Source organism: Flavobacterium ammonificans, assembly GCF_020886115.1.
In the GTDB taxonomy this organism is placed as follows: domain Bacteria; phylum Bacteroidota; class Bacteroidia; order Flavobacteriales; family Flavobacteriaceae; genus Flavobacterium; species Flavobacterium ammonificans.
In genome coordinates this window covers 1,672,476-1,730,146 of the sequence record NZ_AP025185.1, presented here as the reverse complement: position 1 = coordinate 1,730,146, position 57,671 = coordinate 1,672,476, and the positions used below count along the sequence as shown (strand labels likewise).

The 57,671-nt window shown below is 30.9% G+C and carries 50 protein-coding genes (2 of these 50 cut by a window edge); 43 read left to right on the top strand and 7 right to left on the bottom strand.

Annotated elements, in window-relative coordinates; all coding sequences use genetic code 11:
• The 28 genes from LPC20_RS07665 to LPC20_RS07530 all read left to right on the top strand — a co-directional run.
• Positions 1-561, top strand: the 3' portion of a protein-coding gene (locus LPC20_RS07665; RefSeq protein WP_229324110.1) for a site-specific integrase. The gene continues 684 nt to the left of window position 1, outside the view; 561 of the gene's 1,245 nt are visible here — the last part of the coding sequence; its start codon lies beyond the left edge, outside the window; its stop codon occupies positions 559-561.
• A gap of 35 nt (positions 562-596) precedes the next feature.
• The gene (locus LPC20_RS07660; protein ID WP_229324108.1) at positions 597-929 is read left to right on the top strand and encodes a DUF6660 family protein; all 333 of its coding nucleotides are present in this window, start codon (positions 597-599) and stop codon (positions 927-929) included.
• Between the two features lie 96 nt (positions 930-1,025).
• Positions 1,026-5,342, top strand: coding sequence for a CusA/CzcA family heavy metal efflux RND transporter (locus LPC20_RS07655; RefSeq protein ID WP_229324106.1), 4,317 nt, complete (start codon positions 1,026-1,028; stop codon positions 5,340-5,342).
• Between the two features lie 11 nt (positions 5,343-5,353).
• Complete coding sequence (locus tag LPC20_RS07650) at positions 5,354-6,622, top strand: efflux RND transporter periplasmic adaptor subunit (protein ID WP_229324104.1); 1,269 nt, start codon at positions 5,354-5,356, stop codon at positions 6,620-6,622.
• 31 nt (positions 6,623-6,653) lie between these two features.
• Entirely contained in the window at positions 6,654-7,010 is a 357-nt protein-coding gene (locus tag LPC20_RS07645) for a hypothetical protein (RefSeq protein ID WP_064715035.1), read from the top strand.
• Between the two features lie 5 nt (positions 7,011-7,015).
• Positions 7,016-7,642, top strand: coding sequence for a class I SAM-dependent methyltransferase (locus LPC20_RS07640; RefSeq protein WP_229324102.1), 627 nt, complete (start codon positions 7,016-7,018; stop codon positions 7,640-7,642).
• Complete coding sequence (locus LPC20_RS07635; RefSeq protein WP_064715277.1) at positions 7,632-9,623, top strand: heavy metal translocating P-type ATPase; 1,992 nt, start codon at positions 7,632-7,634, stop codon at positions 9,621-9,623. The genes LPC20_RS07640 and LPC20_RS07635 overlap by 11 nt, the downstream gene beginning before the upstream one ends.
• A gap of 621 nt (positions 9,624-10,244) precedes the next feature.
• Positions 10,245-11,117 (top strand): DUF3347 domain-containing protein, encoded by an 873-nt coding sequence (locus tag LPC20_RS07630; RefSeq protein WP_229324100.1) that lies wholly within the window; start codon positions 10,245-10,247, stop codon positions 11,115-11,117.
• Positions 11,118-11,122: 5 nt separating this feature from the next.
• A complete protein-coding gene (locus tag LPC20_RS07625) occupies positions 11,123-11,593 on the top strand; it encodes a TlpA family protein disulfide reductase (RefSeq protein WP_064715039.1) in 471 nt (156 codons plus the stop codon).
• Position 11,594: 1 nt separating this feature from the next.
• Positions 11,595-12,083 (top strand): heavy-metal-associated domain-containing protein, encoded by a 489-nt coding sequence (locus LPC20_RS07620; protein ID WP_064715040.1) that lies wholly within the window; start codon positions 11,595-11,597, stop codon positions 12,081-12,083.
• Positions 12,083-12,895, top strand: a complete 813-nt coding sequence (locus LPC20_RS07615; protein ID WP_229324098.1) for a hypothetical protein — start codon at positions 12,083-12,085, stop codon at positions 12,893-12,895. The genes LPC20_RS07620 and LPC20_RS07615 overlap by 1 nt, the downstream gene beginning before the upstream one ends.
• Positions 12,896-12,916: 21 nt before the next feature.
• Positions 12,917-13,654 carry a DUF3347 domain-containing protein gene (locus LPC20_RS07610; RefSeq protein ID WP_064715042.1) on the top strand — a complete coding sequence of 246 codons (738 nt, stop codon included), beginning with the start codon at positions 12,917-12,919 and terminating at the stop codon, positions 13,652-13,654.
• A gap of 1 nt (position 13,655) precedes the next feature.
• Entirely contained in the window at positions 13,656-14,114 is a 459-nt protein-coding gene (locus LPC20_RS07605; protein ID WP_064715043.1) for a heme-binding domain-containing protein, read from the top strand.
• Between the two features lie 5 nt (positions 14,115-14,119).
• Complete coding sequence (locus LPC20_RS07600; RefSeq protein WP_064715044.1) at positions 14,120-14,680, top strand: helix-turn-helix domain-containing protein; 561 nt, start codon at positions 14,120-14,122, stop codon at positions 14,678-14,680.
• A 76-nt stretch (positions 14,681-14,756) separates the two neighbouring features.
• Complete coding sequence (locus tag LPC20_RS07595) at positions 14,757-17,294, top strand: heavy metal translocating P-type ATPase (RefSeq protein ID WP_229324096.1); 2,538 nt, start codon at positions 14,757-14,759, stop codon at positions 17,292-17,294.
• Positions 17,295-17,303: 9 nt separating this feature from the next.
• On the top strand, positions 17,304-18,176 hold the full coding sequence (locus LPC20_RS07590) for a DUF2911 domain-containing protein (RefSeq protein WP_229324094.1): 873 nt from the start codon (positions 17,304-17,306) through the stop codon (positions 18,174-18,176).
• A 32-nt stretch (positions 18,177-18,208) separates the two neighbouring features.
• Positions 18,209-20,479: a multicopper oxidase domain-containing protein gene (locus tag LPC20_RS07585; protein ID WP_229324092.1), complete on the top strand. Its 2,271-nt coding sequence runs from the start codon at positions 18,209-18,211 to the stop codon at positions 20,477-20,479.
• Positions 20,480-20,512: 33 nt separating this feature from the next.
• A complete protein-coding gene (locus LPC20_RS07580; protein WP_229324090.1) occupies positions 20,513-21,361 on the top strand; it encodes an RteC domain-containing protein in 849 nt (282 codons plus the stop codon).
• 113 nt (positions 21,362-21,474) lie between these two features.
• The gene (locus LPC20_RS07575) at positions 21,475-21,762 is read left to right on the top strand and encodes a helix-turn-helix domain-containing protein (protein WP_064715049.1); all 288 of its coding nucleotides are present in this window, start codon (positions 21,475-21,477) and stop codon (positions 21,760-21,762) included.
• A gap of 79 nt (positions 21,763-21,841) precedes the next feature.
• Positions 21,842-22,681, top strand: a complete 840-nt coding sequence (locus tag LPC20_RS07570; RefSeq protein ID WP_229324088.1) for a transcriptional regulator — start codon at positions 21,842-21,844, stop codon at positions 22,679-22,681.
• Entirely contained in the window at positions 22,611-23,276 is a 666-nt protein-coding gene (locus LPC20_RS07565; RefSeq protein ID WP_064715051.1) for a P-loop NTPase family protein, read from the top strand. The genes LPC20_RS07570 and LPC20_RS07565 overlap by 71 nt, the downstream gene beginning before the upstream one ends.
• Positions 23,277-23,339: 63 nt before the next feature.
• Complete coding sequence (locus tag LPC20_RS07560; RefSeq protein WP_229324087.1) at positions 23,340-23,960, top strand: hypothetical protein; 621 nt, start codon at positions 23,340-23,342, stop codon at positions 23,958-23,960.
• A gap of 81 nt (positions 23,961-24,041) precedes the next feature.
• Positions 24,042-28,307 (top strand): NACHT domain-containing protein, encoded by a 4,266-nt coding sequence (locus tag LPC20_RS07555; protein WP_229324084.1) that lies wholly within the window; start codon positions 24,042-24,044, stop codon positions 28,305-28,307.
• A 106-nt stretch (positions 28,308-28,413) separates the two neighbouring features.
• Complete coding sequence (locus tag LPC20_RS07550) at positions 28,414-29,022, top strand: DUF6088 family protein (protein ID WP_229324082.1); 609 nt, start codon at positions 28,414-28,416, stop codon at positions 29,020-29,022.
• 1 nt (position 29,023) lies between these two features.
• Entirely contained in the window at positions 29,024-30,022 is a 999-nt protein-coding gene (locus tag LPC20_RS07545; protein ID WP_229324080.1) for a nucleotidyl transferase AbiEii/AbiGii toxin family protein, read from the top strand.
• A gap of 21 nt (positions 30,023-30,043) precedes the next feature.
• Positions 30,044-30,676, top strand: a complete 633-nt coding sequence (locus tag LPC20_RS07540; protein ID WP_229324078.1) for an ABC-three component system protein — start codon at positions 30,044-30,046, stop codon at positions 30,674-30,676.
• Between the two features lie 31 nt (positions 30,677-30,707).
• Positions 30,708-31,064 carry a hypothetical protein gene (locus LPC20_RS07535; protein ID WP_229324076.1) on the top strand — a complete coding sequence of 119 codons (357 nt, stop codon included), beginning with the start codon at positions 30,708-30,710 and terminating at the stop codon, positions 31,062-31,064.
• Between the two features lie 225 nt (positions 31,065-31,289).
• Positions 31,290-31,547 (top strand): hypothetical protein, encoded by a 258-nt coding sequence (locus LPC20_RS07530; protein WP_229324074.1) that lies wholly within the window; start codon positions 31,290-31,292, stop codon positions 31,545-31,547.
• Between the two features lie 388 nt (positions 31,548-31,935).
• On the opposite strand, the gene LPC20_RS07525 is transcribed toward LPC20_RS07530, so the two are convergent.
• Genes LPC20_RS07525 through LPC20_RS07515 form a run of 3 tightly spaced genes read right to left on the bottom strand, consistent with a single transcriptional unit; the run spans position 31,936 to position 33,899 of the window.
• Positions 31,936-32,427 carry a hypothetical protein gene (locus tag LPC20_RS07525; RefSeq protein WP_229324072.1) on the bottom strand — a complete coding sequence of 164 codons (492 nt, stop codon included), beginning with the start codon at positions 32,425-32,427 and terminating at the stop codon, positions 31,936-31,938.
• A gap of 3 nt (positions 32,428-32,430) precedes the next feature.
• Positions 32,431-33,348 (bottom strand): hypothetical protein, encoded by a 918-nt coding sequence (locus LPC20_RS07520; RefSeq protein WP_229324070.1) that lies wholly within the window; start codon positions 33,346-33,348, stop codon positions 32,431-32,433.
• The gene (locus tag LPC20_RS07515) at positions 33,345-33,899 is read right to left on the bottom strand and encodes an REP-associated tyrosine transposase (RefSeq protein ID WP_229324068.1); all 555 of its coding nucleotides are present in this window, start codon (positions 33,897-33,899) and stop codon (positions 33,345-33,347) included. The genes LPC20_RS07520 and LPC20_RS07515 overlap by 4 nt, the downstream gene beginning before the upstream one ends.
• A gap of 993 nt (positions 33,900-34,892) precedes the next feature.
• Here LPC20_RS07515 and LPC20_RS07510 point away from each other — a divergent pair.
• The 5 genes from LPC20_RS07510 (at position 34,893) to LPC20_RS07490 (ending at position 41,386) form a co-directional block, all read left to right on the top strand.
• Positions 34,893-35,606 carry a hypothetical protein gene (locus tag LPC20_RS07510; RefSeq protein WP_229324066.1) on the top strand — a complete coding sequence of 238 codons (714 nt, stop codon included), beginning with the start codon at positions 34,893-34,895 and terminating at the stop codon, positions 35,604-35,606.
• 246 nt (positions 35,607-35,852) lie between these two features.
• Complete coding sequence (locus tag LPC20_RS07505; protein ID WP_229324064.1) at positions 35,853-36,212, top strand: BlaI/MecI/CopY family transcriptional regulator; 360 nt, start codon at positions 35,853-35,855, stop codon at positions 36,210-36,212.
• A 1-nt stretch (position 36,213) separates the two neighbouring features.
• On the top strand, positions 36,214-38,031 hold the full coding sequence (locus LPC20_RS07500) for a M56 family metallopeptidase (protein ID WP_229324062.1): 1,818 nt from the start codon (positions 36,214-36,216) through the stop codon (positions 38,029-38,031).
• A 17-nt stretch (positions 38,032-38,048) separates the two neighbouring features.
• Complete coding sequence (locus LPC20_RS07495) at positions 38,049-38,774, top strand: GLPGLI family protein (protein WP_229324060.1); 726 nt, start codon at positions 38,049-38,051, stop codon at positions 38,772-38,774.
• Between the two features lie 2 nt (positions 38,775-38,776).
• Positions 38,777-41,386, top strand: a complete 2,610-nt coding sequence (locus tag LPC20_RS07490) for a hypothetical protein (protein ID WP_229324057.1) — start codon at positions 38,777-38,779, stop codon at positions 41,384-41,386.
• Between the two features lie 24 nt (positions 41,387-41,410).
• On the opposite strand, the gene LPC20_RS07485 is transcribed toward LPC20_RS07490, so the two are convergent.
• Positions 41,411-41,698 (bottom strand): response regulator transcription factor, encoded by a 288-nt coding sequence (locus LPC20_RS07485; RefSeq protein WP_229324055.1) that lies wholly within the window; start codon positions 41,696-41,698, stop codon positions 41,411-41,413.
• Positions 41,699-42,107: 409 nt separating this feature from the next.
• Here LPC20_RS07485 and LPC20_RS07480 point away from each other — a divergent pair, with 409 nt between their 5' ends.
• From LPC20_RS07480 to LPC20_RS07455, 6 genes are all read left to right on the top strand, one after another.
• Positions 42,108-42,428, top strand: coding sequence for an HNH endonuclease signature motif containing protein (locus LPC20_RS07480; RefSeq protein WP_229324053.1), 321 nt, complete (start codon positions 42,108-42,110; stop codon positions 42,426-42,428).
• 139 nt (positions 42,429-42,567) lie between these two features.
• Positions 42,568-44,265 (top strand): AIPR family protein, encoded by a 1,698-nt coding sequence (locus LPC20_RS07475; RefSeq protein ID WP_229324051.1) that lies wholly within the window; start codon positions 42,568-42,570, stop codon positions 44,263-44,265.
• A 92-nt stretch (positions 44,266-44,357) separates the two neighbouring features.
• A complete protein-coding gene (locus tag LPC20_RS07470; protein ID WP_229324049.1) occupies positions 44,358-44,495 on the top strand; it encodes a hypothetical protein in 138 nt (45 codons plus the stop codon).
• 329 nt (positions 44,496-44,824) lie between these two features.
• Positions 44,825-45,085, top strand: coding sequence for a hypothetical protein (locus tag LPC20_RS07465; protein ID WP_229324047.1), 261 nt, complete (start codon positions 44,825-44,827; stop codon positions 45,083-45,085).
• A gap of 66 nt (positions 45,086-45,151) precedes the next feature.
• The gene (locus LPC20_RS07460; protein ID WP_229324045.1) at positions 45,152-45,883 is read left to right on the top strand and encodes a GLPGLI family protein; all 732 of its coding nucleotides are present in this window, start codon (positions 45,152-45,154) and stop codon (positions 45,881-45,883) included.
• Positions 45,884-45,942: 59 nt separating this feature from the next.
• Entirely contained in the window at positions 45,943-48,609 is a 2,667-nt protein-coding gene (locus LPC20_RS07455) for a carboxypeptidase-like regulatory domain-containing protein (protein WP_229324043.1), read from the top strand.
• 99 nt (positions 48,610-48,708) lie between these two features.
• Here LPC20_RS07455 and LPC20_RS07450 read toward each other — a convergent pair whose 3' ends face one another.
• From LPC20_RS07450 to LPC20_RS07440, 3 genes are all read right to left on the bottom strand, one after another.
• Complete coding sequence (locus LPC20_RS07450) at positions 48,709-48,996, bottom strand: response regulator transcription factor (protein ID WP_229324041.1); 288 nt, start codon at positions 48,994-48,996, stop codon at positions 48,709-48,711.
• A gap of 762 nt (positions 48,997-49,758) precedes the next feature.
• Positions 49,759-51,078, bottom strand: coding sequence for a sensor histidine kinase (locus LPC20_RS07445; protein ID WP_229324039.1), 1,320 nt, complete (start codon positions 51,076-51,078; stop codon positions 49,759-49,761).
• On the bottom strand, positions 51,078-52,421 hold the full coding sequence (locus LPC20_RS07440) for a sigma-54-dependent transcriptional regulator (RefSeq protein ID WP_229324037.1): 1,344 nt from the start codon (positions 52,419-52,421) through the stop codon (positions 51,078-51,080). Before LPC20_RS07440 ends, LPC20_RS07445 begins: the two co-directional genes overlap by 1 nt.
• Before the next feature lie 142 nt (positions 52,422-52,563).
• Here LPC20_RS07440 and LPC20_RS07435 point away from each other — a divergent pair, with 142 nt between their 5' ends.
• The 4 genes from LPC20_RS07435 to LPC20_RS07420 form a co-directional block, all read left to right on the top strand.
• On the top strand, positions 52,564-53,805 hold the full coding sequence (locus LPC20_RS07435) for an efflux RND transporter periplasmic adaptor subunit (RefSeq protein ID WP_229324035.1): 1,242 nt from the start codon (positions 52,564-52,566) through the stop codon (positions 53,803-53,805).
• 24 nt (positions 53,806-53,829) lie between these two features.
• On the top strand, positions 53,830-54,531 hold the full coding sequence (locus LPC20_RS07430) for an ABC transporter ATP-binding protein (protein ID WP_229324033.1): 702 nt from the start codon (positions 53,830-53,832) through the stop codon (positions 54,529-54,531).
• 31 nt (positions 54,532-54,562) lie between these two features.
• Positions 54,563-55,354 carry a head GIN domain-containing protein gene (locus LPC20_RS07425; RefSeq protein WP_229324031.1) on the top strand — a complete coding sequence of 264 codons (792 nt, stop codon included), beginning with the start codon at positions 54,563-54,565 and terminating at the stop codon, positions 55,352-55,354.
• 138 nt (positions 55,355-55,492) lie between these two features.
• Positions 55,493-57,671: the 5' portion of an ABC transporter permease gene (locus LPC20_RS07420; RefSeq protein ID WP_338083175.1), read on the top strand. 185 nt of this gene lie beyond the right edge of the window; the window shows 2,179 of its 2,364 coding nt (coding positions 1-2,179); the start codon lies at positions 55,493-55,495; the stop codon falls past the right edge of the window.

Below are 57,671 nucleotides of genomic sequence, written 5' to 3'. Positions count from 1 at the left end.
ATTCAAAGCATAATTGAAAAAGATTTCAAAACAGAAAGACTATCTCTGGTTCGCGATATCTTCCTTTTCAGTTGCTTTACTGGTTTGGCATACATTGATGTCAAAAACCTAACAAAATCCCATATAAGCTTCGGTATTGATGGCGAGAAATGGATATTCACTCACAGACAAAAAACAGAAAGTGCTTCCAAAATCCCAATCCTTCCAGTTACACAAATGATAATCGATAAATATGAAAATCATCCACAATGTAACAACGAGGATAAACTACTACCTATTCTATCAAACCAAAAAATGAACGCTTATTTAAAAGAAATAGCTGGAGTTTGTGAAATTGAAAAAGAACTTACATTTCACATTGCTAGACATACTTTTGCAACAACAGTAACACTTACTAATGGAGTTCCTATCGAAAGCGTAAGTAAAATGTTAGGTCATAAAAACTTGAGAACTACTCAACATTATGCTAAAGTGCTGGACAGAAAAGTGAGTGAAGATATGAAAATATTAAAAAATAAATTTGTGGGAAATATAAAGGCACCTAAAAAAAATGTAATATAAGAATTTGTTTTAAAAATATTTTTATCTTTGTATTCGTGAAACTTTTAAATTACATATTATCAATCTATCTAATTGCACAATCATGCTTGCCTTGTGCAGATATGGAAGTAAGTAGTGCAGCACACAAAGCTGTTGAGATTTCAGATAATCATGATGAAAAATCTCATAATCACGATAAAGAAAATGATTTATGTTCGCCTTTTTGCAACTGCAACTGTTGTGGCTCACGAATAGTGAGTTATTTTAAGATTACTACTTTTAGTTTTACACCAATTACAAAGAGTATAAAAACGCAATTACCGTCCTATACCTCTATAGTTACTTCTAATTTCTACGGAAGTATTTGGCAACCACCGCAAATAGCATAATGAAGCCCGAGTAATTTCGGGTTAGAAACTTGTGAACTTTTCACAAATAATAGCAAAAGAAATTTTGCTAATCTTCTAATTCATTATACTATTTCAATGTTAGACAAAATCATACAATTCAGTATCAAGAACAAGTTTATAATACTATTATTTACTTTAGTTCTAATAGCGTTTGGTAGCTATTCTATAAAACAGTTACCACTCGATGCGTTACCCGATGTAACCAACAACCAAGTACAAATAATTACTACTGCTCCAACTTTAGCCAGTCAAGAAGTCGAGCAATTAATTACTTATCCTTTAGAACAATCTTTTAAAACAATCCCAAAAGTTATCGAGTTACGAAGTATTTCTCGTTTCGGGCTTTCAGTAGTCACAGTTGTTTTCAAAGACGATGTAGATATTTATTGGGCTAGAGAACAAATTTTTCAACGCCTTAGTCAAGCCAAAGAAAATATTCCTGCTTATGCTGGTTCTCCAGAGTTAGCACCAATATCAACTGGATTAGGCGAGATTTATCAGTATGATGTCTATGCCAAAAAAGGATATGAAGACAAATATGATGCTGTAAAATTACGAACCATTCAAGATTGGATTATTATTCCACAATTACAAGGTATTGAAGGCGTTGCCGAAGTTAGTACTTGGGGTGGAAAACTAAAACAATATGAAATCGCAGTTAATCCAAATACATTGAATAGTTTGGGAGTAACCATTACAGAAATTTTTGAAGCGTTAGAGAAAAACAATCAAAATACAGGTGGAGCTTATATCGAAAAAGACCAATACGCTTACTTTATTCGCGGTGTTGGGATGGCAACTGGCATTAAAGATTTAGAAAATGTAGTAGTCAAAAACAGAAATGGCGCACCAGTTTTAGTGCGTGATGTGGCTGCAGTCCGAGAAGGAGTTGCCTTAAGATATGGTGCGTCCACCAAAGATGGTAAAGGAGAAATTGTGTGCGGAATGGCATTAATGCTCAAAGGCGAAAATTCTAAAGCCGTGACTGAAAGAGTAAAGGAAAAAATGGTTCAAATCAATAAAACCTTACCCGAAGGAGTTGTTACCGAAGCATTTATCGATAGAGGAAAATTAGTTAATAGCGCCATAGGTACAGTTACTAAAAATTTATTGGAAGGTGCATTAATCGTAATTTTTGTGCTTATATTATTTCTAGGTAATCTTCGTGCCGGATTAATTGTAGCATCGGTAATTCCACTATCAATGCTTTTTGCAGTAATCTTAATGAACCATTTTGGAGTAAGCGGAAACCTAATGAGTTTAGGAGCGATCGATTTTGGAATTATTGTCGATGGTGCTGTTATTATTGTCGAAGCCACGATGCACCATTTGCAAAAAATCAAAAGGCAGAAAAACTTAACCCAATCCGAAATGAATAGCGAAGTATATAAATCGGCTTCAAAAATTCGTAACAGTGCAGCATTCGGAGAAATTATTATTTTAATTGTATATCTACCAATCCTAGCTTTAGTAGGAACAGAAGGTAAAATGTTCAAACCAATGGCAATGACAGTTGGCTTCGCAGTTGTCGGAGCATTTATTTTGTCGTTGACTTATGTACCTATGATGAGTGCAATGTTCTTATCAAAAAACACCGAACACAAAGCCAACTTTAGTGATAAAATGATGGCGTGGTTTGAGAAAATCTATACACCATTTTTAGATAAAGCATTACGTTTCAAAAAAGCTGTTTTAGGAATTTCATTAGCTCTATTTGTATTTGCCGTTATCGTTTTCCAAAATATGGGTGGCGAATTTATTCCAACCATCGAAGAAGGCGATTTAGCCATTAATGTAACTATAATGCCAGGCAGTTCTCTAACGCAAATGGTAAAAACAACAACTCAATATGAAAAAATATTAAAAGGAAAATTTCCTGAAATTAAAACCATTGTATCCAAAATAGGAAGCGGCGAAATTCCAACAGATCCAATGCCAATAGAAAGTGGCGATTTAATTATTGTTTTAAAAGACAAATCCGAATGGACATCTGCCGATAATTGGGAAGATTTAGCCAATTTAATGAAAGAAGAAATGGAAGCCATTCCAGGTGCAAACATCGAAATTTCGCAACCCATTCAGATGCGATTTAATGAGTTAGTTTCGGGAAGCAGAAGTGATATTGCAATCAAAATTTTTGGTGATGATTTAGAAGTTTTAGATACTAAAGCCAATGAATTAATAGGTAAAATCAATAAAATAGAAGGTATTGGAGATTTAAAAGCCGATAAAGTAACAGGACTTCCTCAAATCACAGTCAAATACGATTATAATAAAATTGCTTTATATGGTTTAAATATTGCCGACATCAATCAAATTATACGTTCTTCTTTTGCAGGCGAAAGCGCAGGTAAAATCTACGAAGAAAGCAAACGTTTTGATGTTGTCGTTAGAATGAACAAAGACAATCGTAGCGACATAACGGATGTTTCTAATCTGTTTATTCCATTACCAAACGGACAGCAAGTACCACTTTCGCAAGTAGCTTCTATCAATTACGAACAAGGTCCAGTGCAAGTTTCTCGTGAAAATGGTAAACGTAGAATTACAATAGGTTTAAATGTTCGTGGTCGTGATGTAAAAAGTGTTGTCGAAGAAATTCAACAAAAATTAGAAACCAGTTTTAAACTTCCTGCTGGGTATTATGTTACGTATGGAGGACAATTTGAAAATTTGGTGGAAGCCAACAAACGCCTTTCGGTAGCTTTACCAATCGCTTTAGGATTAATTATGGTGTTGTTATTTTTTACTTTCAATAGTATGAAACAAGCCGCATTAATTTTCACAGCCATTCCATTATCAGCAATCGGTGGCGTTTTTGCACTTTGGTTACGAGGAATGCCATTTAGTATATCAGCAGGCATTGGATTTATTGCTTTGTTTGGAATAGCTGTGTTGAACGGAATTGTGCTAATCTCCTATTTCAACCAACTCAAATCCGAAGGGATAACCGACCCATTACAACGGGTTTTAATAGGTACAAAAACCAGACTTAGACCAGTATTAATGACTGCTGCGGTTGCTTCATTAGGATTTTTGCCAATGGCATTATCAACTAGTGGTGGAGCCGAAGTACAAAAACCATTAGCAACGGTAGTTATTGGCGGATTAGTTTCGGCAACATTACTAACCTTAATCGTTTTACCAATACTTTATTTATTATTTGAAAAGGGAATTAAAAGAAGAAAAAAAATGTCAAATCCAATTGTAACAATACTCGTTTTGTTAATTAGTAGCTTTTCGTTTGCTCAAAACAGTCAAACAATAACATTAGAAAAAGCTATTGAAAAAGCAAAAGCAAATAACATCGACTTAAAAATCGCGGATAAGGAAATTGAAAAACAAACTGTTCTAAAGAAAACAGCATTTCAAGTAGATCCTTTGCAAGTGCAATACCAAGGCGGACAATTCAATAGTGTCGATTACGACCACAACGTTTCTATTCAACAATACTTTCCAATTGGTAAAATCACAAAAGCCAATCGCCAACTGCAAGAGGAATTAGCCAAATTGGCTGAAAAACGAAAAGCATTAACGGAGTATGAAATTGAAAAAGCCGTATCATTAGCATACTATCAATATTTATATGGAATTTCTATTCAAAAGTTAAATAATGAGTTGTTCGAGATTTATGCTAAATTCCTTAAAAATGCAGAGCTTCGTTTTCAAATCGGAGAAAGTGGCAACATTGAAGTAATCAGTGCTAAAGCCAAATCGAAAGAAATCGAAACCCAAAAAGCACAGTTAGAATATGACTTGGTAGTTTATCAAAAGCAATTGCAATATTTCATTCAAACAGATGAAAACATAGTTCCTGATGCCAATACACCATTGCAATATGCTAATCCAACAACGAGTAAAGATGACAAAATACAAGGATTAGTAAACGATTATTACACACAGCAAATTTCAGTGTATCAAAAGGAAGCCAATACGTTCAAAGCAATGCGAACTCCTAAATTAGGTTTGGGGTATTTTGGTCAAACCATCGATACAAAATCCTATTTTCAGGGTTTTACTGCCGGATTGCAAATTCCTTTATTTGGTGGTGCAAATACAGCAAAAGCCAAAGCATCAGAAATTAGTATTTCGCAATCGCAATTAGAATTAGATAAAAGCAAATTGACTTTGAAATTACAGAAAGAAGAACTACAAAATGAGTTTGAAAAACAGAAAAAAGCACTTGTATATTACCAAAACGAAGGATTGCAATATGCCGAACAAATTATTACAACGGCTCAAAAAAGCTATGCCAATGGTGATATGAGTTACTGGTCATACATTAGTTTTTTAAACCAAGCCATTGACATCAAAAAGCAAAATGCCGAAGCCGTTAATACTTACAATCAAAGTGCTATTCAATTGCAATTTCCATCTTTCAACAACAATTAATATTCCATTATATGAAAAATATATTTTTAAAACCAAATTGTAATCGAAGTTCATTCTTCAACCTCTTTATTCTGTTTTCTATTCTCTTTACTCTAAATTCCTGTGGCGAAAAGAAAACCGAAGAAACCCACGAAGAAGAAAAATCAGAAACCGAAGTTGCCTTGACAGAAGCGCAATTTAAAACTATTGGTATCGAAACAGGCGGTATCGAAATGAAAAACCTAAATACGGTAATCAAAGCCAATGGTTATACAGCAGTTCCACCACAAAACATGGCTAATATTTCAACCTTAATTGGTGGCGTTGTTAAAGATATTTATGTGTTAGAAGGAACTTACGTTGCAAAAGGTAAAACATTGGCAACTATTCAAAACCTTGAAGTTACCGAAATGCAAGAAGATTACAATTCCGCTATTGCCAACATTGAATACTTGCAATTGGAATATAATCGTCAAAAAACATTGAGCGATGAAAATGTAAATCCTCGCAAAACATTTCAAGAAGTAAAATCAAAATTAGCAGTAGAAAAAGCTAAAGCACAAGCCGCAAAAAACAAGCTGCAAGCGTTAAATGTTAGTTTAAGCGGAAACACTTCGTTAATTCCAATTGTTTCGCCAATAAGCGGTTATGTGGGTAAAATAAGTATAACAAAAGGAGCATTTGCAGAAACAGGCGTAACACTTTTTGAAGTAGTAGATAACAGCCAAATGCACTTGGATTTAAATGTGTTTGAAAAAGATTTGGGAAAAATTTCCGTAGGTCAAGAAGTCGATTTTGTATTAACCAATCAGTCCAATAAATCCATTAAAGGGAAAATATTTGGCATCAATAAATCATTTTCCAACGAAAGCAAAACAGTTGCGGTTCATGCCAAAATCAATCCAAGCGATGCCAAAGATTTAATTTCCGGAATGTATGTAGCTGCCAATATCAATATCACCAATCAAACCGTTCAGGCACTTCCAAAAGATGCAATTGTTAGAAATGGCGATAAATATTACATTTACATTCAAGAAGAGCACCAACAAGAAGCTCCAAAAGTAAAAGAAGAAGAGCATCAACATAAAGAAGGAGAAGAACATTCAGAACACGCTGAAGGCAAAGAAGAAGGACACAATGAAGTGCACTTCAAAGCAATCGAAGTGGTTCCTGGAACTACTGATTTAGGTTACACCGAAATAAAATTAGTCGAAGAAATTCCTGCCGATGCGAAAATTGTTATAAAAGGTGCTTTTTACTTACTAGCAACTTCAAAAGGTGGCGGTGAACACGAACATTAAAAATAAATTATTAATCATTAAATAAAATCAAATGAAAAATTCAATTTTAAAATCAATCTTTTTTTTAACACTATTATTTTTTACAAGCAATACTGCTTCTGCACAAAAAGCCAATCAAAAAGCTGTAATCAAAACTTTTTTACATTGTGATCATTGTAAAGAATGTGAAACTTGTGGTTTAAAATTCAAAACTGAAATGCTCAAAATTAAAGGTTTAAAAATGTATGAGCTTGACGATAAAGCAATGACATTTACAGTGTATTATAATGCAAAGAAAACAACCTTACAGACCATTAAAGAAGGTATTTCTAAATTAGGATACGATGCAGATGAAGTAAAAGCCGATCCAAAAGCGTATGAAAATTTAGATGGATGTTGTAAAGCGTAATCCAAATGGAAAACAAAAAATCACATTGGGAAAATGTTTTTGCAACCAAAAATCCTAATGAAGTAAGTTGGACACAAAAATATCCAAAAACTTCAATGGAGTATTTAAAAAATGTAAACCTATCAAAAACTGCCAATATAATTGATATTGGCGGTGGCGATAGCAATTTTATGGATGCCTTATTAGAAAAAGGATATCAAAATATTTGGGTATTGGACATCTCTGAATTTGCTTTAGAAAGAGCCAAAAAACGTTTAGGAGATAAAGCCGATTTAATACATTGGATTGTTTCTGATATCACAGAATTTAATCCCGAAGTCAAGTTTGATTTTTGGCACGACAGGGCTGTTTTTCATTTTCTAACAGGAGAAGAAAGTATAAGGAAATATGTTACAATCGTTAGTAATGCTATAGCTCAAAATGGAAATTTTCTATTAGGTACTTTTTCAGAAAATGGTCCTTTAAAATGCAGTGGATTGGAAATAAAACAATATTCAGAAAATTCGATGAAACAAACTTTTATAGAAAATTTTGAAGCAATAAAATGTTTTACAGAAAACCATACCACACCATTTGATACCATCCAGAACTTTCAATTTTGTGGATTTAAAAAAAATAGAAATGGAACATAAACATAAATACGATGCTAAAGGCAATCAGCTTTGTTGCACTCTCGAAGAAAAAATAAATAAAAAAACCGAAAATCATTCTGATGATGACGGACAAGACCACGAGCATTCTAGTGTAGAAAAATCTACGTTTCAAATGTTTTTGCCAGCAATCATAAGTTTTATTTTATTATTGATTGCCATAGGTTTTGATAATTATTTTAAACAATCATGGTTTACAGGTTATGTTAGAATAGGATGGTATATTCTAGCATACATTCCAGTGGGATTTCCAGTAGTCAAAGAAGCGTTTGAAAGCATTCGCAAAGGCGAGATATTTTCAGAATTTCTTTTAATGAGTATTGCAACTATTGGAGCGTTTGCTATAGGCGAATTTCCTGAAGGTGTTGCCGTAATGTTATTTTATGCCATTGGCGAAATATTCCAATCATTGGCGGTTCAAAGAGCAAAAGCTAACATCAAAACGTTACTTGACCAAAGACCAGACGAAGTAACTATTCTCGAAAACAATGTTGCCAAAACTATCAAAGCATCAACCGCTAAAATTGGAGATATTATCCAACTAAAAGCAGGAGAAAAATTAGGATTAGATGGAGAATTACTTTCAGATACTGCTGCATTTAATACTGCTGCACTAACGGGAGAAAGTAAGCCAGACACCAAAGCAAAAGGAGAAACTGTTTTAGCAGGAATGATAAACATACATTCGGTTTGTCAAGTAAAAGTAACGGTTGCTTATACAGATAGTAAACTGTCAAAAATTCTCGAAATGGTGCAAGATGCTACAGCCAAAAAAGCACCAACAGAATTATTTATCAGAAAGTTTGCCAAAATATATACACCAATTGTAGTTGTTTTAGCCATTGCAATATGTGTTGTACCGATGTTATTTGTAGAAAATTACCAGTTTAGAGATTGGTTGTATCGAGCTTTAGTTTTCTTAGTTATTTCGTGTCCTTGTGCATTAGTTATAAGTATTCCTTTAGGTTATTTTGGTGGAATTGGAGCAGCTTCTAAAAACGGAATCCTTTTCAAAGGAAGTAATTTTCTTGATGTAATGTCCACTATTCAAAACGTGGTAATGGACAAAACAGGAACAATGACCGAAGGCGTCTTCAAAGTGCAGGAAGTTGTTTTTAATACTGATTTTAACAAAGATGATTTGTTACAATTGGTAAATGCTTTAGAAAGTCAAAGTACACATCCTGTTGCAACTGCCATTCATCAATACGTTGGAAAAATTGATAGTAATATCAAATTAGAAAATGTAGAAGAAATTTCCGGACATGGTTTAAAAGCTGAAGTTAACGGAAAAGAATTGTTAGTTGGTAATTTCAAACTAATGGATAAATTCTCAATTGCTTATGATATTGATCCAAAAAGTATTGTTTACACATTAATTGCAGTAGCTTACGATAAAAATTTCGTTGGTTATCTTACAATAGCTGATAGCATAAAAGAAGACGCACAAATCACAATCGACAAACTAAAAGCATTAGGTATAAAAACCACAATGTTAAGTGGAGATAAAGACAATGTAGTTCAATTTGTAGCACAAAAACTCGGAATTACAAATGCCTTTGGCGATTTATTGCCCGAAGATAAAGTAAACAAAGTCAAAGAAATCATCGCCAAAAATGAAACAGTTTGTTTTGTTGGCGATGGCGTAAACGATGCGCCAGTAGTCGCATTAAGCAACGTAGGTATTGCAATGGGCGGTTTAGGAAGCGATGCCACCATCGAAACTGCCGATGTAGTTATTCAAGACGATATGCCTTCAAAAATTCCAATGGCAATAAACATTGGTAAGCAAACCAAAAAAATTGTTTGGCAAAATATTACGTTGGCTTTTGTAGTAAAAGCAATTGTTTTAATACTCGGTGCAGGAGGTTTAGCCACAATGTGGGAAGCTGTTTTTGCCGATGTAGGTGTGGCACTTTTAGCTATTTTAAATGCAGTCAGAATTCAGAAAATGAGATTTTAACATCAATTTTAACAAAAAGCAATAATTTTTATTTAATTTTGTACTGTTTTAATAGAGATATGAAAAAATACCACTTTATACTATTAGTCTTATTAGGCATATTTCTTATGCCTGGTAGTGCTATAGCTTGTGGTAAAGGTTCAGAAAAAAGTTCTTGCAAAAAAGAAATTTCATCCAATCAGAAAGAAAAAAAGAGTTGTTGCGATAGTGATAGTTCAAAGGGCAAAGACAACAAAGGTTGTAAAGGAAATTGCGGTCATTCAAAATGTGGATGTTCTTCAACGTGTCCAACTTCCTCAGTAAGCTTTGTATCTGAAATTAGTTTTAAAAATTACAAGTATAGTTATTCTTCAATCGAGAAGACTAAATTTTCATACACAACACCATCAATCTCTGATGGGTTTTATTCCATTTGGCTAATACCTAAAATAAGCTAAATCCAATTTTTGACAGCCATAAGTGTGTCAAATTCATAGCGTTTAGCTATTCAATCTAACAGTTAAGTATTGTTTTTTATACCATTATTGGTATTGTAATAACATGCTTTCGCAACTGTTATTTATCCAAATTTATTTTATCAACTAATCAAGGTAGTTTGCTTTGATTACAATTTTATTCAAAATGAAAAATTCATTAATGAAAATAATGATAGCAATTTCTGTATTGTTATCAACTACAGGTAATGCACAAATAAAAAATGCCAAAACAGAAAGTGTAAAAATTTATGGCAATTGTGGTATGTGCGAAACCAAAATCGAAAAAGCAGGAAACATCAAAAAAATAGCCAATGTCGATTGGAACCAAGAAACCCAAATGGCAACACTAACCTACGATGCTAAAAAAACCAATCAAGATGAAATACTCAAGAGAATTGCATTAGTTGGTTACGATAGTGATAAATTTCTTGCTCCAGATGATGTATATAACAATCTTCACGGATGTTGCCAATATGACCGTGTAGCAAAAGTTCCTGTAAAAGAAGAAACAACATCGATTGCTAGCAACGGAGACCATTCCAATCATAGTAATCATTCTGAAACAAGTACTACAGTAATTCAGGGTGAAAATCAATTAAAGGTTGTATTCGATAACTATTTTTTAGTAAAAGATGCATTAATCACTTCTAATGGGAATAGCACGGCATCAGCTTCAAAAGAATTGGTAACGGCCATCAATAATGTCAAAATGGACAAGCTTGATATGGATGTTCACATGGTGTGGATGAAAGTTGTAAATACGATACAGAAAGATGCAGAAAATATCGCTAATACAAAAGATGTAAAAATCCAACGCGATCATTTTACATCATTATCTAAAGAAATTTATACATTAATCAAGATTTCTAAATATGAAAATCCGGTGTACTATCAATTCTGTCCAATGTTCAATGACGGCAAAGGTGCTAATTGGTTAAGTAAAGAAAATGCTGTAAAAAATCCTTATTATGGTTCAATGATGTTGAACTGTGGTAAAACAGTAGAAACAATTAAATAAACAAAATGAAAAAAATTGTAATGCTACTTTTTTTAATTGGTATTTTCTCAACTACTAAAGCTCAAATAAAAATAGGAGAAGCTATACCATCAATTACATTAAAAAGTAATACCAGTAATGAGGTTAATATCACATCCTTTAAAGGCAAATATGTACTTATCGATTTTTGGGCATCTTGGTGTGCGCCGTGTAGATTAGGCAACAAGAAGTTAGTAAAACTTCACAATGAAGCTAATGCAAATAAAATTGAAATAATAGGAATATCAATCGATACAGACATAAGTAAGTGGCTTAAAGCTGTTGAAAAAGATAAAATCAAATTTACACAGTTAATAGATCCTGAAGGTTTTGATGCCAATACAGCAATAAAATTTGGTGTTGATGAATTACCATCAAAATACCTATTTAATCCCCAAGGTATTCTAATAGCAAAAAATCCCTCAGAAGAAGAAATAATTAAATTAATAAAAGAATAAAATGAAAACAATATATATTCTGATTACATCAATGGTTTTGATGTTTTCACTTAATAGTAATGCCCAAATAGTAAAAGCCGAAATTAGAGCCACTGGTTTAACCTGTTCTATGTGTTCAAATGCTATAAATAAACAGCTAAAAACAGTGCCCGAAGTGGTTAACGTTGAAATCGATTTAAACTCCAATACCTTTACAGTAACGCTAAAAGAAGGAAACGAATTAAGCCCTAAAATATTTAAAGAAAAAGTAGAAAAAGCAGGTTTTTTTATCGGTTCATTAGTAGTTACCGCAAAATCAAATACCATAACTCAAAGTTCATACATAATGGTTAATGATAAAAAAAGTAATGCTTCTGAAATACAGTTTCAAGTGGTTGATAAAGGATATGTAACCGAGAAAGAATTTAAAAAATTATCAAAGTCCTATAAGAATATTGATACGTATGCTTCGAATAATGAAGATGATTTTCACATTAAAATGATAAACTAATGAGAAAGGTAATTTTATTTTTTGCAGCCATCAGTTGCCAAACTATTTTTAGTCAAGAATTATTTGTAGTAACAGATCCTGCAAGTAATGTTCCTGCTAATTCATTAGCCGTAAATGTGATGCAATCTGCTTTTAAAGAAAAATTTGAGCCAGGTTACAACTATCATTTAATGCCCGAGGTAACTTATGGTATAAATAAAAATTTAATGGTTCGTGGTTCCGCTTTTATCAGCACAAGAACTAATGCATTGTATGCAGAAGGTGGTGGTTTTATGGCTAAGTACAGGTTTTATTCTACAGATGATTTAAAAAGTCACTTTCGCTTAGCAACTTATGGAAGATTTAGCTTCAATCGTGCTGATATTCATCAAGAGCAAATTGAAATAGTAGGACACAATACTGGTTTTGAAACCGGGATAATCGCAACAAAGTTGGTCAAAAAGGTAGCCATAAGTTCATCGCTTAGTTTTGAAAAAGCATTGGATAACAAACCAAAATATCCTTTTCCGGATACTATTGGTGATAATGCAACGAACTATACTTTGTCTTTTGGAAAATTGATGTACCCTAAAAAATATACGAGTTTCAAGCAAACCAACATCAATTTAATGGTTGAATTTGTAGGTCAAACCATCAACGAAAATGGTAAATCCTACTTAGACGTTGTGCCGGCTGTACAATTCATTTTTAACAGTCAAGCACGATTAGATCTTGCCTACCGTCAAGAGTTAGTAAGTTCAATGATACGTTCTGCTCCAAATGGGTTTTACTTCAATTTATATTACACTTTTTTCAATTTAAAAAAACAATAAAAATCTAAATAATAACATGTCATGAAAGCACTTATTCTATCAGCTATTATAGCTATCACTTTAGTTTCTTGTAATCAAAAAAACAAAGAGACAGAAAACAAGACCACAGAAACTTCAACAAATTCAAATGAAATATATGCGTGTTCCATGCACCCAGAGATTACAGGAAAAAAAGGAGAAGAATGTTCCAAATGTGGTATGGAATTAACAGAACCAGTTGCCCAAGTTGAGCCAATCCATGAAGAAAATGAAAAAACTCAAGAACTCAAAGACACCACAAAACTACCAACTAATGACGTTAAAGAAAAAGTAATTGAAACAAAAACTCCTTTTTCAATTAATGCAATAGTTGCAAACTATTTAAAAATAAAAAATGCACTAACAAAAGACGATGCCAAAGCCGCTGCTATTGCAGGTAAATCATTATTCAACGATTTTAATACAATCAACTCAAATAGTTTAACTACTACTCAAAAAAAAGAGTATTTAGATATTGCAGACGATGCAAAAGAACATGCAAAACACATTAGTGATAATGCTGGGAAAATCGACCATCAAAGAGAACATTTTGTTACGCTAAGTAAGGATATTAATGATTTGATTAAAATGTTTGGAACAAAGCAAAAATTGTATCAAGATTTTTGTCCAATGGCAAATGATGGCAAAGGAGCTATTTGGATTAGTGAAACAAAAGAAATTAAAAATCCATTTTATGGCTCTCAAATGTTGACTTGTGGTAGTTTGAAAAAAACGTTATAAAATGACACGAAAATTAAAAAAGATTGCATTAGTATTCTTTTTAATGTTTGTAGCTATTCAATTCTACCAACCAAAACAAAATGTAAGTAGTTCATTCGATATTGGAAAAAACTTTGCTAATAATTATAAAGTACCTCCAAAAATTCTTAATTCATTGCAAAAAGCTTGTTATGACTGCCATAGTAATACTACTAAGTATTTATGGTACGATTACATTCAACCAGCAAGATTATTTGTAGAAAGCCACATTAAAAATGGAAAAGAAGAACTGAATTTTAATGAATTTGCGACTTATTCAAATAGAAAACAACAAAGTAAACTAGAAGCAATAAGTAGAGAAATAAAATCGGGTACTATGCCATTAAGTTCATACACACAATTACATCAGGATGCTATTCTTGATGAAACCCAAAAGCAAGAAATAATCAGTTGGATTGAACAGACAATCAATAAAGAATAGTAAGCATGAAACTTTATATTAAAAATATGGTTTGTAGTCGTTGCAAAATGGTGGTTAAGTCCGAGTTAGAAAAGCTTGGACTAAAACTTTTATCTATTAATTTGGGTGAAGTCGAAATTATGGAACCCTTTTCTGATGTTCAAAAAAATGAAATTAGTAAAATATTGAAAGTATTTGGCTTTGAACTGATTGATGATAAGAAAAGTAAAACGATTGATAAGATTAAAACAGTAATCATTGATTTGGTTCAAAACAAGAATAATGATTTGAAAATTAATTTATCCAACTACCTTTCACAAGAACTGCATCAAGACTATAATACCCTGAGTAATCTCTTTTCAGAAGTTGAAAACACTACTATTGAGAAGTATTTCATCAATCAGAAAATTGAAAAAGTAAAAGAGTTAATTATGTACGATGAACTCTCATTAAGTGAAATTGCGTATTCTTTAAATTACAGCACGGTTTCACATTTGAGCAATCAATTCAAAAAAGTAACTGGCTTTTCGCCAACCTACTTTAAGAATATCAAAACCATTAAAAGAAAGCAAATAGAAGATTTATAAATTTTGCATATCAAACCCAAAATTATGCAAATGCAAAAATCGGTTATGATAGAAATTTGTATTAAAATTATTAAAGATGATACATACTTACAGCATTACCGGAATGACTTGCGATGGTTGTCTCGCTAAAGTCGAAAAAACGTTGAATACTATTGAGGGTATTGAGGCAAAAGTTTCATTAAATCCAGCAGTAGCAACAATAACTATGGAAAAGCACATTCCAACAGAAAAGCTACAGGAAGCCTTGACAGCAGTGGGAAAATACTCCATAGAAATGAGCAACGGTAAAACCAAGGAGCATAGTACAACGAATGAAGCTTCGGGAAAATCATGTTGCTCTGTCCATTCCAACGATCATAATAAAGAAACTGTTGTCCCAACAAATACCCAAGGAAAGTATTATTGCCCAATGCATTGCGAAGGCGAAAAAGTGTACGACAAGGCAGGTGACTGTCCTGTGTGTGGAATGGATTTAGTTAAAGCACCAGAGTTAACGGTGAGTAAAACGTTGTATACGTGTCCTATGCATCCCGAAGTAATTCAAGAAGGTCCTGGTTCATGTCCAATATGCGGAATGGATTTAGTCCCAATGGAACCAAGCGAAAGCGAAGACCAAAAAACGTATACCGATTTGGTTAAAAAAATGAAAATTGCAGTCGTATTTACCGTTCCCATTTTTGCAATTGCAATGATAGAAATGGCACACAACAATCCTTTACTACAACTAATGGATGCTTCAAAATGGAATTTGGTACAATTAATATTATCGCTTCCTGTAGTGTTTTATGCCTGTTGGGTATTTTTTATTCGCGCTTGGAAATCCATCATTACTTGGAATTTAAATATGTTTACCCTAATCGGAATTGGTACAGGAGTGGCATTTCTTTTCAGTTTGGTCGGGATGTTTTTCCCAGATATTTTTCCTAGCGAATTCAAAACAGAACACGGAACAGTATTACTATACTTCGAAGCTACAACCGTTATTCTAACTCTTGTATTATTAGGACAATTACTTGAAGCAAGAGCACACAGTCAGACTAGTGGAGCTATCAAAGAATTATTAAAACTCGCACCAACCGAAGCCACTTTGGTTATTGATGGTAGCGATAAAGTAATTTCAATCCACGATATTAAAAAAGGTGATTTACTTCGGGTTAAGCCTGGTGACAAAATTCCAGTTGACGGAAAAATAACCGATGGAGAAAGTAGTATTGATGAAGCAATGATTACAGGAGAACCAATACCCGTTGATAAAAAGAAAGACGATAATGTAATTGCAGGAACAATCAATGGGAATAAATCTTTTATTATGGTTGCAGAAAAAGTGGGTTCAGAAACTTTGCTTTCACAAATCGTGCAAATGGTTAATGACGCTTCTCGTTCGAGAGCGCCAATTCAGAAATTAGCAGACAGTATTTCCAAATACTTCGTGCCCATTGTAGTCATCATTTCTGTTATAACCTTTTTCATTTGGGCAAAATTTGGTCCCGAACCGGCATTAGTATATGGTTTTATAAATGCCATCGCAGTATTAATCATCGCGTGTCCTTGTGCATTAGGATTGGCAACGCCTATGTCAGTAATGGTAGGTGTTGGTAAAGGCGCACAATCAGGGGTTTTGATAAAAAATGCAGAAGCTTTAGAAAACATGAATAAGGTTAATGTTTTAATTACAGATAAAACAGGAACAATAACCGAAGGAAAACCATCGGTCGAAAAAATTTATGCGACCAATAACAATGATAACGATTTATTGCAAAGCATAGCTTCATTAAACCAATATAGTGAGCATCCATTAGCACAAGCCGTAGTCAATTATGGCAAAACAAAATCCATTTCATTAATCGAAGTAAAAGATTTTGAAGCCATTGCCGGAAAAGGAGTTACAGGAACAGTAACCAATAAAAAAGTAGCATTAGGTAATAAAAAACTAATGGAACAAGTAAAAGCTAGTATTTCTGACGATATAGAAAACAAAATCATTACCGAACAAAAACTAGGAAAAACCGTTTCATATATTGCAGTAGAAGGTATTGCTGTTGGATTTGTATCCATTACTGATGCCATAAAAACGTCAAGTGCCGCTGCAATAAAAGAACTGATGCAACAAGGAGTTGAAGTAATTATGATGACAGGCGATAATATCAATACAGCCAAAGCTGTTGCAGAAGAATTGAACCTGTCTTACTATAAAGCAGGATGTTTACCCGAAGACAAATTAAACGAAATCAAAAAATTACAAGCAGAAGGCAAAATTGTGGCCATGGCTGGTGATGGTATCAACGATGCACCGGCATTAGCACAAGCCAATATCGGAATAGCTATGGGAACAGGAACAGATGTCGCAATTGAAAGTGCCAAAATAACTTTAGTCAAAGGCGATTTACAAGGCATTGTAAAAGCCAAGAACTTAAGCCATGCTGTTATGAAAAACATCAAGCAAAATTTATTTTTTGCCTTTTTCTATAACGTATTGGGTGTTCCAATCGCAGCTGGTGTTCTATATCCATTTTTCGGTATATTATTATCCCCAATGATTGCGGCTTTAGCCATGTCATTTAGTTCTGTATCAGTAATTGTAAATGCGTTACGATTACGCACATTAAAACTTTAAAATTATAAAATGAAAAAAACAATCTTAACAGGCTTAATTATTTTGCAATCCTTATTATTATCTGCCCAAGACAAAGTCCAGATAAGAGTTACTTCAGCCAGTCCTGCGGCATCTTTTGAGCAAGAAGTCGGCAGCGGAAAAATAAAAATAACATACAGCAGACCATTAGTAAGAGGTCGTAAAATATTTGGGGAGTTAGTACCTTTTGATAAGCTTTGGCGAACTGGCGCAAGTGATTGTACCGTCATAACCACTTCCGAAGATATTTCTTTTGGTAACAATGTATTAAAAGCAGGAAGCTATTCAATATTCTCAATTCCTTCAATAAATGAGTGGACTATAATTGTTAACTCAGATACTACCTTGCATGGAGAAACGGGCTATGATGAAAAAAAAGATATAATGCGTTTCAAAGTCCCTTTAGAAAAAAGCCCCAATTTTTATGAAACTTTTACTATTGAATTAAATGATATCAATAGCAAAGGCGAAGCATTCCTAAAAATACTTTGGGAAAATACAATGGTTAAAATACCGGTAAAGAGCAAGGAGGACGATACAATAGTGGCATTGATAGATCAACATATAATTAAGGGTAAAACTCAGGATGCCAATTTATTATTTCAGGCAGCTAATTATTATTACAGTACTAATAGAGATTATAAACAAGCAATTATATGGCTTTTGGAAGCAGAAAAAATAAATCCTCAAAATTTCTATTATCCTAATCTAAGACAAAAATTAGCTTCTGAAAACAAAGATTACACTATTGCAATTGAAGCTGCAAAGCGAGCCATTTCAATTGCTGATAAGGAGAAAATGAAAAAAACTATTGATAGTTTGAACAATAAAATTTCAGATTGGGAAATCTTGTTAAAAAAATAATAGTGTAAAATTAAAATAATACAATTACTATAATGGATATACAAAACATTCTTTCAAAAAAACTGTTACCAATCGTAATCTTCGTTTTGGCAACACAAACGCTGTTTTCGCAAAACATAGTTCGTTACGATTTATATGTTCGTGATACCATCGTAAACTATTCTGGAAAAGAAAAAAGAGCAATTGCAGTAAATGGTCAAATTCCTATGCCAACATTAACATTTACAGAAGGTGATATTGCTGAAATTTATGTACATAACGAATTAAAAGAAAGCACTTCATTGCATTGGCACGGACTATTTTTACCTAATAAAGAAGATGGTGTCCCAAACCTTACACAAATGCCAATAGAACCGGGAACTACTCACAAATATTCGTTTCCAATAATTCAAAGCGGAACTCATTGGTACCACAGTCATTCAGGATTACAGGAACAAATTGGTATGTATGGTATGTTCATTATGAACAAAAAACAAAATGACAAAACATTCCGAAAAGGTATAGATGATTTACCAACTGTGCCTATTATTTTAAGTGAATGGACCGATTTAAAACCCGAGAACGTTCACAGAATGTTACACAATGCAACCGATTGGTTTGCAATTAAAAAAGGAACAACACAAAGTTATGCTGAAGCCATAAAACAAGGTCATTTCAAAACAAAAATAGCCAATGAATGGAAACGAATGAATGCTATGGATGTGAGCGATGTATATTATGATAAGTTTCTGATTAATGGTAAAAATGAAAGTCAGTTATCACAGTTTAAAAGTGGAGATAAAGTTCGTTTGCGTGTGGCAAATGGTGGAGCTTCATCATACTTTTGGTTAACTTATGCTGGAGGAAAAATAACAGTTGTAGCTAGTGATGGTAACGATGTAGAACCTGTTGAAGTAGATAGATTATTGATAGCAGTATCCGAGACTTATGACATTATAGTTACAATTCCTGCAAGTAATACTTCTTATGAATTTTTAGCAACTCCAGAAGACCGCACAAAATCTACTTCATTATACATTGGAAATGGCATCAAACAATTGATTGCTCCGTTGCCAAAATTAAAATATTTTGAGGGAATGAAAATGATGAACGGAATGATGAAAATGAATGGGGATTTAGATGATATGGGAATGAGTATGTCCTTAAATCAAATGGATATGAATGTAGTAATGTACCCAGAAATAACTGGTGCAGTAAGCGCAAAACATAAGGGTACTATGAGCAATATGGAAACGAGTACCGATCATTCCAATCACAATCAAAATCAGTACAATGCCAATGCGTTATCTACAATTACAACACTCAATTATGCCATGTTGAAAGCGACCGATAAAACAACTTTACCCAAAGATGCCCCAGTAAAAGAACTTCGTTTTGAACTAACAGGTAACATGAACCGATATGTTTGGAGTTTAGACAATAAAGTAGTTTCTGAAACAGATAAAATCCTAATAAAAAAAGGAGAAAACATTAGAATTACACTTTACAATGGTTCCATGATGCGTCATCCAATGCACTTACATGGACATGATTTCAGAATATTAAATGGTCAAGAGGAATATGCACCATTAAAAAATGTAATGGACTTAATGCCTATGGAAACCAACATAATTGAATTCAATGCCAATGTTGAAGGAGATTGGTTTTTTCATTGTCATATTTTGTATCACATGATGGCAGGAATGGGAAGAGTATTCACCTATGAAAACCAAACGCCAAATCCGCTAATTCCAAATCCAAAAGTAGCACAAAGAAAATTATTTGCCGATGATAGAGCTTTTCATTTCATGGCAGAAAATGATTTTGCTACTAATGGAAATGATGGTATGGCAATGATCCAAAATACACGTTGGAGTTTAGGTGCAGAATGGCGACTAGGATACAATGATATGCATGGTTATGAAGCCGAATTTCATTTAGGCAGATACATAGGAAAAATGCAGTGGTTGATGCCTTTTATTGGTTTCGATTGGCGTTACAGGAATATGGATGGAATGATAGAAAAAAACATTTTTGGACAAGAAAATACCAAAGATAAAAGAGCCGTTCTAAGTGCCGGGGTTAATTACACATTACCAATGTTAGTAATTGCTCAAGCAGAAGTATTTCAGGATGGAAACATAAGATTACAGTTAATGAGAGAGGATATTCCAATTTCAAAACGCTTAAGAATGGGGTTTATGGTAAACACCGATACAGAATTTATGCTAGATGCACGTTACATTTTAAAAAGAAATATAAGTTTAAGAACACATTACGATAGTGATATGGGATTTGGGTTAGGTATTAGTTTAAATTATTAAAAAAGTTTCAATCAAAAATTAATACCAAAGAAATTGAGCTCAAAAATCAACCAATTATTAACAGATTTAAACGAACAGTTAAATTTTACTGATTTAGAAATAGACGACCCAATAAAGCGTTGTGAAAGTGCTATAGATATTATTTTGAAATCACTCCAAAAATTAAAAGTATTATTTGAAAAAGAAAAGATAAAATCATCAGAACAAGAAATTAATTTCTTCAAAAACATCAAACCTAAATTCACTTCTAAATTAATTTACTACAATACCATTTTTAAAATCGAAACAAAAAAACCGCATGGTGGAGAGCGTATTTTAAAAAAATATCTAAATAATGAATTAGATAAATTGAAACGTTATTTCGACAATAATTTAGACTTTTATAAATACTATCGAACAGGAAGCAATTATCTTGATCATAAGTATTTTATTAGAGGAAAATCTGATGTAAAATTAGCGTTAGATAGTTTTTATTTTGAAGTAGATCATACCTTTTCTACTTCACATGATTTCAAAGTAGCCAAGATTATGGCACACGATTTAATACAGGTATATCTAGAAGACAAACTCCTTATAATGGAAAATAGAGAACCAAAGGAAAAATCACAAGTCAATCCCAAGGTAAAACAAAATTGGACGGGCTCTAAAGTCGCCTTAATAGAGCTTTTATATGCATTGCATACCGAAGGTGTGTTCAATAACGGAGCATCAGATTTGAAAGATATTGCCGCATACTTCGAAAATGTATTTAATATCGATTTAGGTCAATACCACCGTGCTTTCCTTGAAATTAGAATGCGTAAATCAGACCAAACCAAATTCCTAAACACACTAAAAGAAAGATTGGTAAAACGTATGGAAAATACAGACGATATGCTTTAAAACCAATAAATACATTGCTTTGAATAAAAATCAATCACAACTTGTGATTGACTTGTGATTTAAAACTATTCAAATACTACAATTTTGTACCATAACAATCTAAAACATACGTTATGGCAATCGAAGTTATTACACGCGAAGACTTAAACGAATTCAGAAGTCTTCTTTTGAACGATTTAAAAGAAATCATTCAATCCAAACCGCAACAAACAAAACAGTGGCTCAAATCCAATGAAGTCCGTAAACTGTTAAACATTTCTCCAGGTACTTTGCAAAATCTCCGCATCAACGGAACACTGACCTACACCAAAATAGGTGGCATAATGTATTATGACAATTCAGACATTGATAAGTTATTAAATGGAAATAAGGTAAACGCTTTGCCCACTCTGTTCAAGTAAAGTCATTGCGAGGAACGAAGCAATCTCATACTCTTGTTCAAAGTCTTAATACTTAATACTCCAATCTTAATACTGCCAAATGAACTACATCAAACACCTAACCGGTTTCTTCGAAAAAGTAGCCATTGATAAAACATTAAATCCAACACACGTAAGCTTATACATTGCTTTATTCCAATTTTGGAACTGCAACCGCTTCAAAAATCCAATCAGCATCAATCGCGATGAGGTAATGCGAATTAGCAAAATCAGTTCAAAAGCAACCTATCACAAATGTCTGAAGAACTTGCATAGTTTGGGGTATATCAATTACGAACCATCCTACAATCCTTTCAAAGGAAGCCATGTCATTTTATTCAACTTTTCCGAAGATTTAAAACCGCTTCCAAAATCCGAAAGAAAACCAAAAAATGAACCACTTATTGAACTTGTTTCTGAACAAGCTTTGAACAAGTCTTGTACTAGTAGTGAGACAGGTACTGAACAAGCATTAGTACCTTCTATAAACTATATAAACAATACAAACATTTTAAACGATAAAAACGTTTCAAACTTGGAAAAGCACACAAAAAATTTTGAAGAAAATGAAAATGATTTTGTCATTTCGACGATAGGAGAAATCACATCCCAAGAAAAAAAGTTGCGCGAAAAAAAGAAAGGTTTCGTTGAACCAAACTTAAATGAAATCAAAACCTATTTCCAACAAAATAACTTTCCGGAACAAGAAGCTCAAAAATTCTTCAACTATTTCAAAAGTGTCGGTTGGTTAGTCGGAGGTAAAACACCAATGGTCGATTGGCAAGCAGCAGCACAAAATTGGATGATTAACGCACCAAAATTTATTTCAAATGCAGAACAACCAAACAGAGCAAAACAACTCAACACAACAACCGACAAAGACTATTCAGAGCCATTATAGCTATGATGAGGTCATTACTTGGTTAGAAAATAAAGGAGTTGAACTATATGGCAATCATTTCAAAATCATTGAAACCGATTATCCAATTGTGTACAAACTAATCGCGTATTTCTTAAAAGACGAACCAACATGTTTTCAATATGGAATAAACCTCAACAAAGGAATTCTACTAACCGGACCAATCGGCTGCGGTAAAACATCATTGATGAATTTAATGAAATACCTAACAGCAACAGAACATAAGTTTTTCGTAAAACCATGTCGCGATATCAGCTTTGAATTCATCCAGGACGGCTACCAAATAATCCACAAATACAGCAATGGCAAACTATACCAATCAGAACCAAGAACCTATTGCTTTGACGATTTAGGAACAGAAAACAACTTAAAATATTTTGGTAACGAATGCAATGTCATGGCAGAAATTCTATTGAGCAGATATGATCTATTCATTTCAAAAAAACTATTTACTCACATAACCACCAACCTATCAGCCACAGAAATTGAAAAACATTACGGCAATCGAGTTCGCTCACGATTACGAGAGATGGTAAATTTAATAGCATTTGAAAAATCAGCTCAAGACAAAAGATAAAATCCGTATAAATCCGCGTTGCGAAGCATCTGTTTCATCCGCGTTCCAATAACAAGAAACAATATGAACACAATAACCAACTTCTGGAACTACTTCCAACAAAACAACTTCGTTTTCCTTCTTCTAAACGAAATACCAAAAGACCAACTAAAAATCCATTTCGACAAACTAATCGAGATACTACATCAATACAACAAAAACCTAGACCTCATCATTAAAAACAAAAAAAACGGTGCAGAATTAATCATCACCGCAAACGGAAATCCTTACCTATTCAAAGAAGTAGAACTACTAGTTCATCATGCTCCAGTTGTAGAGCGTTGGAAAATAACAGCGTTCCTTCAACCAGAGATGAATATTGAAAAATACGAAAACGGCACCGACAAACCATTAGAATATTACGGCATAACTTTACGAATAAGCGAAATGTATTTCATCCCATTAGAAAACCCAAACAAACCAACCGATTTAGGAATAAAAGTGCTACTCAAAAACTACATCGTCCACAAAGATAACCCAAGACTCCGAGAAGCAGTTTATGTTCACATCGAGCATTTAATCGGAGAAAAAGCTTTTGCCAATGATATCGCATTTATTGAGATTGGACAATTAAAAAATAATCAAAATGATATATTCGAAATGTACAATTTACATAGTTACATAAAAAATAATAATGTTAATTAAATATTTATAAATGAAATCAAATCATAACAAAAAACATTAAAATTATTTCTAATTTTAGCATATTTAGTTATTTAAATAAATATGATAGATTTAATTACTTGGGATAAATTAAAACCTTACAATTCAACTCAAAACAAGAGCTTTGAAGAATTGTGTTTTCAAATATGTTTAGAAGAATATAAAAATGAAGGTAGCTTTACCCGTATTGATGATAGTGGCGGTGGTGATGGAGTAGAATTTTATTTAGAATTAACTAACGGAGATATTTGGGGTTGGCAATGTAAGTTTTTTGGTAGATTTGACGAAGGAGGAAGAAAAGAACAGATTAAAAAATCGTTACAGACTGCTTACATTAAGCATGGTGATAAATTAAAAAAATGGATTCTTTGCTCCAAAAATTCATTAACCGTTGAAGAGAAAAAATGGTTTGCTGGGATTGGAAATCTAAAATACAATGGCTCTGTAGTTTTACCTGCTAGTAATACAATGATTATTGATCATTGGGGAGATAGTATAATATTAAATCTGTTAAGAAAGTATCAAAGCATATATAAATTCTTTTTTTCTGATAAGATTTTAGATGAAAAGTGGTTTAAAGAAAAGTTTGAACTAATTTATAATTCCAATGTAATAAAATCAAAATATTTAGATTCCTTGCATGTCAAAGGTGAAGTTGATGATTTTATAACAAGACGTTTAGGGGGTAAAGATTTAGTTGATTTGATAGAAAAAAATGAAGACAATATTGGAATTTATCACTTTAAAAAAGAATTCAATGAAGAAATAAATAGGATTAGAAATGAAGAAAATAAATTTGAGTTTGATGAGATTTATCAAGAAATAAAATCATTTTTATTTGAAAATAAATATGATACAATAGTTGATGATGGTGCAAAATTGCTTGATGATATAAAGTCTCATTTCTTGGCAGATAATTACAAATTATCAGTTTCTTTAGAAACAAAAATTGATGAGTATAAGAATCGTTACAGAGACTTTTATGAAGCTTACATATCATATAAGAATTCCGAAAAACTTAAATCAATTCACTGGGATGATGAAGAATTAGAAAAAAGTGAGTCTTTGAAAGAAAAGATTAAGAAGTGTAGAGAAACATTGCTTGGACCTTATTTTACACTCAGGAATTATGATTATTTCTTAGGCACTTTTGAAGAATTAATTACGTTAAAATCAAATGAAATTCATATTAGCGGAAATGCATCTAAAGGAAAAACACACATTTCAGTTGATATTGTAAAAAAACAATTAGATAAAAATAAACCAGCCGTTTTTGTTTTTGGCAAAAGTTTTAAATCTGATTTACCTTTAAAAGATCAATTGAGAAGTATTCTAGATTTGCCAACAGATTTGACAATTAGTGATTTTTTAGGCATTTTAGATGTTGCAGGAAGAATTCAAAATACAAAAGCAATCTTACTAATTGATGGACTTAATGAAGCTATAAAATGGAAGTATGTTTGGGGAGATAATTTAGAAGAATTAATTAACGAAATAAATGCAAATTATCCCAATATTCTCTTTATCACCACTTTTAGAACATCTTATAAAAAAGAATTGTTTCCTAAAGATTATTTTAATTATGATCCATATAACTATGACAAGTTGGTTAGAGTTAATGGATTTACCTATTATAATCTAAATGAAGCAATGGATAAATACTTTAAGCATTATGATATAACTCTTGTTAACTCCTCTGGAGCTGTAAATGCTTTTTCTGAACCACTATATCTAAAAATATTTTGTGAGACTAAACAAGGTAAATCGGTTTCATTCCAAAATGAAGACCTATTTGATGTTTTTGAAGAATATTTAATAAAGTGCAATGAAAATATTAGCGAAAAACTAGGAAAAGAACTTAGGTTCAATAAAAAATTCACTATTAATATTCTTGAGAAAATTTCTGAATCTCTTTGGGAAAACAGCTCTAGAGAAATTGATTTTGAATATGCAATTTATAATATATTAAATCAAGAAGAGTTTCTGGTTTTTGAAAAAGAAGATTTATTAATATTTAGAGATTGGAATAATGTGGAGGTTATAACCTTTACTTATGACCTACTAAGCGGTTATTTAATTGCAAAAAATCTATTTAAATCAATTGATTCTGAAGAAAAACTAAATACCATAATTAAATCAACAAAATTTAAGAATGAACTTTTAAATAGAAAAACATGTCATCCATTATTCAACGATATCCTTAGAAGTTTTTGTGTATTAGCAATCAAAAAATTTGGATTAAATTTTTATTCATCTATCAAGAACGAAACTTTAAACGATTATTTATTAAAATCTATTTTCGAAGTAAATCAAAAAAAGATTATAGACAACAAATCGGTTGCAGTTAATATTATCAAAGAGAATTTTAAAGATTTTAACAAACATAATCTCATTTACAATCTATTCAAAAATACTGAACTAGATAGCCAAAACCCATTAAATATAGATCTACTATCTAATTTATTGTTCAATATGAATGTTTCTGATAGAGATCTAAGTTGGACAGAATATATAAGAAGTAATAGTGGCATACATAATAGAAACTATGAAAAATTTTTAATTGGTTTTGAAGATGCTTGCAAATCAAAAACAAAACTCAAGACTGACAAAGTTCATTTAGCAGCAAAAAAAATAATGTGGTATTTAACTTCTACAAACAGGAAGTTAAGAGATTTGTCAACTAGAGCATTATATTATTATGGAACTAAATTTCCCAATGAATATTTAGAAATAGTTAAGTATTCATTGTCTGTCAATGACCCATATATTTGGGAGAGAACATTAGCAGCTATGTATGGTGTTGTTATGGCTAAACACAGCACTGATGAAAATTTTAAAAAATTATTCCTTCCAAGAATAGCTCTAACAATATTTGAATCAATATTTAAAAAAGATGCTCCTTTTTCAACAACCCATATCCTAGCTAGGGATTATGCTTCAAAAACAATTGAAATTGGATTATTGCACCATAACGATTTATTGAAACCTGAAGAAGTATTACTAACAACTGCTCCATTTACAATAGGTGGCAATCGAAATCCAAATGAATTTGACTATGAAAAGAAAGAAGGTATATTTTCAGAACCTATCAGTATGGATTTTAGTAATTATACTATCGGGAGAATTGTAAAAGATGGACATTCCTATTCTAACCCACCAGAAAAGAAAAAAGTTAGAAGACAAATATATGCAAGAATTTATGATTTAGGATGGAATGAAGCACAATTCAATGAAATTGATGGTAGAATAAGGTCTGACAGTTACCGCTCTAGAACGGAACAAGCACATGTAGAAAGATATGCGAAAAAGTATTCTTGGATTGCCTATTTTGAAATTTCTGGGCTAAGGATGGATAATGACCTGATAGATGATTGGGATGAATTTCGTTTTTCAGATGCAGACATTGATCCAAGTTTTCCAGAACGAACCAAAAATAAAAAATTTGTTATAAAAGATTATTTGGGAGACCCTAAACAGTCTTTATTAGAATGGTATATAAATGGAGGTCAACCCGATATCAAAGAATATTTAGAAATAAATTTACCTAAAGATGATAAAATATGGGTATGTTTAGATGGACTAATTGTTCAAGAACGTAAAAAGATAAATAGAGAGGTATTTGTATATATTAGAGGACTTTTGGTAAAGAATGATAAATACATTGAATTTAAAAAACAACTTATAAAGAAGAATGATTTAGGTGGACGTTTCTTACCAGACCCAAGGTCAAATTATCATACTTTTTCGGGAGAATTATATAATGTTAACAATTCAACTAATGATAATACTTGTATTATCAGTTTTGAAACAGAGAGAAAAAAAGTTAAAGTAAAAAAAGGTGAACCTGGTTATTATGCCAGACCGGTTTTTACAAAAGATAAAATAAAGTTTTCTTATCCTAAATATATTGAAATTGATTCAGTAAGCTATGAAGAATATGAAGTTCTTTTACCAGTCATGGATTATAGTTGGGAGAGCAACCACAGTGAATTAAATCAGGCTGGTCATGAAACAGTTATTTCTAGAGAATTGGCTAATTCTTTAAATTTAATCAGTAAACCACAAACTTTTAACCTATTTGATATTGATGGAAATTTAGCTTCTCAAAACTTATTCTATAACAAAGATTATAACAACAATCATAGATTTACCTACTTAAGAAAAGATTTATTAGAGAAGTTTCTTTTAGAGAATGACTACAAACTCATTTGGGGAATTTGGGGTGAGCGTAATGTAAGATTTAAAGATATAGATTACAGCAGAAAATTTCATAACGATAACAAAGTATCAGATTTACAGATTTTTAGTGATGTTATTGAATACAAATAATTATGATATAATTTTCTTCTTGTAAATTCATTTTAAACAAAAATAATCATATCAAATGTTTTTTGTCCCATTTTTTTACTAAATTTGGGACAAACATAACATCAAAATGAAACCACAATCTATTCACAATCAAATAGAAGAAAAAATAAAATCTTTAAAAAAAGGAAGCATTCTATTTATAGCCGATTTTATAGAGTTCGGTACTGCCGAAAATGTAAAAAAGGTACTATTGAGATTAGAAAAAAAAGAAATTTTAATTCGATTAGCACACGGTATTTATCTATATCCAAAAAAAGATAAAATACTTGGAACCCTATTCCCTTCAACAGAAGAAATTGCAGTCGCCATAGCAAAAAGAGATAAAGCAAGAATAATTTCTACAGGTGTACAAGCATTGCAACAACTTGGCTTATCAACACAAGTACCTATGAATGTAGTCTATTTGACTGATGGAGCACCAAGAAAAATTAAAGTAGGTAAAAGAACCATCACATTCAAAAAAACCACTCCCAAAAACCTGACCATTAAAGATAAAAAACTCAACATTGTAATCCAAGGATTAAAAGAGTTAGGCAAAGACAATGTAGATGAAAATGCTAAACAAAAAATTAAAAAAGTATTGCACCAAATGTCCATTGAAAGCATAAAAGAAGATAGTGTTGCAGCACCAACATGGATTAGAAATACAATCCTTGAATTAATAAATAAAGACTAATATGAACGAGTGGCTTAAACTATCCGAAAAAAGACGGCTTGAAATACTAAATCAAGTCAATAGTCAAACAGGACTTCCAACCGATGCAATTGAAAAAGATTGGTGGGTAACCATTACGTTAAAAGCAATATTTTCTTCAAAATTTGCACAACATTTAGTTTTTAAAGGCGGCACATCACTAAGCAAAGCCTATAACTTAATAGAACGTTTCTCAGAAGATATAGACTTATCAATTGATAGAACGATGTTAGGATTTGAGGGCGAGTTATCAAAAACACAAATAAAAAAACTTCGTAAAGCTTCAGGTAATTTTATAGTCGGAGAATTTAAAGAGGAATTAATTTCAGAACTAGAAAAGCTGGGAGTAAATAAAGAAAATTATAATTTAATCTTTGATGATGAAATAGATGATACCAGTGATCCGCATCGTATAGAATTAGAATACAACTCAATAGTTGAAGCAGGAGAATACATTCCGCAAAGGGTTATCATTGAATTAGGAGCAAGAGCTTTGCTAGAGCCAAACGAACAAAAAAAAATTCAATCAATCATTGGCCAAATATATCCGGAACAAGCTTTTACAATTCAACCTTTTGAAGTAATTGTAGTGGTACCAACCAAAACCTTTTTAGAAAAAATAATGTTGTTGCATGAAGAATTTCTGAAGCCAACCGAAAACATAAGACATTACAGAATGTCAAGACATCTTTACGATATAGAAAAACTAATGGACCACGATTACGGAAAAGAAGCAATAAAAAATAAAGAGCTATTCGAAACACTAGTCCAACACAGAAGTAAATACACTCCTATAAGAGGAATTTCGTATGAGTTACACACACCACAAACAATAAATTTCATTCCACCAGCAGAAGTAACTGAACTTTGGAAAAAAGACTACCAAGCCATGCAAGAGTTTATGATTTATGGAGATACAATGGAGTTTGAAGAATTGATAGATAAATTAAAAAATCTAAATGAAATATTTAGAGCTAAATAAATTTAAAATAAAGAATAATTTATGATTCAACTAATAAATCCTAATGATATTCATTCAGCGGCTGATACGTGGAATGGATTTATATATCAAGGTAAAGTTGCTTTATATCATGTATTAAAATTAATAAACGAAAGAGATAGTGTTGACGGATTGCATTTACAGCTTGATTCATTAGAAGATTTTGCGATAATACGATATGAAAATAACGAACCCAAACCAATAACGCTACATCAAGTAAAGGCTGTCAAAAGCCATTATTATTCAAGATATAAAGAAGCTTTTGAAAAATTAGAACAAAGGAAAGACAATTTCCCTTGTGATGATGAAGCCTATTTTCATTTAGCAACAGAGAATGAAGAAACTAAAGCTGATATTGAAGATAAGCATGCAAAGCTTAAAATTTATGAGTATGATGGTAATCCTTATTGTAAAATTGATGAGTTGCAAGACAAAATAAAAGTTCAAGCTAGCAATTGTTTGAATAAATTAGGATTAATACATTTATCAAATGATAATTACTTGGAAATTTTATGCAATGAACTAGAATCTTTAATAACCAATAATATTGTTTTAATTCATGCCCAAAATCATTCACCTAACGGAGATTCTATAAATAGACAGATTTTCAGAATGGAAAACCGTCCTAGATATTAGATTTATCGAAATAGAAAAATATGACCCATATATGAAACGAGAATTAATAAGAGTAAGGTATAATTTATTTCGACAGTTGTATGACCTTAATTTTTCGATAACGAATAACGCACAGCTTACCCAAATTTTTCAATCAACATTTCAAGACCTTGCTCGATTTTTTGAAGAACAAAATAATAGACATATTGGTATGGGCGGAACTTATCCTAATAACACATATTCATATTCATTTGATAGTTTTCGTTTTTTACTTTTAGGTTCAGTTGACAATACCTATACTGACATTGTTAGAGACCTGCAATTGTTGTATTTAGCTTCACTTGACCCTAACAGAATGGTAGACGTCAATATGTATCAGACTGCACAACGAAATTATCGACCAATATAGCGATGAAAAGCACGGAAGAAGAAAATACGGCTGGTAACACGGGTTTGGCAAAAGTGGCGGTTCAGTGCTCCGCAGACACATTTGTGGTAAATCAAAATTTGATTCTCCGCATCAACATTTGTGGTGAAATTCGCCACCTTCGCCAAGCCCGGAAACGTTCCCACTAATGCCCCAACCTGGTTAAATATCAACTTTTAGCTTATGTTTAAAGTAATTTAAAACAAAATGAGAAAAGTATCTTTATTATTGATGTTTGCATATTTCGCAACATCATGTGTTAACTATTATAGTGTAACTTTAAATGCCGAAACAGTTCTCTATTCTTCAGGAAATGATGGAAGTTCTGTCGTTTATAGAGTTCCTTCAGGATCTTCAGTTTATATAAAAGGAAAAAAATCCAAAAGATATCGAAAAATAAAGTATGGAAATTATGCTGGTTGGGCGTATTATCCAAATTATACCTCATCAAGCAATTACTCGTAAAGCTCTAGCTCTAGCTCAAGTTCTTCTTTGAGCACAAGAAGTTCATCAAACTATTCAAGTCCAGGAAAAACTGTCAATGTAAAAGGATATTACAGAAAAAATGGAACATATGTAAGACCCCATACAAGAAGTAGTCCTGGTAGTGGAAGAAGACAATACTAAATATAAAAAAAAGAGAAGCCATAACTTCTCTTTTTCCTTTTTTAAAGTAACAATTAAATTGATTTTCAGTTCATTAACTAGCTTTTACAAAGCCATCACTAATTTTGATACATTACCCCTTAGCTTCTCTTTTTCCTTTTTAAAGTAATAATTAAATTGATTTTCAGTTCATTAACTAGCTTTTATAGCTCCATCACTAACTTTGATAGATAACCAGCCAATTACCTTAAAAACTGAGAAACCAAAATAATAAAATAATAATTATAACTGCAAAAGTAAGCCAACTATAATTTCTTTTTTCTTCTTTTGTCCATTTTTCAAACGTTTCAAAATACTTTAAGTATCTGTTTTTATTAAAAATAAATATATAACATATTATTGCAGATAAAACTCCAATAACTATAAAATGAATTTTTTCCAAAATGGTTGTTGTATATATTTTACGAAATATCCCTAAAATACCAAAGAAGAAAATAAATAAAAGTCCAAATAAGAACCCTCCAGCAAATGTAATACTCAAACCAAAATTTTTGTTGTTAAGAACCGTATCAACAATTTGATTCAAGTTAATATTCTCTTTTTCAGCTTTGTTTTTTATTGCAGGAATTTTAAAAATAAGACGAGAAGGGCTTATTTTTTTATAGTATAAATTAAATTTATTAAAAGATTTAAAAAAGTAAAAATGTACTATGTTTAAATAAAATTCTATTGTTTTCATAATTTATCTATGAATATAATTAACTGTACCTTGTCCAATTTCTCCTCCTACATAGCTACCACCAAAACCTCCTATAAAACCTCCTATTATTGCTCCAGGTATTGCTCCAATCCCACCAAAAAAAGCTCCTATTGAGGCTCCTGCTACTACACCTTCTGACGCACCAACGTATCCACCAATTATACTTCCTGTAGTACTTGCGGCTGCGCTTTGAGCATTATAACCAAAATGCCCTCCATCCATTTGATAACCATTATAAGTTTCATAAGCACCAATGGCAACACTTGCACCAACAACAGCTTTACCTGCCCATTTATAATTTATAGCAGCTTTTAAAGCTACAGAGCGATTGCCAGTATACTGATTTCCTCTCCAATTATTCGAATAATATTTTCCATTATCACCTAACCAGTAACCTCGATTATATGTCATAATTTCTAAAGCACCGTACAACCCTCCGACGAAGTCTAATGCAATTTTTGAATTTTCAAATACAGGGTAATAATTAACTAATCCTTGATTTCTAAAATAACTTTCATAAAAATTATGAACATAATAATGATTTTCATCTTCTGTATCAAAGGAAAATAATAATTTACCTCTACCTCCAAATTGACTCCCTATGGATGGTGCGTTATGTTGATTTGCTATTCTATTTTTTTCATATAAATTCAATTGAGATTCGGGACTGTCACTTGGACGTTGAGAAGCTAACCATTGTGCATTATTCATGTTGATATTTTTATCTGCATTCCCAAAAGCACTATAAGACCAAAGTCCTGACGGGTCTCTCCAAAATATAGGATTATTGTGACCAAAATGATTTGGTGATTCAGAGTATGATAATTCTGAAAGTAAATCAATCCCAACAAACCTACCCGATAGCGCGGATTTGCAATCCGTGCCAACACTAATTTTCAAAACAAATCTAACATAATAATTTCTAAATCATTATCAAGGCCAGCATAATTTCTAGCTGAACTAAAATAATAATCCTCAGGTAAAGCGACTATTTTGTCTTTAACAGGATTAGTATGAATGTAATTTACTTTTTGTTTGATGAACCAATTAGTTTCAACCAGCTCTGCATGATAGCCATCTTGCCAAACTTTATAATTTTGCTCTCTTTTTAAATGTTGACAGGCTTTTTGAAAATAATCTAACATCCATTCTCTTCTACTTTCTGGTTCTTCTTTTATAGTTTCAAGGATTTTTTTTGAAGTAAACTTTTTAAAATCTCTGATTACATCGGATAGTATAAAACCATTAATGGCTTTACACAATAGGTGAATATGACTACTCATCAAAACATATGCATAAATTTCTAATCCTTTATTTCGCTGACAATAATTCAATGCATTTACTATAGTATACTTTTGATTTAATCGCGTAAAAACATCTATCCAACCTACAGTAGTTATAGTGATAAAATAAGCCTCATCGGTAGTGGTAGCTTTATATTTTGTAGACATAAAATAGCTTTAAATCAAATTTAATAAAAAAACCACAACTTTTTAGGGTTGTGGTTAATATCGATTTTGGGTAGGCATGAATTGAATGTCCACGCTATAAGTTGAAATAGATGTATTAATAAATTTCCAAATAATTTGGAAGATTAGTTCAAGAGTGAGAAAAATATAAAGGGTTGAATGAAGAATTCAATTCTATTTAGTTTTAATTAAAAATCTTGGAACTAGCCAATTTTGATAAAAATTTAATAAATTCAGTTTGATCTAATTATTATTAAGATGATAGTTGATGTTTTTTTGATGGACTATTGAAACAATATCCATTAGCGACAAATTTTTGATTACAATATATGCAATTTGTACTATCGGATATTCCAACACATTTTTTCGAGGGACTAATAAAACAAGAACGTCCCATTAACATCTCTTTTCCACAATATTTACATTTCATATTATACTTTTTAAATTAATATTTTTTTTATAAATTCTTAATTTGGTTTATGATCTATACATTCAGATTATTATATATTGTTAAAATGGTGCAAAAAATATTAAATCTTAATATATTTTTTGAATGCACAACACTATTATTTTCTTTAAACATTTTAAAAATAAAGCAAAATAACTTAAGGTAAGGTTAACAATTATTGATTAATAACTAATAAATTTTGTTTAAATAAAAAAAAAATTAAACACTAAATTAAGTATTAATGACTATAATTAAACAATTCTACAAATAAATTACCTACTTATTGATAGAGTTAAATTAATTAAAATAATAGTTAGTAGGCATCTAAAGTAAAACTTTGAATTTGTTTCAAATAATATCACGAAAAATTAAACAAAAAAACATTAATAACTAATATTATCTAATCAATTACAAATCAATTACAAATCAATTAAAAATCAATTAAAAATAGGATTTTATCTAACTATCATTACTGCAATTAAAGAAATAAAATATATTTTTATAAGTTTTAAATAAAAGGAATTTACATGATAACAAAAGAATTAATAGAGAACAGAATTAATTATTTTTTTGGATACGGAAATATTCAATCAAATATATGGTTCATAGGTATGGAAGAAGGATTTGATGGAGATTTATTTGATTTAAAAATTAGATTTGACAAAGCGATATCAAAATCAGTTATAGATTTACAAGATGATATGGTGCAGGTAAAGGATCACATGAAATGGTTTTTACCTAACTCAAAAGTTCAAAAAACATGGGGTAAACTAATTCAAATTTTGTTAACTCTACCGTCAAACGACTCAATTACAATTGAACAAATAAAAGAATTCCAAAGGAAAGACTTTGGTAGAATTACCGGTTCTCATGCTTGCTTGGAACTAATGCCGCTTCCTTGCCGTTCCATCAGAAAAGAAGATTGGTTTTATAATCAATTTAGTATCGATTATCTTGAAACTAGAAAAAAATATCTTGAAACAATAATGCCTATAAGAATAAAGTTGTTTAAAAAATTAATAGAAAAAAACAACCCTAAAATAGTAATTTGTTATTCATTTAGTTATTTAAAAAAATGGCAAGGAATAGTGGATTTTGAACTAAAAAAAATAAATAATCTATACTACATAAAAAAAGATTTAACTCACTTTTTTGTAATTCCTCATCCTGTTGCACGTGGCTTAACTAATAATGACTGGTGTGAAATCTTCAAAGATTTAAAAGAAATTAGTTCAATGTAATTACTTTCGGTATTTTCTTTTCTATCCAAATATAAATTATCGTTGATATTTCAACTGTACTCAAAATTGTTAGGAGATTAGTTCAAGTTTATTAAAATGTACAAAGCTTTTAATGAGGAGTTTATAAATATTGAATAAACAAACGCAGCAAAACAACTTAAAAACTAAAAAATTAGTTAAATAACTATAAAAATAGTTGTATAACTAAAATAATAGTTTTACGTTTGGTCTATAAAATTTATAGCCATGCAAAAACTTACCAACAAAGAAGAAGAAATAATGCACATTTTATGGAAGCTGAAAAGAGCTTTTGTAAAAGACATTATGGAAGAAATTGTAGAAGATAAACCACACTACAATACACTCTCAACAATTGTTCGAAATTTAGAAGAGAAAGGGTATGTAGGATATAACGCCTACGGAAAAACCCACCAGTACTTTCCTATTGTTCCAATCGAGGAGTATCGAAAAGCATTTATGAATACCGCTATTACTAATTATTTTAATAGTTCGTACAAAAATTTAGTTTCCTATTTTGCTGAAGAAGAAAAAATATCGGCTGAGGAGCTCCGTGAAATTTTAGCATTAATCGAAAAAAAGGACTAGTATGGAAAACTTCCTACTCTATTTTGCTAAAGTAAATGGACTCATCATAGCGTTCTATTTATTGTATTTAGTATTCCTTCGTAAAGAAACTTTTTACGTTGGTAATCGATGGTATTTATTATCAGGACTAGCAACAGCAATTGTTTTACCTTTAATTACTTTTACTAAAACCGTTTGGGTTGACCCTGAACCGATTTCAAAATACATTGAAGTGGTTCCACTAGTTGACGATACAACAATTAGAACTGTTACAGAAGAACCTATGGATTGGTCGCTAATTTTCAGTTCAGCTTATGCGTTGGTTTCCGTGCTAATTATACTAAAAGTAGGAATCGAAATTGCTTCTTTTTTTAATAAGATTATCAAATTAAACAAACAGAAAGACACCAATTTCACTTTGATTTATTCTAACTCGACAGAAAATCCATTTTCTTTCTTTAAGTACATAGTTATTAATCCTACACTTTTTTCTAAAGAGGAATACGAACATATTGTAACACACGAACGTATTCACGTCAAACAATTCCATTCCATTGATGTTTTAATCTCAAAAGTTTTCTGCGCATTGTTTTGGATTAATCCGATCATTTGGTTGTACCGAAAAGCGATGTTGCAAAATTTAGAATTCATTGCCGACAATCACTCTTTGGAACAAATTGAAAGTAAGTACGAATATCAAAAAACACTTCTAAAGGTAGTCGCTAATCAACAATCATTAAGTATTACCAATCCCTTTTATCAATCATTAATAAAAAAAAGAATTATTATGCTACACACAAATCAATCTCACAAAAGAAATGCTTGGAAGTACGCCACCATTATTCCAGTATTAGTTGGCTTTATGTTATTATTTCAAATTGAAACTATTGCTCAAGTAAAAGATAATTCAAAAATTGTTAGTTACTCTGTCGAGGTTGAATTAGATAATTTAATCACTTCTAAAACAACAGATGATGAAATTAAAGCAATTCAGAAAAGTTTTACTACAGATGAAATTAATCTAAAAATAAATAATGTTAAACGTAATAAAGACGGGGAAATCATTGCAATCCGTTTAGAGTTAATTTCAAAAAAGAATCCTAAAACAAAAACTGTAAAAGAAGTTAGAGGAAACGAGCCTATAAAAAATATAGAAATTTATAATGAAAAAGATGAATATAATAAAAACAGTATAGGTTTTAAAGAGGTGTCTAATATAGCCACTGCTTCATTAATAGCGAGTGAAACAGATAGTACTGATACTCCAAACTTAAAACAAGATAGGGCTTTAATTGTAAATCGCTCAGATTCAAACAATGATATAAAAATTACCGCTATTAAAAGTAATTCACCGTCTTCAATTAATCCTGAAACAATAATTTACCTTAATGATAAGGAGATTTCTAAAATCGAAATGGATAAAATTAATCCTAAAACAATAAAATCGGTTGATGTCAAGAAAGAAAAATCAAATGGAGAAATTAGGATAGTAACTAGTTATAATGATCTAAATAAAGATACTGAAATCCTACTCGATGACAAAGTAATTTCTTATGAAGAGTTAAAGAAATTAGATAAAAATGAAATTGAATCTATTAATATCAAAAATAATAATGGTAAAAAATCCATTGAAATACTGAATAAAAACGCTAAAGCGATTAATGATAATTCCTTAAAAGAAGTAAGATATGTTCCAGGAACAGAAGAAGCAAAAATCGAATTAATCAAAGCAAAAATCGAATTAGAGAAAGCAAAAACTGAAATTGAAAAGGCCAAAATAGAATTGGAAAAAGCCAAACTTGAAATAGCTAAATCAAAATCTAAAAACAAAAAGAAATAAATCAATAAACAGTAACTATGAAGAACCTTTTCAACCTACTCAGCATTATGATGATTTCTAATTTCACCATAGCACAATCGTATAAGATAGAATACGAAGAACGTGCCAACATCAACAACCAACTCAAGAATGTAACAGATCCTGAAACTAGAAAAAGAGTGAGTGCCTATTTGTCAAAGGCAACTACCTTCTATTTATACTACAAAAATGGGGAATCATTATACATTGAAGAGAAAGAAAAAATTGCTCAAAATGAAGACTTAAATATTCAAAATCAAAGTTCAAAAAAAATTGAGATTGGTAAAAATGGTGGTGGAATTTATAAAAACTTCAAAACCAAAGAATATCTTCATGAAGCGGATGTTTTAGGAAAAGAACTACTAGTGGTAGATAAGTTAAATAAAATAGAATGGAAGCTGTTTGGCGAGGAAAAAACAATTGGAAACTACAAATGCAAGAATGCAGTAGCAACAATTAACAATGAAGAAATTACAGCTTGGTTCACAGATGAAGTAGCATTACAAGACGGTCCTAAAGACTTTTATGGCTTACCAGGTCTTATTATGGAATTAATTGCCGAAAAAAAGACATACCATGCAATCAAAATTACCGAAACAAACTCTAATCTTGATATTAAGAAACCAACAGAGGGAACTAAAGTATCCAAATCAGAATATCTAAAAATTGTAGAAGAAAAAATCAATGAATTAAAAAGAGGTGTAGGCAATTCATTGCGTAATTAAACATGAAGATCCTTATCTCCTTCCTTTTCATTGCTAACTTTTGTTTCTGTCAAAAAACAATCGTCGGTAAAGTAGTCAATACTACTGGAGGCGAAGTTCCTTTTGCAACTGTCCAACTGATTCTAAAGGATAAAATTATCGAATACACTGCTACCGATGAAAATGGATATTTTGAAATAAACTACAACCCAACTACTAGTGCAAATGGTCTTTTGAAAGTAACTCACATGAGTTTTGTATCCAAAAATTGGGAACTGAATTCTTTAGATATAAAAGATAAAATAGTACTAAGTCTAGTAGAAAAAACAGAAACCCTTAATGAGGTTACGGTTCAAAACAAACTGAGTTACGCCAAAGTAAAAGGAGACACCCTAAGCTATAATCTCAAGGCACTTACTACGGGTAATGAAGAAAAATTAGTCGATGTCCTAAAAAAACTTCCTGGTATTGATATTAATTCGGACGGTAAGATAATTTCACAGGGTAAAGTAATCAACGACTTATTGGTAAACGGTAAAAAAATGTTTGGTGACAATCATAAAATAGCAACCGAAAATATCAATGCCGAAATGCTAAAAGGAATTGATTTACTGAGTAATTTCGAAAATTTTGCTGCTATTAAAGACGTGGAAGGCAGTAATAAAACAGCTTTAAACATCAAAATCAAAGAAGAATATTTAGGCAAAATTACCGGAAACCTAGAAGTATTTGGAGCCCATGATAAGCGCTATCAAGCCAATAGTAATTTATTCAAATTCAATCAAAAGCTTAATCTATCAGCTATACTAAATGTTAATAATACAGGATACCAACCGATTTCAATGAAGGAATATTTTTCAATGAATAGAAGTGTCAGACAAGAACTTAGAAATAATGATGGACAATCCAATTCTTTGGATACCAATGAAATACCAAAATTTTTATTATCCGATAATAATGTAAATAGTAAATCGAATGAGTTCTTAGCCCTAGATTTTGCATTCCAGTCCTCTAACAAACTGTCAATGAATGGCTTTTCGATTGTCTCAAGGCTGAAAACCAATGAAATTTCAAGAACCTTCAAGACTTTCTTTGATAGTAATTCTACAAATAATGTTGTAGAATTTTTTTCAAGCAACAACGATTTATTGTATAACCAAACTAAACTGAATATTGATTACAAAAGTAACGACAACTCCCTTGTCAATTACACCCTGCTTTTTGACCCAAATACCATCAATACCAATACTAATTTAGAAAACAATATAAGTAATAATCAAAATAGTATAAACGAATACTTTGATAAAGTAAATTTTAAATTTGGACACCAACTCAGTTGGATAAATAAAATTGCTAAAAATAAATTACTGTCATTTAATCTATTTCAAGAATTCAATAAAAATCAAAATGACATAAGACTCGATGCTAATTACAATCTGTTCAACACCGGAAACAGGATCTCCCAAGACATAACAGAAAAAAATAATGATTATGGCTTCTACACAAAACTAACAGTAAAGCATTATAATCATATTTTGAAATGGAACATAGGGTATATTGTAGAAAATTCAACTTTCAATACTAGGAATACTATAAGTTCAAATCAAATCAATTTTGATTCAAATTATGCTACCTCTGATGTAGTAATACAAAAAAATCAAGGAAAATTAAATTACAAGGTCAAATCAGAATGGCGTAACTACTTCCTTAAATTCAAGACAGAAGCTGAAAATACTTCCTTCATTTTGCCAACGCTGCAGTTGAAATACAATTTCAGTGAAATCCACCATATAATGGCTAATTTTTCAAAAAAAATCGACTTTTACTCATCGAGTAATTTAAATGAGAATCCATTTTTTGAAAACTTCAGAAATTATTATACCCGATCTACTATTAATTTTTCAACACCAGTGGTTCAAAACATTTATGCTGTAAATTATTTCAAATTTGATTTATACAATGGAGTTGTAATTATGGCCAATTCATCGTACACCCAATTTGGCAATCGTCTTTCAAACAATACTACAAACGCTGGGAACTATATTCAAATACAACAAATCAATACTGAAAATCAGTATTCTTGGAATAATGTATTCTCTTTCGAAACCCGTATTTCAAAGATTAAAAACAAATTCAAATTGACACTAAATCATATCAATTCAAATTTTAATAATCAAATAAACTCCCAATTTAATATTCAAAAAACAGAATTCACAAGTCTAAGAACATCATTGATAAGTATCTTTAAAAATGAATTGTTCAATTATGAATTCGGTTTGAACTACAGCCAACAAAACAACAATTTGACCTTGTTCAACAATCATGATAAAATCGTTCAAGTAAATCCATTTCTATCGTTCAACGGGAATCTAAAAAATAAATTCACTTATTTTATAGATCATTCGTTTGAAAAATTTATCTCAAAAATTGAAACTACCAATTTTTATAATCTAAGTTTTAAATTGAATTATAAAACCAATAAAATGAAATTTTGGATTGAAGGAAACAATATTCTCAACATCAATAATGCTCAGGTACTAAAATTCACTTCTAAAAACAACTTCACTTCAACAGAAGTGATAAATAGGTTAGCTGGTTATATTGGACTTGGAGTTGGCTTTAATATAAAATAAACCATACTTTAGTGAGCAAAACCATTAGATTTCATCCAATTCGATAAGTTTGTATTTCAGTGCAAATAAGACAACTCCAATAAAATTTTTACATTCTGTTTTTTCCATAATATGCTTGCGGTGTTTTTCAACGGTACGAGTACTAATACACAAAACATCTGCCATCTCTTTACTACATTTCTCCTTCGTGGCCAATTTGACAATCTCAACTTCTCTAGCAGTTAAATGTACTTGTACAGCACTATCTTTTGAAAAATCCTCAGAAATGACTCCATGTAGTAATGCATCACATTTTACTTCGTTAATCCCCATAGCTTTAATTTTAAATTGCAAATGATACTATCAAAGCTAATGCAACCAAATCAATACATTTTACGGTAAAACAATCTAAATAGTACGGTTTTTTAAATGTACAGTAAAGCACTAAAAAAACCCCGATACAACGATCGAGGTTTTCATCTTTATAAGATTTAAATAGTGAAGATCCTCACTAAAAATCCAACTAATTTTAAATAGTGGTTAAACTAGACAAAGTCTTAGATAGTAAAATAAAATGAGTTATGAAGCTAGTTAGAGAGATGGTTTCTTGGAGAAATAAATACGTAAAAACACGTATTTCGGATATGCAAAAGGCTTTATAAATTTCGACTTTTAAATAATTAAATCGTAATGTTTAAAAAATTATTAGTCAACTTAGTATAAATATTTAACAGTAAAAAAAATGGCAAGACAAAACAGTACAGACAGAAGTGGTAATTCTTTTTCGGAAGAAACAAAACGAGTAATTTGGAATAAAGCTAAGATAGTTACTGGCCAGGATCCAACTATAACTAGAAAAGACTTATGTGGAGCTTTGATTAGTTGGGATAAATACGGTAACACAACTGAAAATGGAAATGGATGGGAAATAGACCACATTAAACCTGTTTCAAAAGGAGGAGGAGACGAATTAAACAACTTACAAGCCTTGCAATGGCAAAATAATAGAAAGAAAGGAGATGACTATCCAGCTTCAAATTATTGTATTATATCTGCAAAGTAAAAAATATCAAAAGACCTCATAGAGGTCTTTTGATTAAAATAAATTTACTTATATACACCTATTTCTAATAATCAAATAGAAATTAAATTAGGATGAAAAAAAAAAAAAATAAAAGAAATAAACAATACAAAAACAAATTATGGCAAATATTAACGACTATAAACTCTTAAACATTAAATGCAAAACTTATTTCCAAATTTTGCAAAAAGAAATAGAACAAAGAATTCAGTTGCCAAGCGAAAAACACATCGAACGATTTGGCTTTTACTTGTTTATGCTTGAATCTATTTGTAACATTAAAGACACATTTGATTTAGTAGATTTGATAACCGATCAAGAGTTTAATTCTAAAATATTTAATATAAAGGATGAGGATTTTGGTGTTGATGCAATACATATAGACGAAGAATCAAACTACATTAACTTATTTAATTTTAAATTTCGAGAAAAATTTAATGAAGATAGACAACAAAGTTTAAATGAAACTTTTTTATCCACAAAATTTACAAATTCTATTATTTCAGATGATACAAGTGGTTTAACTGGAAAAATAAAGATTCTTGCTGATGACATTATCACTAAACTTAATGGGAATGATATATGGAAATTGCGTCTTTATGTTGTGAGTAATGATATTAAAGAATTAGATGTAAATTCTCCAGAAATAAAAAAATTGAAAGAATTATATGACCTTGAAACTATTCCAATTGGATTGGAAACAATTTCTAAATTAATGTCTATAAGACCAGAACCTATTAATGCAGTAATTCACATTAGCAATGATTCAATTATACCATTCGTTGAAAGTAGTTTATCTTCCTCTAAGTCTTATATCATCAGAATTCCTGCTCCTGATTTATTAAGGATTACTTGTAATGTAGATAGTTATCGTACAAATTATACGATGGAAGATTTTCAGAGTTTGTCATCAACTAATATGGAATACAATTTATTGTTTGATAATGTGAGAGGATTGATCATAAGGTCTAAGTTCAATGAAAACCTTTATCAAACTTTGAAAGATGAGCCTTCTAAATTTTTTATGTATAATAACGGGTTAACAGTTACTGCAAATGATATTATTTCGGAGCCAACAAATGCAAACAAAAAACTTAAAATAACAATTAAAGATTTCCAGGTTGTTAATGGTGGTCAAACTTTAAGAACTTTACATAAATTCAATCAGTCCGATAATGATAACATTATCAAATATTTATCTAATTGTGAATTACTTTTAAGAGTATTTAAAACACCAGCCGATTCAAATATTAGAAATAAAATTGCGGAGTATACCAATAGTCAAAATGCTATTTCTAATATTGATTTAAAATCATTAAGCTCGGAACAGATCCAAATCGAGCAATTTTTAGAAGAAAACGATATTATTTATGCCCGAAAAATAGGTGACATAGGATTAACGCAAACTAAAATTTATGAACATAAAATTAGTATGGAAAAATTTGGTCAAATTTTATTTTCTGTTCAAGGATTTCCTGAAAAAGCTTCAAATCAAAAGAAACAAATTTTTGATAAATACTATTCTCAAATTTTCACTGAATCAAACTTTGATTTATCATCCTCAGCAATTCTAGTTAAAAGATATTTTGAAATTAAAAAAATATATGAATCATTAAACTATGATGTTTCAGATCAAAAGATATTTTATATTCTTTATTTGGACAATCTTGTAAACGATAACATAATTAATAAAATTGATTTTTTTGAAAATGTAATAAGAACTTATAGAAGTGATGATAAAATCCCAGACTCACGTAAGTTAATTAACACTAGATTTAAAGAAATGTTAGATGAAGAAATAAAAAATGGTCAACAATAATATAAATTTATCCTATCTAATTCAAATACATTCCACAACTATTAACCCAACTCTATCTCATATATTCAAAATACTAACTAAATAATCAACCAATGGCAAAAAAAACAACAAGTGCTAAAGTAGCCTCAACAGCTTCAAAAGTACTCAAAGACGGAAGAACAAGTGCAGCAAGCAAATCTGTTGCAGGTAGTGCTTTATCGCAACGTGAAAAAGGCAATAAAAAGAAGTAGTAATTTTAATTAATCCCATCAAAAGACCTCAACCGAGGTCTTTTTTTATACCCTATAAATTTACGTATAAACACGTATTTTATAATTAATAACAGCTAACTAACTTGCATTAAATTACTTAACAATAGTAATTGTTTAGCAACTGTTAATACAATTTAGTACCAATTTGATGTAGTGATTAAAGTTCAAGATGCGCATAAAACCGAAAACACATAATCAAAAAAAGTATTTAAAGAGAATCCAGGATGCTACTAAGTCGACATATCCGAAACAGCGACTATAAATTTGTAAATCGGTGGTATATTAATTTTAATTTAAATGTAAGTAAAATGAAAAAAACATTTTTATCTTTAGGTTTTGTTCTAATTAGTTCTTTTGCAATGGCAAACACTATTGAAGTAAAAGAAGAAGTTGTAGTAAACAACCTAAGTAAATCAAAAATTGTAGTAGTACAAGGTCCCGGCGACAATGAAGGAATAGCAACACCATGTGAAAACATGGCGTTAGATTTTTATGAATTACTCGTATTTCTAGATGGAGGAAAAGATGATATAGATTTACTTAATAATTTATTAAGTGCTTGTCATTAATTTAGGGATATTTAATTAAAATAAACTACCAAAACGTTTTGTTTTGGTAGTTTTACATTAAAAAAGATGATGAAAAAAATACACTTAATCATAGCTTTGTTGGCCTTAAATGGTTTGTATGCTCAATCGGGTCAAGTTGAATATGGCGTTAAAAGAGATTCAATCCTGTATCAAATTCCTGAAAAGCATAAAGAAAGGTTTTATGGAATGACAAAATATGCTAATAACCAAACATTTAAATTAGAATTTAATAAAACCAAATCGAGTTTTAAGTACATTAACAAATTAAACTCAGATCCTACTTTTAGCGAGGTAGAGAATAGAATTGCGCGATCAGCGTTCACCTCAAGTTTTGATTTTTATTGTGATATTTTGACAAATACACAAATTACTAAGGGTAGTAATAACATTTTAATTGAAAATAAAAATTCAAAATTGGATTGGATTATCAGTTCGGATTCAAAAAAAATCGACAACTATCTTTGTTACAAAGCCACATGTCGAGAATCTTATTTTTCAAGAAATACTAATGATATTGCCTATTATACTATTGAAGCTTGGTTTGCTCCTATGTTACCTTATGGATTTGGACCAATTCAGTTTAATGGTTTGCCTGGTTTAATTTTAGAGCTTCATTACATAAATACTACCTACTTGGCTACAAAAATAGTATTAAGTGATAAAGATATACCGATCAACTTCCCAAAAGGAAAAACAATTTCAAAAGAAGAATACAATAAAAAGCTTGAAGCCAGCATGGGAGGTGTAATTATTGACAAAAAAAAGAGTAAAAATTAAGTACGCTAATTAAATAATAGCACCAATACTTTATAGCTAATTAAGATCCAATTGAATTTATGTTTAAAACCCTCCTGCTTCTTTTTTTTACAACCCTTTCACTGGCGCAAAGCCAAGTGATAACTGGTGTTGTGGCAGAGGAAAATCGAAAGCCCTTAGAATCAGCCAATATAATTGCCAAACCCTTACAAGAAAAAGCGAGTTTGAAATTTGCTATTGCTGATAACAAAGGACGGTATCGTTTGGAATTGGATAAAGGGGTTAAATATGAAATCACAGTGTCATACATTGGATATGTAGAGCAAGTTTGGATTACAACAACTAACGATACTGAAAAAACACACGATTTTATACTTCAACCCACAGGGGAACAACTGAAAGAAATTGTGATTAAACATGTGTTCAAACCTATAGTTATCAAAAAAGACACCATAACCTATGATGTGAAGAGTTTTGCTAATGGGAATGAACGCAAAATGAAAGAGATCTTAGAAAAATTGCCGGGTGTTGAAGTAGACAAAAAAGGAAATGTTACCGTACAAGGCAAAAAGGTAACAAAAATGCTAGTAGAAGGTAAATCGTTTTTTGGCGGTGGAAGTAAATTAGCGGTAGAAAATATACCCGCTGATGCATTAGATAAAATTGAAGTCATAGACCATTTTAATGAAGTGGGGTTCATGAAACAAGTATCGGATAGTGATGATTTAGCTATGAACGTAAAACTTAAAGCAGATAAAAAGAAATTTGTTTTTGGTGATGTGGAAGCTGGAGCTGAAGTTGGAAATGTCAATAATGGCTTTTATTTGGCGCATGCCGCTTTATTTTATTACAGCCCAAAAACTAATTTGAGTTTCATAGGCGATGCTAACAACATTGGTAAACGAACCTTTACTTTTGATGATTTATTGCGTTTTGGTGGCGGAATGAGTAGTTTTCTTTCCGGTCGAAAATCATTTACCAATTTATATAGTTTTGCTACTGATAATAATGAAGTTGTTCAAAATAAATCCCAATTTGCAGCACTGAATTTTAGCCATGACTTTTCAAATAAATTAGAGATATCCGGGTTTTCTATCTTATCAAAGGTGTTAACAGCATCTCAAATAGAAAGCAAAAACGAATATTTGCAAAATAGTGCAATCGCATTTGAAAACAAATTACAAAAAGGAGACAATCGTTCGTTACTCGGAATTTCAAATATAAAATTGAATTATTCTCCTAATGCCAAAGAAAAATGGTATTACAATGGGCAATACCAATCGAGTACGAATGATTTGAACAATACTATTAATTCGATAACCAATTTGAGGAGCAGTGTTTTTCAAACTTTGAATCAGGCGGATAATACTGCAATTAAACAATACTTGGAATGGCATAAAAGTTATAACGATGCACATACTACGACTTTTGTAGTCAATCACGCATATGACACTAATACACCACAAACACGTTGGTTTACAGACCAACCTTTTTTAACAGGCATCATTCCCATTCAATCTGATAATACCTATACCATAGATCAAATCAAAAGAGTGCAAAATCACTCTGTAGATGCACTATTTAAACATTATTGGGTGATAAACAATGACAATCATTTGTATACTATTTTCGGTAATAATAACGGGCGCTCTCAATTGTTTACCTCCGAAAAACAGCTATTAAACACAAATGGTAGTAACTCTTTTAGCACTGGAGGTTTTGGCAACGATATCAACTACCAACTTAATGATGCTTACATCGGCTTAGAGTACAAATTTAGAATTGGAATTTGGACAAATAAACCCGCACTGTATAGCCATTGGTATGCAATGCAAACAGAACAAGCCTCTGGAAGAAGAGTTTTAGAAAAACAAGTTTGGTTACCACAATGGACTAGTGAATTTGAATTCAATAAATCAGAAACGCTCAATTTTAGTTATAAACTAGAAGTGGGATTTCCTGAAGTAAGTCAGTTAGCAGATCAATTTACGTTACAAAATTATAATTTAGTTTTTAAAGGGAATGCCTTATTGGAGAATGAACAGTTTCATTCGGCTAATTTGAGATATTCAAAAATGAATATGTATCGTGGTATTACTTGGAATGCTATGGCAAGCTTTGTAAAAAAAGAAAATAACATTCGTAATGAAGTAATTCTGCAAGGAATTAACCAAGTGAATACTCCATTTTTGAGAGACAATCCAGAGACAAATTATAATGTAAATGGGTCATTTACAAAAAAAATATATCGTTTTAACCTTCGATTTAGTTCGAGCTTAAGTTGGTTCAATTATTTACAAAACTTGAATGGTGTGACAACTTCAAATGATAGGAATAACCAAAAAGTGGGTGTTTTAATCAAAACAGCTTATAAAAAATGGCCTACAGTAAGTGTAGGTTATACGAAAGGTTTTAGTCAATTTAAAGGGATTACACAATCACAATTTCAATTCGATACCTACAATGCTGATGCTGAGTTTTCTTTTTTCAAGCATTGGACTTACAAATTAGAGTATGAAAATACTAGTAATACTAACGCAAATCAGCAACGTAATTTTTATGATCTTGCGAATACTTCTTTGCGTTATCAAAAGAAAAATAGTCCATTTGGATTTGAATTGTCCATGAATAATGTATTGAATACCTCAGTAAAAAATGACTTTTCATTCTCAGATTACTTAATTAGTGAGAGAACAACATTTGTATTGCCAAGAGTAGTACTGTTTTCAATAAGTTATAAATTGTAAATTAATTACTAATCCATAACGTATTCCCATTATTCTATTGTTAGTAATTACTGTAGAATACATATAAATGGCATAAAAATAAAGTAATAGACAAAACTATTAGATTTCATCCAATTCAATAAGTTTGTATTTCAGTGCAAACAAGACAACCCCAATAAAATTTTTACATTCTGTTTTTTCCATAATATGCTTGCGGTGTTTTTCAACGGTACGAGTACTAATACACAAAACATCTGCCATCTCTTTACTACATTTCTCCTTCGTGGCCAATTTGACAATCTCAACTTCTCTAGCAGTTAAATGTACTGGTACAGCACTATCTTTTGAAAAATCCTCAGAAATGACTCCATGTAGTAATTCATCACATTTTACTTCGTTAATCCCCATAGCTTTAATTTTAAATTGCAAATGATACTATCAAAGCTAATGCAACCAAATCAATACATTTTACGGTAAAACAATCTAAATAGTACGGTTTTTTAAATGTACAGTAAAGCACTAAAAAAACCTCGATACAACGATCGAGGTTTTCATTTGGGGCGCATTTATAACCATTATTAAAAATGCCATTAAAGGCATTTGTTCAATTGATTTTTGCCAAAAATCGTATCGAGAACCCATCATTCTTGGTAATAAAAATTAAGGGTGTATGTATATGGTAATACTGTAAAAATTCTGTGCAAAATTACAAAAAACCACTACACCCTTAATAGTAACTGACTAACGACAAACACCACAAGTTCCGCCATTTTTAGCACAATACTTACAGTATTTGCAGTTTTTACAAGTCGTACAACTTTTAGAACCAGTACATTTTTTACCAGAGTAATAGGTAGTAAAACCCATGGTGACAGTACAAAGTACCAAACCTAAAATCACAAATTTTTTCATCTGAAATCAAATTATATTGGAACTCGCAATTTGAGATAATTTAAAATAGCTGTATTACGGTTTTTAGACGAAAATAGTACGGTTTTTTTTATCAAAATAAACTAAATACAATATCCTTAAAATAATCCGTTCAATCGGTGTAATCTGTGGCAAAAAAAATAATGACTCTTGAGTTTGATTATTAAAACATAATTGATTTGGTGAATAAAAATAATTAGCTGTTTTTGAATATTAATTAAAAAATAACATCATATATAATTATTCTATCAAACATATCATAAAACGGGTAGTTGTTTCGCTTTTTTGATAAACCAAATATCCCCCATGGGCTTCGACTATACTTTTTGAAAGTGTTAAACCAATACCAGCACCCTCTTTTCGAGTAGTAAAAAAAGGAAGGAAAATTTTGTCTTCAATTTCTTTTTCAACGCCTAAACCAAAATCAGTAATCGTTATAAAAATTCTTTTTTCTTTTACTTCTGCTGAAATTATAATTTCTTTTGAAATTGAATTTTGTAATGCATACATACTATTGGTGAGCAAATTAATAAGCACCTGCTCCATTTGTTGTAGGTCAATAGAAAGCCAACGATCGAATGTAATAGTATTTTTAACTGAAATTTTCTCTGTTTTAAATAATGGCGACATAACTAGTAAAGCGCTTTCAATCCAACTAGAAAGTGCTACCTTTTGCTTATTAGGAGTAGGTAACATAGCCAATTTTCGATAACTTTCCACAAACTGTTGCAAATGATCACTACGGTGTAACATCGTAGAAACACTCTGTCTAATATCATCTAAATCTTCTTCAGAGAACGTTTTTTGATGTGCCAATTCATGAATATTTTGCGATAGAGAACGTATAGGGGTTATAGAATTTAATAGTTCGTGCGAAATAACTTTCATCAAATTAATCCAAGCTTCTTTTTCCTTTTTCTCGATAAGGGTTTGAACAGAATTTAATAGCACTACATAAAATTCATTATGGTAGGTTTTACTTCGTGATGATTGCATTACAAAGGTTTGTGTGTCTTGTTTATTGACACGAATTTGCAAAGAGGTTTTAATTTCTTCAAAATTTTGGGCTTCAATAATTTCACAAAGCGCTGGCAAATTATTCTTAAGATAATGCCATTTGGACACTTTAGGCACTTGAAAATGTTGAGAAAAATAATCATTCATCAAAAAAACTGTCCAATCTGTACCTTCTTTTTGTAAGATTAAAATTCCAGTTTCAATAGTATTTAGAATAGAACTATAAATTATTTTTGTAGAAATGTGTTCATTTTCTTTTCCTTTTAAACTCTCGTATAATTCAAACAAACTAGCGTAATTCTTAGAAAATTTATTTTTTGAAAACTCGGCTGAAAAATCATTTTGCAAAATCGCTTTGATAGTTTTGTCATAGAACAAAAAACTATTTTTAATAAAATTAAAGAGTTCAATAATCAAAAGAATGAAAATGAAAAAGATAAAAATAGAAGTATAAATCAAATTGTTTTTCAAAAGAACAAAACAAATTACAGCTGCTAATAGAATAGCACAAAGTCTAAAAAATATGAAGGAGCTTCTTTCCATTATTTTAAATCAAATTTTTCCATACGTCTATATAAAGCAGCTCTAGACAAACCCAATTCTTCGGCAGACTTGCTAATGTTGTGATGATTTTTAGTTAATATTTTTTGGATTGTCATTTTTTCAATATTAGAAAGATGCAAGTCATCTTGTGATTCCTTATATGGAATAATTTCGTCCAAATCTAAATCCGAAACTGAAATACAATTGTTTTCACATAAAATAATAGCGCGTTCAATTTTATTTTCCATTTCTCTAATATTACCGTTCCAAGCATGTTCCTCTATTTTCTTAAGTGCTTTATCATCAAAAACGATTGGATTACGTTCGTATTTTTCAATCATTTTCTGCAAAAGAAAATGTGCCAAAGGAATTTTATCTTCCAACCTATTTCGAAGAGCGGGTAATACAATTTCTACGGTATTGATGCGATAATACAAATCTTCACGAAATGTTTTCTGACTAACTTCTTCTTTTAAATTTAAATTAGTAGCTGATATAATTCTTACATTCAACGGTCTTGGTTTAGATTCTCCAAGTCGAGTAACGGTTTTGGATTGAATGACTTGTAGTAATTTGGATTGCAAATGCAAAGGAACATTGCCAATTTCATCTAGAAAAATTGTTCCATTTTGTGCCAATTCAAATCTGCCTGGCGTGTTGGTTTTAGCATCGGTAAAAGCGCCTTGGGCATAGCCAAATAATTCGCTTTCAAAAATAGAATCACTCAATGAGCCTAAATCAACTGCCATAAATGCTTTGTCTTTACGATCTGACTGTTGATGGATATACTGAGCCAATACATATTTACCAGTACCGTTCTCTCCCAAAATTAAAACATTGGCATCTGTTTTAGCTACTTTTTCTGCAAGGGAATACGATTTTTTTATTAGTTCCGAATTACCAATAAAAAAAGGATTGTTAGTAATGGTTTTGTTAGCTTTCTTTTGTTCTCTTCTACTTTCTTCAACGGCCTGTTTTATGGTGAATACTAATTTATCGTTTTCCCATGGCTTTAAAACATAATCAAAAGCACCCATTTTTAAACCTTCTACAGCAGTTTCTAGTTTTCCAAATGCAGTCATTAAAATGATGGCCGTTTTTGGTGATAGCGTTTTAATTTCTTTCAACAAATAAAGTCCCTCTCGTCCGTCCTCAAACCCTATACGATAATTCATATCTAATAAAACTACGTCAATCGTATTTTCAGATAACAATTTAACTATATTTTTAGGGTTATTTAGTGTGTGAATGGTCTCAAAATGTTTTTTTAAAAGCATTTTGACAGCAAAAAGGATATCTTCTTGATCATCAATCACTACAATATTAGCTTGTGTTTTTTTCATTAGTTGTTCGTTATCGAGCATTCAGTGTTCATAAATGAACAGTAAAAAAAATATGTCTAGTAAAAACTATATAAAAACCAACCAATTATGGATTTTAAATTTTTGGCACGAAATTGTGAATAGGATTATCAAATTTGTAACAATGGACACCATCATCAAAAGTAAAAATAACAAAAAAAAGTATCTAACAATTACCCTTCCTATTCTTTTGATAATAGGATATTTTATATACTCGTCTTTAACTAAAGAACGAACATTAAATGTTAAAAAAAACGAGATAACAATAAAGGCGGTCGAAAATAATTTTTTTGAAGACTTTATTGTTTTTCAAGCAAAAGTTGAGCCTAAAAACACCATGTTAATCAATATTATTGAAGGTGGAGCTGTTCAAGAAATATATGTCGAAAACGGAGACTTAATTAATAAAGGACAACCATTAGCACGATTGTATAATCCGAATTCTGAGTTGAATTATATGCAACAAGAAACCGCTATAATTGAACAAATTAATAATTTGAATAAAGGGAAATTAGATTTAAGAAATCAAGAACTAAATTTAGAAAAAGATTTAGTGGCCATTACGCACGATTATTTAGACGCGAAAAATCAATTTGATTTGAATAAAAAGCTTTTTGAACAAGAAATTGTTTCTAAAAACGAATGGGAAAAAATACAGGAAAATTATCGTTTTCAACAAGAAAGAATGACCATTATAAAAAAAAGTATAACAAAAGAAAAACAAGCGAATCAAATTCAAATTAATCAGCTCAACCAATCTATTACATTTATGGATAAAAGCTTAGGCATTTTGAGGAATAACAAAAATAATTTTCTTGTAACAGCTCCTATTTCTGGGAGATTATCCTCGTTCGAGCCTACATTAGGACAGAATTTTACACAAGGTGTAAGCATCGGTAAATTAGACGATATGCAAGGATACAAATTGATAGCCGAAGTTGATGAATATTATCTAAATAGAGTTTCGATAGGACAAAAAGGTGTTGTTGATTTTAACGAAAAATCCATTAATGTAATAATTTCAAAAATAATTCCCGAAGTTAAAAATGGTAGATTTCAAGTTGAGTTAAATTTTATAAATGACAAAAAATTGGATTTAAAACAAGGGATTTCATTTGGAGTTCGAATCAATTTGTCTGAAAAAATAAAGTCACTTGTATTACCCAAAGGAAGTTTTAGCCAAGAAACTTCTGGTAAATGGATTTTTGTATTAAAAGATAATAAAGCTGTAAGGAGAGAAATAAAAATAGGACGTGAAAACCCACTTTATTTTGAAGTTTTAGGAGGTTTAAAATCTGGAGACCTAGTAATTACTTCTTCTTATGCAGATTATAAAGACATCCAAATACTAAATATAGAAAAATAAACAATAACCACTAAATTATAGAACATGATAAACATCCAAAATCTTTCTAAAATCTTCAGAACAGAGGAAATTGAAACTAAAGCATTGAATGAAGTTTCACTTACAATTCACCAAGGTGAATTTATTAGTATTATGGGACCCTCAGGTAGTGGAAAATCAACTTTACTCAATATTGTTGGATTATTAGACACTGCGTCCAGTGGGAGTTACCATCTATTGGACAAAGAAATAATGGGGTTAAAAGAGCAAGAAAAAGCAAAAGTTAGAAAACATAATATTGGTTTCATTTTTCAGAATTTCAATCTCATTGATGAACTTTCTGTATATGACAACATTGAATTGCCTTTGATATATAGTGGTATTCCTACATCTCAAAGAAAGGAAAAAGTAGAAATGATAGCTGAGCGATTAGGACTTTCGCACCGCTTGAGACATTTCCCACAACAATTATCAGGAGGTCAGCAACAACGTGTTGCAGTTGCAAGGGCATTAATTAATGACCCGAAAATAATTCTTGCTGATGAGCCTACGGGTAATCTGGATAGCAAAAATGGAAATGAAGTAATGGAACTATTAACAGATTTACACGCTCAAGGAAGTACCATTTTGATGGTAACCCATTCCGATTATGACGCTTCCTTTTCACAAAAAACTATTCTCATGAAAGATGGAATAATACTTTCAGAAAAAAATAACAGCCGAAATGTAGATATACTCGTGGTATAATAAAAATAGGTTTAATAAAAAAACAAAAAAGATGATACGAATTATAAATTACACCATTTTGCTCTTGGTTTCTTTACTAACCAAAGCACAAGTTACAGAAAACAGAACGATTGGAAATTTTACTAAAATTAAAGTTTCTCAAGGTATAGAAGTATTTTTTACTCAAGGTGAATTAAAACCCTTGCAAATTGAAACTGATAATAAAGAAAACCTAACATATTTAAAAACCGAATTAGAAGGGAATACATTAAAACTATTTATTGATTCAAAAAATGTCTCCAAAGAGATCGGAACACAACAAAAAAGAAAAAAAAACAAGTACAATTCAGTCAATTTTGAATTTATAAAAATAGTAGTCACAGCGCCCAATGTAAACGAATTTTTAGCTTCATCCTCTGGATCTATTCAATTTGAAAATGAAATTGTCAACAATGAAATAAAACTAAAAACAAGTTCTAGCGGCAGTATTATAGGAAATGTCAATTCTAAAAATGTAATTATAGAAGCATCATCAAGTGGAGAAATTATTTCAAAATTGAAAGCTGACAAAGTAGAAACAAAAATTAGCAGCGCAGGCGAAGTTACACTTTCTGGAACAGCAACTACAGCAGAAATAGAAGCTTCTAGTAGTGGCGATGTCAAAGCAAAAGAGTTAGATGTAATTAATGCTTTTGTTTCTGCAAGCAGTGCAGGAAATATTGAATTTACTGTTTTAGAAACCTTAGACGCTAAAGCCTCTTCTTACGGAAAAATTTGGTATTATGGAAATCCTACTAAAGTGTATATAGAAACCAGTTCATCTGGTAAGATCACCAAAAAATAAATCAAAGATTATATAATTAATTTATTAAAACCAGCTCACTCCAGCTGTTCCCTTTTTTGGGGTTAGGGGGCTATTATGCTAAAAAATTGGATCAATATATTTTTATTTCACATCAAAAACAACAAGCTTTTTACTGCTTTGAACGTTTTAGGTTTGAGCATCGGGATTGCGGGATTGATTTTTGCCATCTTATATTGGAATGACGAACAAAGTTATGATCAATGGAATCCTGAGAAAGAGAAAGTATTTACTGTTCTTTCTGATATTGGGAAGGATGTAATTTGGTCAACTAATCCTGGTGCGCTTGAGCCATATTTAAAATCGGATTCGAGGATAGAAAATGTGGTATATCACGACTGGTATCAAGCTGAAGTGTTTAAGTACAAAGGCAAAACGCATGTAATTAATAAAACATTTAATACACAAAATGATTTTTTTGAATTATTCCCGTTTGAGACCCTACAAGGAAATATAGAAACTGCTTTGTCTAAAGAAAATAGCGTAGCTATGAATGAAAAGACAGCGCAGAAATTTTTTGGAAAAGAAAATCCTATAGGGAAACAAATTATTCATAATAAAAGAATAGTAACAGTTACAGCCATTTATTCAATACCTGGAAATTCATCAATTGCTCCCAATATTATTATTAATAACATGAAAAGTAGCATTGATGAAAACAAACGACAATGGGGAAGTTTCAGCTTTCCAATAATGATAAAACTTAAAAACCCCAATGATAAAGCTGCAATTGAAAAAAAACTAAATGATCTATATTATCAAAATAAAACCGTTAAAGAGTCTAAATCTGAAGGGATATCAATTAAAGAGTATATCAACACCTATGGTTCAATAACTTCAATTTTAGATCCATTAAGCACCATTAGATTACATTCAATAACTAATGGGATGCCCGAAGGTAAAGGAAACTACCAATTCTTAATGATAATGGTGGGGTTATCGATTTTGATATTAATTCTTTCAATAGTTAATTATATCAATTTGGCTACTGCCAATGCCATAAAAAGAGCCAAAGAAGTTGGTGTTAGGAAAATTATTGGTGCTACAAGATCAAATATTATACTTCAATTTATATTTGAAACTGTTTTAACTACACTCTTTTCAATACTATTAGCCTTGGTAATTGTGGAACTTTCATTACCATATTACAATAATTTTCTAGGTAAAAATTTAATAATTTTCGGTAATCAATTTTATGTTCAATTGATTATTATTTTTATAATGACAGTGGTTGTAGCGGGTATATTTCCCGCAGTATATGTTGCTAATTTTGAAACCCTAAAAGTGATCAAAGGTAATTTTGGGAGAAGTAAAAGTGGCGTTTGGATTCGTAATGGGATGTTAATTGTTCAATTTGCGATTGCCTCGTTTTTTATAATTGGATCATATATTGTGTATCAACAAGTAAATTATTTAGCCAACAAAGATTTAGGATTTGTACCAACTCGTATCATTTCTGTGTATTGGGATAAACAGAATGTCGATTTCAGTAATGAAAATTATTCAAAAATCATTTTTAATAATTACACAAGATTAACTTCGGAACTAAATAAAATTAAAGGAGTTCAAGGAGTCTCAACCGGAACATTCAGATTTGGCGGCGGAAATGATAGTAGTAGTAGTTTTTCTTATAATAGCCAATCCATTCAAGCTCAAAATCTTGGTATAGATTTCAATATGCTCGATATGATGCAAATTAAAATTAAAGAAGGAAGAAACATCTCTGCGAATTTTGCTTCAGATACCATTAGTGCAGTACTAATTAATGAAACGGCTTTAAGAATGATGAATGAAAAAAATCCTATTGGTAAGGTAATCGATTGGAATTCTGAAAAATTAAAAATAATTGGGATTGTAAAAGACTTTAATCTATTTAGTCCACAATCCAAAGTACCTCCGATGGTTTTCTTTCACTTAAAAACGATTGACTGGTTAATTGGGAATATTAATGATATATATATAAAAATTGACACAGAAAATTCAGATCAAACCCTAGCAGATATTGAAAAAGTATGGAAAAAAAATGTGGAATCTGAATTCCCTTTTGAATATGAATTCTTGGATAAGTCTTTTGCTAGAACTTATGAATCGTATGTGAAACAAAAAAACCTGTTTTCGTTATTAAATGTAGTTGTAATTCTTATTGCAATTTTTGGCTTGTTTTCTTTAGCTTCTTTTTCAATTCAAAGGCGCATGAAAGAAATAGCAATTCGAAAAACACTAGGTGCGGAAACTAATGTTTTACTAAAAGAATTGTCGAAACAATATATTATATTTTGTGTAGTAGGCTTCCTAATAG

What these genes read in the sequence shown, in the direction of transcription:
- LPC20_RS07610 (WP_064715042.1), top strand. Translation starts at nt 12,917, where the DNA reads ATGAAAGCACTTATTCTATCAGCTATTATAGCTATCACTTTAGTTTCT.
- LPC20_RS07535 (WP_229324076.1), top strand. Translation starts at nt 30,708, where the DNA reads ATGAAACGAGAATTAATAAGAGTAAGGTATAATTTATTTCGACAGTTG.
- LPC20_RS07605 (WP_064715043.1), top strand. Translation starts at nt 13,656, where the DNA reads ATGACACGAAAATTAAAAAAGATTGCATTAGTATTCTTTTTAATGTTT.
- LPC20_RS07645 (WP_064715035.1), top strand. Translation starts at nt 6,654, where the DNA reads ATGAAAAATTCAATTTTAAAATCAATCTTTTTTTTAACACTATTATTT.
- LPC20_RS07480 (WP_229324053.1), top strand. Translation starts at nt 42,108, where the DNA reads ATGGCAAGACAAAACAGTACAGACAGAAGTGGTAATTCTTTTTCGGAA.
- LPC20_RS07445 (WP_229324039.1), bottom strand. Translation starts at nt 51,078, where the DNA reads ATGGAAAGAAGCTCCTTCATATTTTTTAGACTTTGTGCTATTCTATTA.
- LPC20_RS07615 (WP_229324098.1), top strand. Translation starts at nt 12,083, where the DNA reads ATGAGAAAGGTAATTTTATTTTTTGCAGCCATCAGTTGCCAAACTATT.
- LPC20_RS07550 (WP_229324082.1), top strand. Translation starts at nt 28,414, where the DNA reads ATGAAACCACAATCTATTCACAATCAAATAGAAGAAAAAATAAAATCT.
- LPC20_RS07515 (WP_229324068.1), bottom strand. Translation starts at nt 33,899, where the DNA reads ATGTCTACAAAATATAAAGCTACCACTACCGATGAGGCTTATTTTATC.
- LPC20_RS07475 (WP_229324051.1), top strand. Translation starts at nt 42,568, where the DNA reads ATGGCAAATATTAACGACTATAAACTCTTAAACATTAAATGCAAAACT.
- LPC20_RS07485 (WP_229324055.1), bottom strand. Translation starts at nt 41,698, where the DNA reads ATGGGGATTAACGAAGTAAAATGTGATGCATTACTACATGGAGTCATT.
- LPC20_RS07505 (WP_229324064.1), top strand. Translation starts at nt 35,853, where the DNA reads ATGCAAAAACTTACCAACAAAGAAGAAGAAATAATGCACATTTTATGG.
- LPC20_RS07425 (WP_229324031.1), top strand. Translation starts at nt 54,563, where the DNA reads ATGATACGAATTATAAATTACACCATTTTGCTCTTGGTTTCTTTACTA.
- LPC20_RS07640 (WP_229324102.1), top strand. Translation starts at nt 7,016, where the DNA reads ATGGAAAACAAAAAATCACATTGGGAAAATGTTTTTGCAACCAAAAAT.
- LPC20_RS07565 (WP_064715051.1), top strand. Translation starts at nt 22,611, where the DNA reads ATGCAGAACAACCAAACAGAGCAAAACAACTCAACACAACAACCGACA.
- LPC20_RS07530 (WP_229324074.1), top strand. Translation starts at nt 31,290, where the DNA reads ATGAGAAAAGTATCTTTATTATTGATGTTTGCATATTTCGCAACATCA.
- LPC20_RS07495 (WP_229324060.1), top strand. Translation starts at nt 38,049, where the DNA reads ATGAAGAACCTTTTCAACCTACTCAGCATTATGATGATTTCTAATTTC.
- LPC20_RS07460 (WP_229324045.1), top strand. Translation starts at nt 45,152, where the DNA reads ATGATGAAAAAAATACACTTAATCATAGCTTTGTTGGCCTTAAATGGT.
- LPC20_RS07540 (WP_229324078.1), top strand. Translation starts at nt 30,044, where the DNA reads ATGATTCAACTAATAAATCCTAATGATATTCATTCAGCGGCTGATACG.
- LPC20_RS07595 (WP_229324096.1), top strand. Translation starts at nt 14,757, where the DNA reads ATGATACATACTTACAGCATTACCGGAATGACTTGCGATGGTTGTCTC.
- LPC20_RS07430 (WP_229324033.1), top strand. Translation starts at nt 53,830, where the DNA reads ATGATAAACATCCAAAATCTTTCTAAAATCTTCAGAACAGAGGAAATT.
- LPC20_RS07600 (WP_064715044.1), top strand. Translation starts at nt 14,120, where the DNA reads ATGAAACTTTATATTAAAAATATGGTTTGTAGTCGTTGCAAAATGGTG.
- LPC20_RS07450 (WP_229324041.1), bottom strand. Translation starts at nt 48,996, where the DNA reads ATGGGGATTAACGAAGTAAAATGTGATGAATTACTACATGGAGTCATT.
- LPC20_RS07465 (WP_229324047.1), top strand. Translation starts at nt 44,825, where the DNA reads ATGAAAAAAACATTTTTATCTTTAGGTTTTGTTCTAATTAGTTCTTTT.
- LPC20_RS07545 (WP_229324080.1), top strand. Translation starts at nt 29,024, where the DNA reads ATGAACGAGTGGCTTAAACTATCCGAAAAAAGACGGCTTGAAATACTA.
- LPC20_RS07620 (WP_064715040.1), top strand. Translation starts at nt 11,595, where the DNA reads ATGAAAACAATATATATTCTGATTACATCAATGGTTTTGATGTTTTCA.
- LPC20_RS07440 (WP_229324037.1), bottom strand. Translation starts at nt 52,421, where the DNA reads ATGAAAAAAACACAAGCTAATATTGTAGTGATTGATGATCAAGAAGAT.
- LPC20_RS07635 (WP_064715277.1), top strand. Translation starts at nt 7,632, where the DNA reads ATGGAACATAAACATAAATACGATGCTAAAGGCAATCAGCTTTGTTGC.
- LPC20_RS07585 (WP_229324092.1), top strand. Translation starts at nt 18,209, where the DNA reads ATGGATATACAAAACATTCTTTCAAAAAAACTGTTACCAATCGTAATC.
- LPC20_RS07560 (WP_229324087.1), top strand. Translation starts at nt 23,340, where the DNA reads ATGAACACAATAACCAACTTCTGGAACTACTTCCAACAAAACAACTTC.
- LPC20_RS07490 (WP_229324057.1), top strand. Translation starts at nt 38,777, where the DNA reads ATGAAGATCCTTATCTCCTTCCTTTTCATTGCTAACTTTTGTTTCTGT.
- LPC20_RS07555 (WP_229324084.1), top strand. Translation starts at nt 24,042, where the DNA reads ATGATAGATTTAATTACTTGGGATAAATTAAAACCTTACAATTCAACT.
- LPC20_RS07510 (WP_229324066.1), top strand. Translation starts at nt 34,893, where the DNA reads ATGATAACAAAAGAATTAATAGAGAACAGAATTAATTATTTTTTTGGA.
- LPC20_RS07500 (WP_229324062.1), top strand. Translation starts at nt 36,214, where the DNA reads ATGGAAAACTTCCTACTCTATTTTGCTAAAGTAAATGGACTCATCATA.
- LPC20_RS07570 (WP_229324088.1), top strand. Translation starts at nt 21,842, where the DNA reads ATGAACTACATCAAACACCTAACCGGTTTCTTCGAAAAAGTAGCCATT.
- LPC20_RS07575 (WP_064715049.1), top strand. Translation starts at nt 21,475, where the DNA reads ATGGCAATCGAAGTTATTACACGCGAAGACTTAAACGAATTCAGAAGT.
- LPC20_RS07655 (WP_229324106.1), top strand. Translation starts at nt 1,026, where the DNA reads ATGTTAGACAAAATCATACAATTCAGTATCAAGAACAAGTTTATAATA.
- LPC20_RS07470 (WP_229324049.1), top strand. Translation starts at nt 44,358, where the DNA reads ATGGCAAAAAAAACAACAAGTGCTAAAGTAGCCTCAACAGCTTCAAAA.
- LPC20_RS07435 (WP_229324035.1), top strand. Translation starts at nt 52,564, where the DNA reads ATGGACACCATCATCAAAAGTAAAAATAACAAAAAAAAGTATCTAACA.
- LPC20_RS07630 (WP_229324100.1), top strand. Translation starts at nt 10,245, where the DNA reads ATGAAAAATTCATTAATGAAAATAATGATAGCAATTTCTGTATTGTTA.
- LPC20_RS07455 (WP_229324043.1), top strand. Translation starts at nt 45,943, where the DNA reads ATGTTTAAAACCCTCCTGCTTCTTTTTTTTACAACCCTTTCACTGGCG.
- LPC20_RS07590 (WP_229324094.1), top strand. Translation starts at nt 17,304, where the DNA reads ATGAAAAAAACAATCTTAACAGGCTTAATTATTTTGCAATCCTTATTA.
- LPC20_RS07625 (WP_064715039.1), top strand. Translation starts at nt 11,123, where the DNA reads ATGAAAAAAATTGTAATGCTACTTTTTTTAATTGGTATTTTCTCAACT.
- LPC20_RS07650 (WP_229324104.1), top strand. Translation starts at nt 5,354, where the DNA reads ATGAAAAATATATTTTTAAAACCAAATTGTAATCGAAGTTCATTCTTC.
- LPC20_RS07525 (WP_229324072.1), bottom strand. Translation starts at nt 32,427, where the DNA reads ATGAAAACAATAGAATTTTATTTAAACATAGTACATTTTTACTTTTTT.